This is a genomic window from Streptomyces sp. NBC_00820 (assembly GCF_036347055.1).
GTDB lineage: Bacteria > Actinomycetota > Actinomycetes > Streptomycetales > Streptomycetaceae > Streptomyces.
The window spans coordinates 7,088,837-7,146,507 of record NZ_CP108882.1; the positions used below are offsets into that span (position 1 = coordinate 7,088,837).

Annotated in this window: 48 protein-coding genes and 2 pseudogenes (2 of these 50 running past the window's edge); 30 read left to right on the plus strand and 20 right to left on the minus strand. The window is 71.1% G+C overall.

Features of this window, described 5'->3' with window-relative positions; genetic code table 11:
* The 9 genes from OIB37_RS31625 to OIB37_RS31665 form a co-directional block, all read left to right on the plus strand.
* Window positions 1-427 carry the 3' portion of an FxsB family cyclophane-forming radical SAM/SPASM peptide maturase gene (locus OIB37_RS31625; RefSeq protein WP_330461022.1) on the plus strand. 839 nt of this gene lie to the left of the window's left edge, so 427 of the gene's 1,266 nt are visible here — the last part of the coding sequence; its start codon lies beyond the left edge, outside the window; the stop codon is at window positions 425-427.
* 46 nt (window positions 428-473) lie between these two features.
* The gene (locus OIB37_RS31630) at window positions 474-1,364 is read left to right on the plus strand and encodes a DUF4231 domain-containing protein (RefSeq protein ID WP_330461023.1); all 891 of its coding nucleotides are present in this window, start codon (window positions 474-476) and stop codon (window positions 1,362-1,364) included.
* A gap of 22 nt (window positions 1,365-1,386) precedes the next feature.
* On the plus strand, window positions 1,387-2,634 hold the full coding sequence (locus OIB37_RS31635) for a toll/interleukin-1 receptor domain-containing protein (protein WP_330461024.1): 1,248 nt from the start codon (window positions 1,387-1,389) through the stop codon (window positions 2,632-2,634).
* Window positions 2,631-3,728 carry an AAA family ATPase gene (locus tag OIB37_RS31640; RefSeq protein WP_330461025.1) on the plus strand — a complete coding sequence of 366 codons (1,098 nt, stop codon included), beginning with the start codon at window positions 2,631-2,633 and terminating at the stop codon, window positions 3,726-3,728. Before OIB37_RS31635 ends, OIB37_RS31640 begins: the two co-directional genes overlap by 4 nt.
* Window positions 3,725-4,699 carry a hypothetical protein gene (locus tag OIB37_RS31645; RefSeq protein WP_330461026.1) on the plus strand — a complete coding sequence of 325 codons (975 nt, stop codon included), beginning with the start codon at window positions 3,725-3,727 and terminating at the stop codon, window positions 4,697-4,699. The genes OIB37_RS31640 and OIB37_RS31645 overlap by 4 nt, the downstream gene beginning before the upstream one ends.
* Window positions 4,696-8,571, plus strand: coding sequence for an FxSxx-COOH system tetratricopeptide repeat protein (gene fxsT / locus OIB37_RS31650; RefSeq protein ID WP_330461027.1), 3,876 nt, complete (start codon window positions 4,696-4,698; stop codon window positions 8,569-8,571). The genes OIB37_RS31645 and fxsT (OIB37_RS31650) overlap by 4 nt, the downstream gene beginning before the upstream one ends.
* A gap of 53 nt (window positions 8,572-8,624) precedes the next feature.
* Window positions 8,625-11,807: an FxSxx-COOH system tetratricopeptide repeat protein gene (gene fxsT / locus OIB37_RS31655; protein WP_330461028.1), complete on the plus strand. Its 3,183-nt coding sequence runs from the start codon at window positions 8,625-8,627 to the stop codon at window positions 11,805-11,807.
* A 38-nt stretch (window positions 11,808-11,845) separates the two neighbouring features.
* Entirely contained in the window at window positions 11,846-15,001 is a 3,156-nt protein-coding gene (fxsT, locus tag OIB37_RS31660) for an FxSxx-COOH system tetratricopeptide repeat protein (protein WP_330461029.1), read from the plus strand.
* A gap of 109 nt (window positions 15,002-15,110) precedes the next feature.
* Window positions 15,111-16,481 (plus strand): HEAT repeat domain-containing protein, encoded by a 1,371-nt coding sequence (locus OIB37_RS31665; RefSeq protein ID WP_330461030.1) that lies wholly within the window; start codon window positions 15,111-15,113, stop codon window positions 16,479-16,481.
* Window positions 16,482-16,502: 21 nt separating this feature from the next.
* Here OIB37_RS31665 and OIB37_RS31670 read toward each other — a convergent pair whose 3' ends face one another.
* Entirely contained in the window at window positions 16,503-17,366 is an 864-nt protein-coding gene (locus OIB37_RS31670; RefSeq protein WP_330461031.1) for a carbonic anhydrase, read from the minus strand.
* 288 nt (window positions 17,367-17,654) lie between these two features.
* On the opposite strand from OIB37_RS31670, the gene OIB37_RS31675 reads away from it, so the two are divergent.
* Window positions 17,655-18,305, plus strand: a complete 651-nt coding sequence (locus tag OIB37_RS31675) for a nitronate monooxygenase (RefSeq protein WP_330461032.1) — start codon at window positions 17,655-17,657, stop codon at window positions 18,303-18,305.
* On the opposite strand, the gene OIB37_RS31680 is transcribed toward OIB37_RS31675, so the two are convergent.
* Window positions 18,302-18,541 (minus strand): hypothetical protein, encoded by a 240-nt coding sequence (locus OIB37_RS31680; protein ID WP_330461033.1) that lies wholly within the window; start codon window positions 18,539-18,541, stop codon window positions 18,302-18,304. The two genes, OIB37_RS31675 and OIB37_RS31680, sit on opposite strands and share 4 nt — an antisense overlap.
* Window positions 18,542-18,638: 97 nt before the next feature.
* On the opposite strand from OIB37_RS31680, the gene OIB37_RS31685 reads away from it, so the two are divergent.
* The 3 genes from OIB37_RS31685 to OIB37_RS31695 all read left to right on the plus strand — a co-directional run bounded on the left by OIB37_RS31685 (window position 18,639) and on the right by OIB37_RS31695 (window position 20,291).
* The gene (locus OIB37_RS31685) at window positions 18,639-18,782 is read left to right on the plus strand and encodes a hypothetical protein (RefSeq protein WP_330461034.1); all 144 of its coding nucleotides are present in this window, start codon (window positions 18,639-18,641) and stop codon (window positions 18,780-18,782) included.
* 388 nt (window positions 18,783-19,170) lie between these two features.
* On the plus strand, window positions 19,171-19,863 hold the full coding sequence (locus OIB37_RS31690) for a GNAT family N-acetyltransferase (protein ID WP_330461035.1): 693 nt from the start codon (window positions 19,171-19,173) through the stop codon (window positions 19,861-19,863).
* Window positions 19,864-20,033: 170 nt separating this feature from the next.
* Window positions 20,034-20,291: a DUF6221 family protein gene (locus OIB37_RS31695; RefSeq protein WP_330461036.1), complete on the plus strand. Its 258-nt coding sequence runs from the start codon at window positions 20,034-20,036 to the stop codon at window positions 20,289-20,291.
* 124 nt (window positions 20,292-20,415) lie between these two features.
* Here the strand turns inward: OIB37_RS31695 and OIB37_RS31700 are convergent, their stop codons facing one another.
* Both OIB37_RS31700 and OIB37_RS31705 read right to left on the minus strand, forming a co-directional pair.
* Complete coding sequence (locus OIB37_RS31700; protein ID WP_330461037.1) at window positions 20,416-21,714, minus strand: DUF1479 domain-containing protein; 1,299 nt, start codon at window positions 21,712-21,714, stop codon at window positions 20,416-20,418.
* 259 nt (window positions 21,715-21,973) lie between these two features.
* Window positions 21,974-23,203, minus strand: coding sequence for an ROK family transcriptional regulator (locus OIB37_RS31705; protein ID WP_330461038.1), 1,230 nt, complete (start codon window positions 23,201-23,203; stop codon window positions 21,974-21,976).
* A gap of 459 nt (window positions 23,204-23,662) precedes the next feature.
* Here OIB37_RS31705 and OIB37_RS31710 point away from each other — a divergent pair, with 459 nt between their 5' ends.
* From OIB37_RS31710 to OIB37_RS31720, 3 genes are all read left to right on the plus strand, one after another.
* Complete coding sequence (locus OIB37_RS31710) at window positions 23,663-25,372, plus strand: sodium:solute symporter family protein (protein WP_330461039.1); 1,710 nt, start codon at window positions 23,663-23,665, stop codon at window positions 25,370-25,372.
* Between the two features lie 14 nt (window positions 25,373-25,386).
* Complete coding sequence (locus tag OIB37_RS31715; protein ID WP_330461040.1) at window positions 25,387-25,722, plus strand: hypothetical protein; 336 nt, start codon at window positions 25,387-25,389, stop codon at window positions 25,720-25,722.
* 130 nt (window positions 25,723-25,852) lie between these two features.
* Window positions 25,853-26,683 (plus strand): aldo/keto reductase, encoded by an 831-nt coding sequence (locus tag OIB37_RS31720; protein ID WP_330461041.1) that lies wholly within the window; start codon window positions 25,853-25,855, stop codon window positions 26,681-26,683.
* A 154-nt stretch (window positions 26,684-26,837) separates the two neighbouring features.
* Here OIB37_RS31720 and OIB37_RS31725 read toward each other — a convergent pair whose 3' ends face one another.
* A complete protein-coding gene (locus OIB37_RS31725; protein ID WP_330461042.1) occupies window positions 26,838-27,581 on the minus strand; it encodes a hypothetical protein in 744 nt (247 codons plus the stop codon).
* Between the two features lie 470 nt (window positions 27,582-28,051).
* On the opposite strand from OIB37_RS31725, the gene OIB37_RS31730 reads away from it, so the two are divergent.
* Complete coding sequence (locus OIB37_RS31730) at window positions 28,052-29,332, plus strand: ricin-type beta-trefoil lectin domain protein (protein WP_330461043.1); 1,281 nt, start codon at window positions 28,052-28,054, stop codon at window positions 29,330-29,332.
* 109 nt (window positions 29,333-29,441) lie between these two features.
* Entirely contained in the window at window positions 29,442-30,641 is a 1,200-nt protein-coding gene (locus OIB37_RS31735; protein WP_330461044.1) for a beta-1,3-glucanase family protein, read from the plus strand.
* 167 nt (window positions 30,642-30,808) lie between these two features.
* Here OIB37_RS31735 and OIB37_RS31740 read toward each other — a convergent pair whose 3' ends face one another.
* On the minus strand, window positions 30,809-31,417 hold the full coding sequence (locus OIB37_RS31740; protein WP_330461045.1) for a TetR/AcrR family transcriptional regulator: 609 nt from the start codon (window positions 31,415-31,417) through the stop codon (window positions 30,809-30,811).
* 127 nt (window positions 31,418-31,544) lie between these two features.
* Between OIB37_RS31740 and OIB37_RS31745 the strand changes: the two genes are divergently transcribed.
* The gene (locus tag OIB37_RS31745; protein ID WP_330461046.1) at window positions 31,545-32,501 is read left to right on the plus strand and encodes an alpha/beta fold hydrolase; all 957 of its coding nucleotides are present in this window, start codon (window positions 31,545-31,547) and stop codon (window positions 32,499-32,501) included.
* 348 nt (window positions 32,502-32,849) lie between these two features.
* Here the strand turns inward: OIB37_RS31745 and OIB37_RS31750 are convergent, their stop codons facing one another.
* Entirely contained in the window at window positions 32,850-34,313 is a 1,464-nt protein-coding gene (locus OIB37_RS31750; protein ID WP_330461047.1) for a sugar porter family MFS transporter, read from the minus strand.
* Entirely contained in the window at window positions 34,310-35,350 is a 1,041-nt protein-coding gene (locus tag OIB37_RS31755) for a zinc-dependent alcohol dehydrogenase family protein (RefSeq protein ID WP_330461048.1), read from the minus strand. The genes OIB37_RS31750 and OIB37_RS31755 overlap by 4 nt, the downstream gene beginning before the upstream one ends.
* A 214-nt stretch (window positions 35,351-35,564) precedes the next feature.
* Between OIB37_RS31755 and OIB37_RS31760 the strand changes: the two genes are divergently transcribed.
* Both OIB37_RS31760 and OIB37_RS31765 read left to right on the plus strand, forming a co-directional pair.
* Window positions 35,565-36,596, plus strand: coding sequence for a LacI family DNA-binding transcriptional regulator (locus OIB37_RS31760; RefSeq protein ID WP_330461049.1), 1,032 nt, complete (start codon window positions 35,565-35,567; stop codon window positions 36,594-36,596).
* Window positions 36,597-36,702: 106 nt separating this feature from the next.
* The gene (locus tag OIB37_RS31765; protein ID WP_330461050.1) at window positions 36,703-37,653 is read left to right on the plus strand and encodes a carbohydrate kinase family protein; all 951 of its coding nucleotides are present in this window, start codon (window positions 36,703-36,705) and stop codon (window positions 37,651-37,653) included.
* A 66-nt stretch (window positions 37,654-37,719) separates the two neighbouring features.
* Here OIB37_RS31765 and OIB37_RS31770 read toward each other — a convergent pair whose 3' ends face one another.
* The 4 genes from OIB37_RS31770 to OIB37_RS31785 form a co-directional block, all read right to left on the minus strand.
* Complete coding sequence (locus OIB37_RS31770) at window positions 37,720-38,286, minus strand: hypothetical protein (RefSeq protein ID WP_330461051.1); 567 nt, start codon at window positions 38,284-38,286, stop codon at window positions 37,720-37,722.
* Window positions 38,287-38,350: 64 nt separating this feature from the next.
* Window positions 38,351-39,307: a redoxin family protein gene (locus tag OIB37_RS31775; protein WP_330461052.1), complete on the minus strand. Its 957-nt coding sequence runs from the start codon at window positions 39,305-39,307 to the stop codon at window positions 38,351-38,353.
* A 125-nt stretch (window positions 39,308-39,432) separates the two neighbouring features.
* Window positions 39,433-39,840: a DUF3224 domain-containing protein gene (locus OIB37_RS31780; protein WP_330461053.1), complete on the minus strand. Its 408-nt coding sequence runs from the start codon at window positions 39,838-39,840 to the stop codon at window positions 39,433-39,435.
* A 214-nt stretch (window positions 39,841-40,054) separates the two neighbouring features.
* The gene (locus OIB37_RS31785; protein WP_330461054.1) at window positions 40,055-40,606 is read right to left on the minus strand and encodes a CGNR zinc finger domain-containing protein; all 552 of its coding nucleotides are present in this window, start codon (window positions 40,604-40,606) and stop codon (window positions 40,055-40,057) included.
* A 92-nt stretch (window positions 40,607-40,698) separates the two neighbouring features.
* Here OIB37_RS31785 and OIB37_RS31790 point away from each other — a divergent pair, with 92 nt between their 5' ends.
* Together OIB37_RS31790 and OIB37_RS31795 are read left to right on the plus strand one after the other, a co-directional pair.
* The gene (locus tag OIB37_RS31790) at window positions 40,699-41,952 is read left to right on the plus strand and encodes an MFS transporter (protein WP_330461055.1); all 1,254 of its coding nucleotides are present in this window, start codon (window positions 40,699-40,701) and stop codon (window positions 41,950-41,952) included.
* A gap of 260 nt (window positions 41,953-42,212) precedes the next feature.
* On the plus strand, window positions 42,213-42,833 hold the full coding sequence (locus OIB37_RS31795; protein WP_330461056.1) for a hypothetical protein: 621 nt from the start codon (window positions 42,213-42,215) through the stop codon (window positions 42,831-42,833).
* A 282-nt stretch (window positions 42,834-43,115) separates the two neighbouring features.
* On the opposite strand, the gene OIB37_RS31800 is transcribed toward OIB37_RS31795, so the two are convergent.
* The 5 genes from OIB37_RS31800 to OIB37_RS31820 form a co-directional block, all read right to left on the minus strand.
* Window positions 43,116-43,976 (minus strand): formate/nitrite transporter family protein, encoded by an 861-nt coding sequence (locus tag OIB37_RS31800; RefSeq protein WP_330461057.1) that lies wholly within the window; start codon window positions 43,974-43,976, stop codon window positions 43,116-43,118.
* A gap of 124 nt (window positions 43,977-44,100) precedes the next feature.
* The gene (locus OIB37_RS31805; RefSeq protein ID WP_330461058.1) at window positions 44,101-45,270 is read right to left on the minus strand and encodes an NAD-dependent formate dehydrogenase; all 1,170 of its coding nucleotides are present in this window, start codon (window positions 45,268-45,270) and stop codon (window positions 44,101-44,103) included.
* Between the two features lie 904 nt (window positions 45,271-46,174).
* Entirely contained in the window at window positions 46,175-46,990 is an 816-nt protein-coding gene (locus OIB37_RS31810) for an SAM-dependent methyltransferase (protein ID WP_330461059.1), read from the minus strand.
* A gap of 81 nt (window positions 46,991-47,071) precedes the next feature.
* Window positions 47,072-47,335 carry a DUF397 domain-containing protein gene (locus OIB37_RS31815; RefSeq protein WP_443058229.1) on the minus strand — a complete coding sequence of 88 codons (264 nt, stop codon included), beginning with the start codon at window positions 47,333-47,335 and terminating at the stop codon, window positions 47,072-47,074.
* Window positions 47,332-48,198, minus strand: coding sequence for a helix-turn-helix domain-containing protein (locus OIB37_RS31820; protein WP_330461060.1), 867 nt, complete (start codon window positions 48,196-48,198; stop codon window positions 47,332-47,334). The genes OIB37_RS31815 and OIB37_RS31820 overlap by 4 nt, the downstream gene beginning before the upstream one ends.
* A 256-nt stretch (window positions 48,199-48,454) precedes the next feature.
* Here OIB37_RS31820 and OIB37_RS31825 point away from each other — a divergent pair, with 256 nt between their 5' ends.
* The 4 genes from OIB37_RS31825 to OIB37_RS31840 all read left to right on the plus strand — a co-directional run bounded on the left by OIB37_RS31825 (window position 48,455) and on the right by OIB37_RS31840 (window position 51,386).
* A complete protein-coding gene (locus OIB37_RS31825) occupies window positions 48,455-48,901 on the plus strand; it encodes a contact-dependent growth inhibition system immunity protein (protein ID WP_330461061.1) in 447 nt (148 codons plus the stop codon).
* A gap of 142 nt (window positions 48,902-49,043) precedes the next feature.
* Window positions 49,044-49,364, plus strand: a complete 321-nt coding sequence (locus OIB37_RS31830; protein ID WP_330461062.1) for a hypothetical protein — start codon at window positions 49,044-49,046, stop codon at window positions 49,362-49,364.
* Between the two features lie 394 nt (window positions 49,365-49,758).
* Complete coding sequence (locus tag OIB37_RS31835) at window positions 49,759-50,637, plus strand: hypothetical protein (RefSeq protein ID WP_330461063.1); 879 nt, start codon at window positions 49,759-49,761, stop codon at window positions 50,635-50,637.
* A gap of 467 nt (window positions 50,638-51,104) precedes the next feature.
* A complete protein-coding gene (locus OIB37_RS31840) occupies window positions 51,105-51,386 on the plus strand; it encodes a hypothetical protein (protein ID WP_330461064.1) in 282 nt (93 codons plus the stop codon).
* Between the two features lie 123 nt (window positions 51,387-51,509).
* On the opposite strand, the gene OIB37_RS31845 is transcribed toward OIB37_RS31840, so the two are convergent.
* Window positions 51,510-51,911, minus strand: a complete 402-nt coding sequence (locus OIB37_RS31845; protein ID WP_330461065.1) for an SMI1/KNR4 family protein — start codon at window positions 51,909-51,911, stop codon at window positions 51,510-51,512.
* 342 nt (window positions 51,912-52,253) lie between these two features.
* Between OIB37_RS31845 and OIB37_RS31850 the strand changes: the two are divergent.
* A pseudogene (locus OIB37_RS31850) lies at window positions 52,254-53,507 on the plus strand (MFS transporter); the annotation flags it as partial.
* 68 nt (window positions 53,508-53,575) lie between these two features.
* On the opposite strand, the gene OIB37_RS31855 reads toward OIB37_RS31850, so the two are convergent.
* Entirely contained in the window at window positions 53,576-54,850 is a 1,275-nt protein-coding gene (locus OIB37_RS31855; RefSeq protein ID WP_330461066.1) for an MFS transporter, read from the minus strand.
* 102 nt (window positions 54,851-54,952) lie between these two features.
* Between OIB37_RS31855 and OIB37_RS31860 the strand changes: the two genes are divergently transcribed.
* On the plus strand, window positions 54,953-56,038 hold the full coding sequence (locus tag OIB37_RS31860) for a helix-turn-helix domain-containing protein (RefSeq protein ID WP_330461067.1): 1,086 nt from the start codon (window positions 54,953-54,955) through the stop codon (window positions 56,036-56,038).
* A 38-nt stretch (window positions 56,039-56,076) separates the two neighbouring features.
* Here OIB37_RS31860 and OIB37_RS31865 read toward each other — a convergent pair.
* Window positions 56,077-56,272: pseudogene (locus OIB37_RS31865) on the minus strand (hypothetical protein); the annotation flags it as partial.
* Window positions 56,273-56,726: 454 nt separating this feature from the next.
* Here OIB37_RS31865 and OIB37_RS31870 point away from each other — a divergent pair.
* Window positions 56,727-57,671 carry the 5' portion of a barstar family protein gene (locus OIB37_RS31870; RefSeq protein ID WP_330461068.1) on the plus strand. The gene runs 237 nt beyond the window's last position, so the window shows 945 of its 1,182 coding nt (coding positions 1-945); its start codon is at window positions 56,727-56,729; its stop codon lies off the right edge, out of view.

Below are 57,671 nucleotides of genomic sequence, written 5' to 3' on the forward strand. Positions count from 1 at the left end.
CCGGCTCTTCACCGAGATCATCGGCCTGCTCCTCGGATTCCCGAGCGGCGCGGAGGCGGTCGGGCTCTCCCCGGTCGCGGCCGTCCTGGTGGAGACGGACGGCACCATCGAGCAGGTGGACTCCCTCAAGGCGGCCTACCCGCAGGCGCCTTCGACCGGAATGGACGTCTTCCGCGACAGCTTCGACGACGTGCTGGAGCACCCGGGCATCGTGGCACGGCAGTTGGGCATGCGGGCGCTCGCCGAGGAGTGTCTGGACTGCCCGCTGGTGCGCGTCTGCGGAGGGGGCCACTACGCCCACCGCTACCGCGAGGGAAGCGGCTTTCGCGACAGGTCGGTCTACTGCGCGGATCTCGCGCTGCTCATCAGACACATCGCGCGAAGAATCGAACCGGTTCTGCGCTCAGGTCCGCTCTTGCCCGATTGAACCGGTTCTCATTGCACGGCAGTTGAAGCCGCGTCAGAATCTTGTCGTGAGCACTGGCGGGGGAGCGTCCGCGGCGGAGCACGTCTGGCGGGCACAGAGCATATGGTCACAGGCTGCCGACCGGCACAAGGCGGCGATCGGCAGGGCGCGTACGGCCACGCTGTGCGCGGTCGTCGCCGCGGGCGCGTGCGGTGCCGCGGCCGCGCAGGTCATGCCGCTGTCCTCGTGGGCCGGCCGGGCGCTCGCCTTCCTGGCCCTCCTGGCGGCGGGGCTGGCCCCCCTCCTGGCCCGGGGCGCCGCCCCCGACCGGGTACGGGAGTGGACCCGGCTGCGCTCGGTGGCCGAGGAACTCAAGAGCCAGACGTACGTCTGTCTCGCCCGGGTCGCGCAGTACCGGGCGCCCGAGGGACGTGACGCGGAGCTGCGCCGCCGTACCGACGCCGTGCTCGCCGCCGCCGCCGACCTGGAGCACGTCACCAGCGGCGTCCGCCCGGCCGCCCGCCCCCTGCCCCCGGTCACCTCCATCGCCACGTACGTCGACGGACGGCTGCGGCCCCAACTCGACGGCTACTACCGCCCGAAGGCCGACGAGATGGCCGGCCGGGCCCGGCTCGTGGAGCGGTGGGGGCAGGCGCTGGCGGTCCTCTCCGTGGTGCTCGGCGCCGTGGCCGGGGCGTTCGCGGTGGAGCGGGCGGCCGCCTGGATCCCCGTCGTCGCCGCGGTCTCGGCCGCCGTCGTGTCGCACGGCGCGTCGGCGCGCTATGTGGCCCAGCAGGTCGAGTTCGGCAGGACCGCGGGCGAACTGGAGCGGCTGCTGCGGTGGTGGGAGCAGTGCGGCCCGGCGACGGATGCGGAGGCCGACCGGCTGGCCGAGCGGACGGAACACGTCGTCTCGGTGCAGAACGAGGGCTGGATGGCCAAGTGGATCGCGGACTGAAGGCGGGGCGAGGGTGGTCAAGGTGTTCATCAGCCACAGCACCAGCTCGGACGACGAGATCGCCCTGGTACGGGACGCCCTCGCCAAGGGCCTGGACGCCCGGAACCACACCGTGCTGCTGGACGAGCGCATCCAGGAGCCGGGCCGCCCCTGGCAGTTGAAGCTCGCGAGGCTCCTCGGCGAGTGCGACGCGGCCCTCGTCCTGGTCAACGAGGCCGCCCTCGCCTCGTCCTGGGTGCGCCGCGAGACCAACATCCTGCACTGGCGCAAGACGTTGTACCCCGGCATGGTGCTGGTCACCGTGCTGGTGGGCGGCGTGAGTGCCGGACAGCTGAGGGCCTCCGAGCTGCGCTACCTCGCCGACGACGACGTCGAGCGGATCAGGGCCTGGACGAAGGACGAGGTCGACCGGCTGGTCCAGCGGTTTCCCCAGGTCCGCCGGATCTGGGACGACGCCGTCAGCGCCTGGCTCGACGACATCGGCATCCAGCTCAGGGAGATCAAGGACGAGTCGATCTTCGCCAGGATCGCCCGGGAACTGGACGTCCCCGAGGAGGAACTCGTCGAACTCGTCCCCGGACTCGCCCCCGTGCTGCTCGCCTCCCAGATGCTCGACACGCACGATGTCGTCAAACTCGGCAACGCGGTGCTGGTGGCCCGCAGGGGCGGTCTGGAGCGGGACCGGGTGGGCCAGTTGGCGACGATGATCCTGCCGGTCTGGGTCGACCGCGACGAGGCCAGGCGCATCGTGCGCGAGACCGACGGTTCCGTACGCCGTGTCGTCATCCTGAACGTGGACAGTCCCGAGATCGGCAAGCAGTACCTCGACCGGGCGTTCTGCGTCGACAACCGGAGCTACTACGTCGCCACGGCGGCGGGACGTCCGCCCGGCGACGAGAACCCGGAGGACTACCTCCTGGAGCAGTGCGAGCTGGCGGTCAAGGACCGGATCGGCATGGACCCGTACCAGGAGCTCGGCAGGCCGAAGGAGCCGCGGAACTTCGGACGCCTCTTCCTGGTGCTGGACGTCAAGCGCTGCGACCTGGCCATGGTGCACCGGGTGATCGCCCGGCTGCACGAGAAGGTGCCGTGGGTGCACGTCCTGGTCATTCCCGGCCGGGGTGTCGACGTACGGGAGCGCTGGCCGGGAAGTCCCGACGAAGTGCTGGTTCTGGACCCGCCGTTCGAGGCGAGTCATGAGATTCTGGTCAAGGCTGTCATGCGACGCGTGGACGAGTGCGTGCAACCGATCCGCAGGGGGGCGTGGTGAGTCAGAAGAAGACCGGTGCGCAAGAGCAGACCACTCCGCGAGAAGAACAGACCGCCTCGCGAGAAGAGCGGGCCGACGCCCCGGCGGGAGACGCCTGGCTCGACACCCCCGACCGCGGTGACGGCCGTGTCTATGTGATGGCGTCCGAACTGGACTTCGCCGTGAAGGTCGCCCTTGCCACCGGACGGCCCCTGCTGCTGCGCGGCATGCCGGGATCCGGCAAGTCCTCCCTGGCGCCGTACATCGCCCGCCAACTGGGCTGGCGGTACTACGTGCACGTGGTCACCTACCGTACCCAGCCGCGCGAACTGCTCTGGAGCTTCGACAGCGTCCGCAGGCTCGGCGACGCCCAGGTCGCCGCGCGGCACGGCGAGAGGCTGGACAACGCCGGCTACGTCCAGCCCGGCGTCCTGTGGTGGGCGCTCGCCCCGGAGTCGGCCCGCAGGCGCGGCCGGCCCGAGGGCACCGAGGTCGGCGACCCCTGCCCGGACCCGTTCGAGAAGATCAACGCCGACCGCAGCCCCGACCACGCCGTGGTCCTCATCGACGAGATCGACAAGGCCGACCCAGACGTGCCGAACAGCCTTCTCGTCCCGCTGGGTTCACACCGGTTCGTCGTCGCGGAGATCAACGCGGAGATCCACACCGAACAGGCGGCCCCCGCGGCGGACCCCACCGCGGAGAACAGCACGGAGAGCGCCGCGGAGAACGCGCACCGCGCCCGGCACCTCGTGGTGCTCACGACCAACGAGGAACGCGAGCTGCCCCAGGCCCTGTTGCGGCGCTGCGTCGTGCACGTCCTGCCGGAGCACGACAAGGACATGCTCGTCCAGATCGCCAGGGAACACATGGCCGACTGGCCGGGCGAGGTGACCCCGGCCGACGAGGAACTGGCCGAGGCGGTCGCAGACAACCTGATGAAGGTACGCGAACAGGCCGACAAACAGGACGTACGACGCCCCAGCACGGCCGAGTACCTCGACGCCCTGCTCGCCTGCCGCTCCCTGGGCATCCGCCCCGGCGACGACGAATGGCAGCTGCTGACCCGGAACGTGCTGATCAAACCGCAGCAGATGGCCGGTGACCCCACATGACGGGGGAGGCCTGGCTCGCGGACGTGGCCCGGGCCGCCCGGGCGCTCGGCACCCGCTCCCCGGAGGACTTCGCACGGATCGCCGCGCTGCTGGGCATGGGCGGCCCGCCGGCCCAGCCACCCCGGACGAGCCGCGAGGAACCCGAACCGGACATCCCCGCCTGGCAGGCCCCCGCCCACGAGAAGGACCCCGCACGGTCACGGACGGACACCGACCCACCGGTCTTCCGCCGCCGAGACCAGTCCGCCCGCTCCACCACGGTCACGGTCCTCGTCCCCGCCGAAGACGCGGACCGCCGCTCCCCCTACAGCTGGACCACACCCTCGCTGGCCCGCCCCCGCGAACGGGGCGAAGCGGCCCGGCGACCCGCCCACCTGCCCCTGCTCGCACCGCGCTCCACCGCCGCGCTGCTCACCATGCTGCTGTCCAGGGTCACCCCCGAGGGCGAACTCGACGTCGACCGCGCCACGGAGGAACTCGCCCGCGCCCGCCCGCTGACCGCCATCCCCCGGCTGCCGCTGTCCACACTCCGCTACGGCGTGCAGATCCTCGCCGACACCTCCGGCGCGATGGAGCCCTTCGCCCGGGACGTGGACGACGTGATCACCCACGTCCGCGCCCTCGCCGGGGTCGCCGGCACCCAGGTGCTGCGCTTCGCCGACGTACCCCTGCGCGGCGCGGGTCCCGGCTCCCGGGCCACGTGGGAGCGGCCGTACCGGCCGCCCCGGCCCGGCGTGCGGGTGCTGATCCTCTCCGACCTCGGAGCCGGCGGCCCCACGCTGAACCCCTGGCGCGCCACCGAACAGGAGTGGCGCAGGACGATCGACCTCATCCGCCGGCGCGGCTGCGAACCCGTCGCCCTCGTGCCGCTGCCCGAGCGGCACTGGCCGAGCTGGGCACGCCTGCTGCTGCCCGTGCTGACCTGGGACCGTGGGACCACCGTCGGCAAGGCGCTGGGGGCCCGGCGTTGAGCGCGGAGGAACGGCCGGGCCGGACCCTGGCGGTCCTGCTCAGCGTCGCCGCCCGGATCGAGCCCGAGCTGATGCGGGCGGTACGCCTGCGCGTCGCACCGGGCCTCGACGTCGCCGCGGAGGTGGACCTCTGGTTCGGAGACCTGGTCGCGCACCGCGGGTTCGGCTTCGTCGTGCTCAACCCCCAGCTGCTCGGCGAACTGCGCGACGAACTCGCCCGGCGGCTGCGCCAGGCCGGCGACGGCGACCCCATCCACCGCCTCTGGCCCACCTTCCAGCAACTGCGCGCGGGCGCGTCCCCCGCCATGGTCGCCCAGGAGACGGCGACCTGGCAGGCCGTCAGCGGACACCCGGACGCCGACCGGCACATCGAGGCGAGCCTGCAGCCCGCCCTGCGCGCGTTGGTCGAGGAGGAACGCGAGGGCGTCGCCCGCTGGTTCACCGAGGCGTGGGAGACCCTGCCCGAACGCGTGCAGCGTTCCACCACGGCCTGGCAGCTGCTCACGCTCTCGGCGGTCCGCCTCTCCCTCGACCCGCCCGCGCCGCCCCGGCCGCCGCGACTGGCACTCGCCGACGTCGCCGTCATCGCCGAAGGACTGCCCAAGGCGCGGCTGCACCTCGGCTGGGACGGCCCCAGGCTGGTGCTGAGCGACGCCCCGCTCGGCCCCGACCAGTTCGCCGTCACCGTCCCCGACACCGACCCGCGCGTCGTGGAACTGGTGACCTCCAGCTCCATCAGGACCATTCTCGTGGGCCGGGACATGGTGGTCGAGGAGTGGGTGGGACCGGCCGGGGGACTGCTGCACACCGCGGACGGCGCGACGTACACGCTGCCCGCCTCGCCCGCCGGCCGGCCCGGCCCGGAGCAGCCGGGGGAGGAGTACGCGACGCGAGCCGCCGGACCCGAGGAGGACTCCGGCGCCGGCCACATCAGCATCTGCTACGCCGGCGAGAGCCGCCCCTGGGCCCTGTGGACCGCCCACCAGCTGGAACGCGCCGGACAGACCATCACCCTGCTGCACTGGGACACCGCCTCACGCACCCCCACCGAGTCCCTCGAAGCCCTGCTGGCTGCCCCTGGCCGCGTACTGCTGCTCATCAACGAACGGGCCCTGCGCCCCGATCTGCACGACGACTCGGAGTGGACCGAGGCCCTCCGGCTGATCGTCCGCCCGCACCGCCGGCGGTTCGCCGCGATCGCCGTGTCGTACGAGCCGCTCCCCGACACCATGGTGGAACTGCACCCGGTGGACCTGGCCGGGCTCGACGAGGGGGAGGCACGGCGCAAGATCCTCGAACGGCTGGGCATCGACCCGGGCGACGACCCGCGGCCGGACGGCCCCCGCTTCCCCAACGACCCGCCCCAGGTACGCGAGGCCCCCCGGCGCAACGGCTACTTCACCGGACGCAAGGACGACCTGGAAGAGCTGTCGGAGCGGCTGGCCGAACCGGGGCAGACGGGCGCCCGAGTCGTCCTGCACGGCATCTCCGGCGTCGGCAAGAGCCACCTCGCCACCGAGTACGCGCACCGCTACGGCGACGGCTACGACGTCGTGTGGTGGATCACTGCCGGCCAACGCGCCACCGCCCGCGAGGACTTCGCCGCGCTCGCCGTCCACCTGGAGCTGGAGGCGGCACGCGACGTCGGCGAGCGCATCCGCGCCGTGCACACCGCGCTGCGCGCCCGCACCGGACCGCGCGAACGCTGGCTGCTGATCTTCGACGGCGCCGACGACGTGGGCGAGATCCGCGACCTGCTCCCCGACGGCCGCGGCGACGTGCTCATCACCAGCCTCAGCCGCGACTGGGCCGGCATGCTGGGCTTCCAGGAGTACACGGTCCGCCCCTTCACCAGGAACGAGAGCGCCGCGTTCATCCGCCGCCGGGTCCCGAGGTCCACCCAGGAGCAGGCGGAGCAACTGGCCGAGGCCGCCCAGGACCTGCCGCTGGTACTCGCGCAGACCACCGCCTGGCTGATCGCCAACCCCGCCGAGCCCGTCGCCGCCTACCTGGAGGCGCTGGACCGGCAGTCCCCGGAGGACCTCGAGGTACGCATCGAGGACGACTACCCGGTCGGCTTCGTGCGCTCCTGGGGCCTGCTGCTGAACTCCCTGCGGGAACGCAACCCGGACGCCGCCGAACTCATCGAACTCATGGTGCTGTTCTCCCCGGACACGATTCCGCTCCGCCTCATCGCTGCCGCCCCGGCCGCCGTGTTCCCGTCCGGCAGCCTCGCCCGCACCGTGGCCGACTCCACCCGCTGGCAGAACGCCCTGGCCAGCCTCGCCGACCTCACCGCGATCCACCTGAGCTACACCCCGGACCCGTCCCTGGAGTACGGCGTCGAATCGGCCCAGATGCACCGCCTCTACCACCGCTTCATCCGCGGCACCCTCGCCCGCGGCCGGCGCACCGAACTGGCCGGCGCCGCCAGCGCGATCCTCGCCGCCGCCAACCCCGGCAAGCCCGCCGACCGGCGCGAGTGGCCCGCGTACACCGCGCTCATCCCGCACCTCGACTACGCCGGCACGCTCGACCGCGACGAACCGGGCGTGCGCGCACTGGTGCTCGACTGCCTGGACACCCTGCGGCTGCGCGGCGAGTACGACACCGGGCTGCGCCTGTGCCAGCAGGCGGTGGCCCGCTGGCGCCCCCGGCACCCCGAGACCGACGCCGACATGCTCGTCCTGGTCCACCAGCACGCCAACCTGCTGCGCCGCGTGGGACGTTACCGGGACGCCGAGGCCGTCGGCAGGGCCGTGGTGGAGGAGCTGGCCGGCTCCCGCGACAGCGACGACCCCGAACTGCTGCGGGCCAAGGACGGGTTGGGCGGCACGCTGATGGCCCTGGGGCAGTTCCAGCGCTCCCGGGAGCTGTTCGAGGAGGTCTGGCGCGGCCACACGCACCGGTCGGGAGCCCACGGGGCGCGGGCGCTCTACGCCAGGAGCAACATGGCCCTGACCCTGGGCCTGCTCGGCCGCTACGAGGAATCCCTGCAGATCCACCGCGAGTTGTTCGAACTGCGCCGCCGCGAGCTGGGAGCGGACGACTACGAGACCCTGTACTCGGGCCTGTGCCTCGGCTGGATGACCCGGCTGCTCGGACGCTACCGCGAGGCGCTCTCCCTCCAGCAGCCCAACGCCCGCCTGCACAGCCGCGTACTCGGCCCCTACCATCCACAGACCCTGCGCGCCGAGCACAACCTCGCCCAGTGCCTGCGCCGCGACGGACAACTCGACGAGGCCGCCGCCCTGTTCACCAGCGTCGTCGGCCGCTCCCAGCAGGCACAGGGCGAACTCCACCCCGACACCCTGATGATGACCTCCGACCGCGCCACCCTGCTCCGCGAGATCAGCCCGCGGGAGGCGCACGAACTGGCCCGCACCGTCTCCGACCGCTATCTGCGCCTGCTCGGCCCCGACCACCCCTACACCGCCGGCTCGCTCGGCAACCTGGCCCTCGCCCAGTGGACCGACGGCGACGAGCGCGGCGAAGCGGACGCCTCCGCCCACACCGCCTGGCAGCTCATGGTCCGCGCCGTCGGCGACGAGCACCCCTGGACCATCGGCTGCCGTATGAACCTGGCCGCGAGTCTCGCCCAGTCGGGGCGCGACCAGGAGGCCCTGGCGCACGACACCGAGCTGCTGGACGCCGCCGCCCGGCAGCGCGGCACGCGTCACCCGCTCACCCTGGCCGCCGCCACGGCCCGCGCCTGCGACCTGCGCGCGCTGGGCCGCACCGAGGAGGCCGAACGGCTGCGGCTGGAGATCGTGGCCCTGCTGCGGGACACCCTCGGGCCGCAACACCCGCACACCCGGTCCGCCGAGGTGCTGGAACGACCGCACTGGGACTTCGAACCACAGCCCATCTGACCCATCAGCACAACGCCGCACCCGGTACGGCGGCCGCGGAGGAGATCAGGCGCATGGACAGCCGGAGAACGGCCGACGGCCGGCACATCACCGTCAGCTACGCCGGGTTCAACCGGCCGTGGGCGGTCTGGATCGCCCACCAGCTGAACACGCGCGGCCACGAGGCGACGACGCGGCGCTGGGACCCGCGGATGGACGTGCCCTTCGAGGAGGAGTTCGGCGCCCTGCTCGCCACCCACGGACGCGTCCTGCTGGTCCTGGACAACTGGTACTTCGGCCTGGGCCCCGTCGCCGAGGCCGACTGGGACCGGGTGCTCCGGCGGACGGTCTCCGCACACCCCGACCGTTTCGCCGCGGTCACCGTGGCGACCCAGCGGGTGCCCGGCGCGGTGTCCCTGCTCAAACCCGCCGACCTGCACGACCTGGACGAGCACGAGGCGGCCCGCAGGCTGTTGCGCAGGCTCTCGATCGACCCGGCGCTCCCGGTCCAGCCGTCCGCCGGGACGGCACCCCGCTTCCCCAACGAACCGCCCGAGGTACTCGACACACCCCGGCGCAACCGCCGCTTCACCGGCCGCGATCTCGAACTGGAGCTGATACACGCCGCGTTGACCCTGGAGGAGACCGGACACGAAACCGTCACCCGGATCGTGCTGCACGGCATCAGCGGAACCGGCAAGACCCAGATAGCCGCCGAGTACGCCCACCGCTTCGGAAACGACTACGACGTGGTGTGGTGGATCGACGCCACCCACCGCGCCAAGGCCCGCGAACGCCTGGCCGCGCTCGCCCCCCGCCTCGGGCTGCCGGTGGGCGAGCGCATCGGGGAGCGGATCAGGGCCGTCCACGAGGCCGCGCGCTCCGCCGCGCACGGGCGGTGGCTGCTGGTCTTCGACGGCGCCGAGGATCCCGCCCAGCTGGCCGACCTGCTGCCGGACCAGCACACCCACGTGCTGCTCACCGCGGGCAGCCGCGACTGGTCCGGCGTACCCGGCACCCGGGTGATGGCCATCCACCCCTTCACCCGGACCGAGAGCGTGGCGTACGTACGCCGCCGTGCCCCGCGGCTCACCGCCGAGGAGGCCGACGGACTGGCCTCGACCGTCCGCGATCTGCCGCTGCTGCTCGCCCAGACCGCCGCCTGGCTGGACGCCAACGACGTACCGGCGCAGGACTACCTGCGCCTGCTGCGCGCCGCGCCGGAAGACGCGACGGACGCGGACGGCGCGGAGGGCGACGAGGACGCGGAAGAGACGGAGGGCACGCAGGGCACAGCGGACACAGGAGGCGACGAGGGCGGCGAGGGCACGGGCGATACAGGAGGCCCGGGAGGCCCAGGAGACCCGGAGCGCACGGGAGCCACAGCGCGCACGGGAGTCACGAGGGTCGCGGACGAAGAGGACGCGGGCGAGGTCCCCGAGAGCGGGGAAGGATATCCGCTGGGCTTCCGCACGGCGTGGTCGACCACCCTCGATACCCTCCGCGAGCGCAACCCCGAAGCGGCGGAACTGCTGAACCTGCTGGCCTTCTTCGCCCCCGCCGAGATCCCGGTGCGCCTGCTCACCGAGGTGCGCCACGGGGACCTGCCCCCCTCCCTGGACGAACTGGTCCGCGACCCCCGCTCCTGGCACCTGGCGCTGCGCCGGCTGTCCGAGTACACGGCCGTACGACTGGACTACGAGCAGGACCTGGCCGAGGACCCCGCCGTGGAGCAGGTCCGGATGCACCGGCTCTACCAGCGGTTCCTGCGCGAGACGCTCTCACCGCAGGAGCGGCAGGGATACGCCATGACCGCCTGCCAGGTGCTGGTGAGCGCCGATCCCCGCCGGCCCGCCGACACCCGCGACTGGGAGCGCTACGCCCTGCTCATCCCGCACCTGGGCCACGCCGGCGCCTTCGACTCGACCCGCACGGCCGTGCAGGAGCTGGTGCTCAACTGCATCGAGTACCTGCGGGTGCGGGGCGAGTACCGGACCGCGCTGAAACTCTGCGAGGAGGTGCTCGCGCACTGGCAGCGCGAACTGGACCCCGCGCACGGCGCCCTGCTCTCGCTCCAGCACAAGCTCGGCAACATCCTGCGCCTGGCCGGCCGTTACACCGAGGCCGAGAGGCTCGGCCGCTCCGTCGTGGGCCGCCTCGCCGCGGCACGGCCCGAGGACCACCCCGAACTCCTGCGCGCCAAGGACGGGTTGGGCAGCACGCTGCTCGCCCTCGGCCGGTTCACGCAGGCCCGCGACCTGTTCACGGAGGCGGCGACCCGCTTCGCCGACCAGTTCGGCACGGAGGCCCCGCAGACCCTGGCCGCCCGCCACAACCAGGGACTCGCCCTGCTGCTGCTCGGCCGCTACACCGAGGCCAGGGCGATCCACCGGGACGTGCTGCAGATCCGGCAGCGCCGGCTGCGCTCGCGCCACCACCTCACGCTGCACTCCGGCGCCGTCTACGCGCGGCTGATCCGGCTGCTGGGCGACTACCCGGAGTCCGTGTCGCGGCTGGAACAGATCGTGCGGACCCTGCGGCAGATCTCCGACGAGCGCCATCCGCGGTCCATCATGGCCGACCACCAGCTCGGGATCTCACGCCGCCGGACCGGGGACTACGCGGGGGCGGGCGAACGGCTCTCCGGAGCCGCGCGCCGGGCCGCCCAGGTGCTCGGCCCCCAACACCCCGACACGCTGGTGGTCGAGGCCGACTACGCCACATACCTGCGCGAACACGGCGAACTGGGCGCGGCGCTGCGCTACGCGGAGTCCGTGGCCGAACGGTACGACGAACTGCTCGGCCCCCGTCATCCGTACAGCATCGGCACGCTGGGCAACCTGGGGCTGACCCTCGGGCACGCGGGCGACCACCAGAAGGCCCTGCGGCTGGCCGAGGCCGCGTACCGGGACATGTCCGCGGCCGTCGGCGGCGACCATCCCTGGAGCCTCGGGTGCGCGCTGAACCTCAGCGGCGCGCGCAGCCGCGCCTACGACGTGCGCGGGGCGTACCAGCTCAGCCGGGACACCGTGCTGCGCGCGGCCCGCGTGCTCGGGGGGACCCACCCGCTGACCCTGTCCGGGCGGACGGCCCTCGCCGACGACCTGCGCGGCCTCGGGCAGCCCGCCGAGGCCGCGGACCACGAGGGGGAGGCCGTACGGACGCTGAGCGACCACCTCGGCCCCGAACACCCGCACACCCGTGACGCCCAGCGGCGACTGCGCCCGTACTGGGACTTCGAACCGCAGCCGCTGTGATGTCCGGGAACACAGGGCGTACGCCCTACTCACCTCCCGTGTCGCTGGTCTACGCCGGGGTCAGCAACGGATGGGCGCAGTGGATCGCCTGGGTGCTCGCGCAGGAGGGCTGCACGGTCGACGCCGTACGGTGGTCGCCCTTGAGCCGCCTGCCCGACACGACGGACCTGCGGGCCTTCTTCGCCCAGCCCGGACGCGTGCTGCTCGTCCTGGACGACTGGTTCCTGCGCTTCGACACCGGGCGCAACCAGGAGTGGGCACAGGTGCTGCGCACCCTGATGCCGCGCCTGTACGACCGGGTCGGGGCAGTCACGGTGACCACCCGCACCCTCCCGGACGAGGCGGTCAGCCTCGGCGCGGTGACCCTGCGCGGGGTGGGCCCGGAGGAGGCCCGGCGCCGGGTCCTGGCCAAGGTCGGGCTGGTGCCCCGCTCCCCGTACGCGCGCCAGGACGAGGGCCCGCGCTATCCCGAGGACCCGCCGGACGTGACCAACACCCCGCGCCGCAACCCGCGGTTCACCGGGCGCGAGGACCTTCTCAACGAGGTGCACGACATGCTCGGCTCGGGCGGCGGACGCGGCCGCCGTGTCCTGCTGCACGGGGCGCCCGGAGTCGGCAAGAGCCAGGCTGCCGCCGAGTACGCGCGCCGGTTCGCCGGCGAGTACGACCTGCTCTGGTGGGTGCCCTCCGCGACCAAGGCGGCCGCGCGGGAGGGGTTCGCGGCGCTGGCCAGGGAGGTGGGCCTCGGTGAGGGCGACCAGCTCACCGGGCAGATCGAGGCGGTGCAGTCGGCCCTGGAGCGGGACGAGAAGGGCCGCTGGCTGATCATCTTCGACGGCGCGGAGGACATCGACGGCATCGCCCCGCTGCTGCCCGGGGGACGCGGTCAGGTCATGCTCACGGCGCAGAACACCCAGTGGTCGCGCCACGGTGCCGCTTCGCGCGAACTGCCGCCCTTCGAACGGGACGAGAGCATCGCGTTCGCCTGCCGCCGGGCGCCCCGCATGACCGAGGCCGAGGCCGGTGAACTGGCGGCCGCACTCGACGACCTCCCTCTCGTCATCGACCAGAGCGCCGCCTGGATCGACGCCCACCCCGCCGCCGACATCACCCGCTATCTGGACGCTCTCAAGACCGGAGATCCGCTCCCGGCGGCCACGGACACCTCCACGAACCGGACCCCGACGCCGGCCCCGAACGCCGAAACGACCCCGACTCCGCGTACGACCCCTAACCCCGATACGACCCCGACTCCGCATACGCTCCCGAACCCCCAGGCGACCCCGAGTCCCCAGGCGACTTTGAGTCCCCATGCGACCCCGAACCCTCATGCGACCCCGAACCCGAACCCGAACCCGAACCCGAACCGCGTCCCCGCCACCGAAGTGCCGCGCGCGCACCGGCAGGTGTGGGCCAAGACCCTCGCCTCGCTGGCCGAGCGGTCCCCCTCGGTGCACGAACTGCTGGTCCTGCTCACGTTCTTCTCCCCGGACATGCTGCCTGTCCGGCTGCTGCGCGCTGCCCGCCCCAGTGACCTGCCGCCCTACCTCGCCGGCCTCGCCACGGAACCGGGCAACTGGGACGCCGTCCTGCTGAACGTCTCCGAACTGACCTCGATGCGCGTGGAGTTCGCCACCGACGCCCGGCAGGACCCCACCAGCGTCGTCTCCCTGCGCATGCACCGCAGCTTCCGCCGCTTCATCCGCGACGGCCTCACCCCCGACACCGAGCGCGAGTACGCGGCCGCCGCCGCACGGGTCCTGGTCGCATCCGACCCCGGCGAGCCCGGTTCCCCGCGCAACTGGCGCCGCTACGCCGAGATCCTCCCGCACCTCGAACCCTCCGGCGCCCTGGACGCGGACGACGGCGACGTACGCCAACTCCTGCTGAACTGCATCGACTACCTGCGCGTGCGCGGCGAGTACCAGGACGGCTGGACCCTGGCCCGGCGCGTCCTCGGCAGATGGCGGCACACCTTCGCCCCCACCGAGCCCAGCGTGCTCGCCGCCGCACACCAGGAGGCGCGCATGCTGCGCGGTCTCGGCCGGTACGAGGAGGCCGAGCAGGCCGACCGGGCCCTGCTGCGCGGGCTCGGCGACGCCGGTATCGACAGCGGCATCGAACTGCTGCGCGCCAAGGACGGACTCGGCGCCACCCTGATGGCCCGCGGCCGGTACGACGAGGCACGCGACCTGTACGAGGAGGCCGCCCAGCACGCCGCCGACCGGCTGGACGACCGCTACGAGGCCCAGACCCTGAAGTTCCACACCAACCTGGCCCTCGCCCTGGGGCTCCAGGGGCACTACGCGCGCTCCGGCGACCTGCACCGCATGGTGTACGACCGCAGGGTCGGCCTGCTCGGCGCCCGGGCGCGCCGCACGCTCCAGTCCGGCTACTACACGGCCCGGATGCTGCGCCTGCTGGGCAGACTGCGCGAGGCGCGGAGCCTTCAGTCCTACAACGTGCACCTGCTGCGCAGGACCCTCGACGAGGCCCACCGGCAGACCCTCCTGGCCGAGCACAACCTGGCCCTGTGCCTGCGGCGCGACGGCGAGCGGGAAGAGGCGCGCGCGACGATGCGCGACGCCCGCAGACGGCTCATCCTGCTCAGCGGCGCCGACCACCCCGACGTGCTCATGGTGTCCCTGGACTACGCCATGCTGCTGCGCGTCCTCGACGAGCGCACCAAGGCCCGCGGCCTGGCCGAGGCCACCGCGCGGGCGTACGCCCACCGGCTCGGCGAACTCCACCCCTACGCGATCGGCGCCCGCAACAACTGCGCGCTCCTGCTCCTGGACGACGGGGAACCGGAGGCGGCCTGGCGGCTGGCCGACCGGTCGATGAGGGAACTGGAGGCGGAGATCGGCCGCGGCCATGTGTGGTCGGTCGGCTGCGCGATGAACTGCGCCGCCGCGCTGGCCGCCCTGGGCGACGCCGAAGGCGCGGAGCGGCTGGGCAGGGACGCGCTGGCCCGAGCGGTCCCGGCCGTCGGCCCCGGCCACGTCCTCTCCGCCAACCTGCGGGCCGGAATCGCCCAGGACCTGCGCACCCTGGGACGCCACGGCGAAGCGGACGCCCTGGAGACCACGGCACTCACCACCCTCGCCGCCAGCCACGGCCGCGATCACGACCAGTCCCGCTACATGCGCGCGGGCCTGCGCCCCTACTGGGACTTCGAACCCCAGCCGATCTAGCCCGTCCAGCCCGTCCAGCCCGTCCAGCCCGTCCAGCCCGTCCAGGCCCTGTCCGGTGGCCACCGGCCCCCCGCAGATCACGTACGGGTCGGCCCTTAGGGTGCCCACCATGGACAAGCATCTCCTGACCGACGCGCTCTCCGGTTCCCGGGACCGGGCGGAGCCGGCCCGCGCCCTCCTCGTGGAACAGGGGGCGGAGGCGGTGGCAGCGGTGCTGGACGTGCTCTGTGACGAGCACTCACCCGTCGACTGGACCGTCCCGGCCGACATCCTGCGCGGGATCGGGGAACCCGCCCTCCTCCCGCTCGCGCAGGCCGTCGCCACGGCGGCCTCGCCCGAAGTGGCCAGGCGGGCCGGGTGGACCCTGGCACGACTGGACGTCGCCGACCCGAAGGTCTACGCGCCACTGCTGGGGCACCCGGACGCGCGGGTCCGCACCGACGCGCTCATCGCGCTCGGGAACCGCGGCGATACCGCGGCGAGCATCGCCCACCTGCTCGTTCCCTCGCTGGGGGACCCGGAGCCCGAGGTCCGGCGGCAGGCGGTCCGGGCGTTCGAAGCCATCGGTACCGCCGCAGTTCCCGAGCTGCGGCGCGTGCGCCGCGCCCGCGCGAGCGGGCCCCGGATCCGGGCCGGCGCCCTGGAGGCGCTCGCGGCCGTTGGCGGCCCGGCCGCCCTCGACCCCACGGACCAGGAGGCATGGCGCCGGCTGACGAGGATCGGGCTGCGCACCGAGACACCGCAGGGCATGCACCTGTGCGGGTCCTGGTACGCCGTGCCGGGCACCGACCAGGACGCGGTCCTGGACGCCTTCGACCTCGGTGAGGCCCATCCGGTCACACTGCGGACGGGCGCGGCCGCCTGGAACCACGACCAGCACGCCTGGCACCGCACCCGTCCGCACGAGGCCTGCGCACGCGTCTTCGTCAGCCCCGTACTGGACGGCTGGACGCTGGTCTTCGGCGACTCCTCCCAGGACCGGCACCGCGTCGAGGACGCGGACGACCGGGAGGAGGTCCTCGCCGAAGTCGTACGACAGCGGTGTGCCGCTCTGAGCCGCCGGTTCGGGTCCGCGCAGTGGTACGGAATGAGCTGCGGCGACGGCTGGACGGCTTGGTGCATCGCCGAAGAGGGCGAAGTGGTCCGGCACTACGACGTGTTCACCGCCGACGAGGAAGGCGACGAAGGCACCCCGCACCCGGCCGAGTCCGGCTACCTCCTGCCCCATGAGGACGGCTTCCCCGAGGACGCCTTCGACGGCGTGAACCTCTCGGACACCGAGGAGTTCGCCGCGCGCCACCGCGAGGTGAAGGAGCGGCTCCGGATACCCGACACCTGTAACGCCGACGACATCGCGGCGCGTCTCTCGGTCGACCCCCAAAGCCTGGACGCGCGCACCCGGGTCACCGGTCACGGAGTCCTCGCCCTCACCGCCTGCGGCCGTGAACACGGCCATCCCGCAGGGGCGTTGCCCGTGTGACCCCGCCGCCGGACCGCCGGTTCAGGAGGGCGCGCCGGACAGGACCTCCACCTTGCCGGTGTCGAGCGAGTAGTAGGCGCCGACCACGGCGAGGGCGCCCTTCTTCACGAGCGGGCCGAGGTCGTCGTTGGAGCGCAGATCGGCCGCGGTCAGCTTGACCTGGGCGCGGGCCATGGTCTCGACCGGGTCGTCGCCGCCCTCCTCGACGGCCTTCTCGTACGCCGGGCGCAGGGCCTCGACGATCGCCTGCAGGCTGCCGGGCAGCGGCTTGCCGTCGCGCAGGGATTTGTACGCGGCCTGGACCGCACCGCAGCGCTGATGCCCGAGGACGATGACGAGGGGCGTGCCGCTCGTCATCGGCCCGTACTCGACGGAGCCGGTGACCACCGGCTCGACCGCCTCCCCTCCCGTACGCATCACGTACAGGTCGCCCAGTCCGGTGTCGAAGAGGAGTTCGGGCGGAACCCGGGAGTCGATGCAGGAGAGGACGGACCCGAAGGGCTCCTGCTTCTCGGCCACGAACTGGCGCCGGTCCGGATCCCGGTCGGGGTGCTGGAGATCCCCGCTCACCCAGCGCTTGTTGCCGTCCATCAGCCGGGTGAAGGCCGCGGCGGGCGTGACCGGCCGGGGCTGGGGCGAGGCGCTGCTCGTCGAACGCGTCGGCTTTGCCGAACTCGTAGAACTTGTCGAACTCGCCGACGTGGCGGCGCTCGTCGTCGAGCACCCCGTGAGGGCGACCGCGGCGCCGGCGAGCGTGCCGGCCAGCAGCCCCCTGCGATCCGGGCGCGCCGCAGCGTCCCCGGACGCGTCCTTCGCGGTGTCCTCCGCCGCGTTCCTCGCTGTGTCCCTCGTTGCGCCCCTCGTCGTGTCCCTCGGCGTGTCCATCGGCTGTTCCTCCCGGTGCCGCGCAGGCACGTCCGTGTGTCCGTTTCGGCGCCGATTGTTCAGCGCGCGGCGGTGACCGGGGCGCAGGCGCGAGCGGGCGCGGGCGACATTGGCACCGACGGCCGATGCCCGGCAGGGGCGCGCGAGAGGGAGCGGGTGCGAGGGGTGGTGCGTGGGGGAGGCGTGGGGGAGGCGCGTCCGGACGGGACCCGGCCGGACGTGCGCCGTACGGCTCCGCCCCCCTCCGGCACGTACCCAGGAGGACCCGCAGGGGCGATGATGACGGCCATGGCCCTGTCGACGGCGTTCACGAAGTTGTTCGGTGTGCGGCATCCGATCGCCTTGGCGCCCATGGGCGGCTCGGCCGGCGGCGAGCTGGCGGCGGCCGTCTCCCGCGGCGGCGGCCTGGGCATCCTGGGCGGCGGGTACGGCGACCGGGACTGGCTGGAGCGTGAGCTGCCGATCGTGGCCGGAGCGGGGAGACCGTGGGGGGTCGGGTTCCTGAGCTGGGCCGCCGGTGTCGACGCGGTCGAGCAGGCGCTGGAGTCCGGTCCCGCGGCCGTGATGCTGTCGTTCGGGGACCCGGGCCCGTTCATGCGGCGGATCCGGGCGGCCGGTGCGGCGGTGATCGTACAGGTCACCGATCTGGAGGAAGCGCGCAGAGCGGCTGATCTGGGCGCCGACGTCATCGTGGCGCAGGGCACCGAGAGCGGCGGCCACGGGGCGCGGCACGGAAGGGCCACGCTGCCGTTCGTGCCGGTGGTGGTGGACCTAGGGGGTGTCGTTTGGGTCAGCTCGGGTCCGCGACGCCCGGCACGGCACCTCGCCGCGTTGTCGGATCAGCCGAGTACGTCCAGTACGCGGCAGATCCTCCGCCTTGCGAGGCACCGCACCGGACGCCGCGGCCTGATCCGACCTGATCCAAACGACACCCCCTAGTGGCACCGGTTCCGGTACTGGCGGCCGGCGGGATCGCCGACGGCCGCGGCCTGGCCGCCGTCCTGGCACTGGGGGGCCGCGGGCGCCCTGCTCGGCACCCGCTTCCAGGCCACGGCCGAGGCCCTCGTCGACCCCTCGGCCGCCCGGGCGATCGTCCAGGGGCGCGGGCAGGACACGGAACGCAGCGGCGTCCTCGACATCGCCCGTGGTGCCGCGTGGTCGACGGCCAAGTACACGGCCCGCACCCTGGGCCATCCCTACCTCGACCGCTGGCGTGGCCGTGAGGCCGAACTCGCCGCGGACCCCCGGGCCCGGGACGCCTACCGGGCCGATGTGGCACGCGGCGATGTGCCGCCGCTGCCGGTGTGGGCCGGCGAGTGCGTCGACCTCGTCGACGACCTGCCACCCGCGGCCGGCCTCGTCACCACGCTGGCCGCCCAGGCCGAGGACGCCCTGTCCCGGGCAGGCCGCGGCTGAGGCCCCTGCCGTGCCGGCCCGGCCGCTGTGCCCCCTGACCGTCGGCCCGGCCCGTGTGACCTCGGGTCGCCCGCGTGGCCGCTGTGCCTTCTGGCCGCTGTGCCCCTGGCCGCCTGCCCGGCGGCAACTCGCTGACCAGCGAATCCGTGGTCCCCGACCGCTCCAGCCCCCCGTCCCCGCCCTCGTCCCCGCCACCCGTCGTACGCCCGCGGCGGGCCACCCCGCACCGCGACGGACCGGACATGGCGCACGTCACCTAAATGTCCGCATTTCTTTACTGGCCCTTTCCCCATTGGGTCGGGCTCGGGCCGCATGCTGAACCACCGCCATCGCACCGGGGCGTCGGTGGCGGCAAGCACACTCCCATTCACGAAGGACCGAAGGCCCTGTGCCCGCACCTGTTGTTCTCAGCGGCCGCAATGTGCGGCTCGAGCCCCTCGCTCCCCATCATGCCGAGGCCCTGGCCGAAGCCGGCGGCGAGGACCGTACGACCTACGCTTTCACCCCCGTCCCCCAGGGCGTCGAGGCGGCCCGCGGCTATGTCGAGCGTGCGCTCGGCGAGCAGGCGCTCGGCCGCGTCCTGCCCTTCGCGGTGATCAGTGCCACGAGCGGGCGGGTGGTGGGTGCCACACGCTTCCTCGATCTCGACTACTGGCAGGGCCCGCTGCTCTGGCCGCCCGTACCGGGCGTCCCGTATGGCGACCCGGCCACCGCGGTGCCCGACGCCGCCGAGATCGGCAACACCTGGCTCGCCCCCCGCGCCCAGGGCACCGGCATCAACACCGAGGCGAAGCTGCTGATGCTGCGCCATGCCTTCGAGACCTGGGGCGTCCGCCGCATCTCCTTCCGCGCCGATGCCCGCAATCTGCGCTCACGCGCCGCGATCGAACGCCTCGGTGCCACGTGCGAGGGCATCCGCCGCGCCCACTCGCGCGGACTGGACGGCGTCGTGCGCAACACCGCGTTCTACTCGATCCTCGACGAGGAGTGGCCCACCGTCCGCGACATCATCGAACTGCGCATGTCCGGCACGGTGTCGCCCGCCGTACTGGGCCGCGCGCCCGACGCCGCCCGCACCTGACGTCCGTCACACCCCGCGGCCGTTCGCCGAACGGCCCGCGCGGCATTCGCAGTGTCACCAACAGGTGTTATTTTGCTGGGGCGTTGGCGGCATACAGGTCCGGTTCCGCTCCTGCTGCCGAAGTCGGTTCAAGGGCCCCCGCTGTCCTGCGGGCACGCGAGGATGAACCCGTGAACGATCTGGTGAAGTTCCTTCGGGACCGCAATATGGCGGACAACCACGCCTACGCCGACGTGGCCTGCCGCTTCGGTGGCGATGCCGTCCTCGACAGCCACCTGCCGATGCTGGACATGGTCGACATGCTGGCCGCGGACTGTGCGGCGATGGATCCGGCGGACCCGCGCCACACAGGGCTCGTGTACGCGCTCAAGGTGCTCGCGCAGTCATACGACGAGCACCCCGACTACCGCAGGGAGTGGCGCCCGTAAGCCAGTTCCTTGCCGTTCCGTGCCGTGCCGTGCCGTGCCGCTCCGTGCCGTTCCGCGGTCCGGTACTTCGGCCGTGAAGCGCCGGACCGCTCGTGTCGGCAGCTCCGCGGAAGGTGAGGGCCGCCTACCGCTCCAGGCCGAGCCCCCGGCGTCCGGTGTCGTTCAGGTCCTCCATGTCGAACCGGCCGGTCCAGGCGCGCTCGTAGTGCTCCTCGGGGAAGTCGCCCGGGCTGGAACCGGTGACGAAGGCCTCGCGGACGCCGGCCGCGTACTGCTCGTTGCGGGCGCACCAGGGTGCGGCCGGGATGTACATGACGTTTCCCCAGCCCTTCTGGCCCGTGACGGGCGCGACGCTGTGGATCATGTCGCAGTGCCACCAGACCGAGTCGCCCGCCCTGACGTCGGGGATGCCGGTCAGCGCCCGCATGAGCAGCGGGTGCCAGCGCGTGCTCGCGGGAAAGACCTGGTTGGTGGTGACCCCGCACATGTCGTCCTCGGGGACGTCGGCCAGCAGCGGGCGCAGCATCAGGTAGGCCATGGCCTCGGGGACGGGCACCGTGTGCAGGACGCCCTGGTCGTGCTCCATGTCCGACAGGGCGGTCCAGCCCTGGAACGTGCGGAAGGCCGAGCACATGGTGCTTCCCGGGTACTGCGGCCCCGTGGTCCGGTGGGCGGCGTCCCAGGGGTCGTACAGTTCGACGCTGCCGTCGAAGAGGTGCCGGAAGGCCCGCTGGTTCTCGCGGGTCATCCACAGATCGAGCGTGCCGGGGTCGCAGTGCGTGCCCAGTCCGCCGGAGTCGGTGCCCGGAGGGCGGCGGCGGATGCGGTCCGGGTACATGGCGTCACGCTCGGGGTCGAACCACCGCACGCCCTCGGACTCGTGCCTCCACACCGAGTTCAGGAGGCTCTGGACCCGCGCCATGCGATCGCTCTGACGCGCTTCCATCTGGGCGTGGGACCAGTAGATGGGGTAGATCTCGGGCTTGGAGCCGACACTGCCGAAGAAGTCGTCACCGGGACCGGCGTAGCTCGCGAAGAACTCGTTCCGTTCGACGTAGTCGACGATGCCGGAGTCCCACGCGAGAGCCTGCTCGCGCTCGAAGTGACCGCGTACGACCAGACAGCCGCGCCGCCGGAGCTTGTCGAGCAGCTCCGCGGAGACCGTACCCGCCGCGATGTCGGCGTAGTCCACGACGGGCCACACCTCCTCGCCGCGCTCCTTGTCCGCTTCGATCTCGGCGATCCGTGCGGCGACCCGCCGCTCCACGACGGCGAAGACCTCTTCGACGGTGCGGCCCGAGGCCGCGATGCGGGCACGCAACGCGGGCTTGATCCGGCGGATCGCCGCGGGCAGATCCTCGGGTACGTCCTGCCAGTGCGGCAGGTCGGGCAGAGGCAGGGTCTGGTCGTTCGTGGGGGACATGGCGCACCCGCCTTTGGTAAGGAGTCCTGACTTGTGCGGCCGACGGTAACGAGTGATGCATGTTTAGGCAAGGCTCCTGACTAAACATGGTGAGGTGCGTGCGATCCGCGTCGAGCGGCACGGTCCCGCAGGCGCGGGCTCGCCGGGGGCGTAAGCCGTGGTCGCGTGCAGACGGCAGACGGCAGACGGCAGACGGCAGACGGCAGACGGTAGACGGCGGACGGCAGGTGGGTGGGCGGCAGGCAGCAGGCCTCCGGCGTCACTGCGCGACGCGCCCCGGAGCCTCATAGGGGCGGCGGCCGGCTCCCGCCCACAGGTCGGCGCGGGCCCGCCGCAGGGCGAGGGCGAGGGCTCCGCGCAGGACCGCGGTGTCACCGAGGGTGCCGACCTCGATCGCAGGCGTGAGCGGCGCGAGGTCCTGGACGGTGGCGCGGACCGGTTCCAGCAGGGCGGGGTGCAGTCCGATGGGGCCGCCGAGGAGCACGAGTTCGGGGTCGACCACCGCGCAGACCGCCGCGATGGCCTCACCGATCGTGCGGCCCTCCTGCTCCACCACGGCCCTGGCCTCGGCGTCGCCCTTCGAGGCGCGGTCGAAGATCTGGCGGGCCACGTCGATGGCGACCTGGTCGCTGCCCGGCTCGCGAGGAGGGTGGAAACCCGCGGCCGCCACAGCCCTGGCGAAGCCGTGCCGGCCGTGCCGCGGTCCGGGAGGCTGGGTGCTGACGCTGAGGTACCCGATCTCCCCGGCGACACCCCGGGCGCCGCGGATCAGCTGGTCGCCGATCACCAGGCCCATGCCCATGCCCGCGCCGACGTAGACGTAGGCGAAGCTGTCCGCCGTACGCGCCGCCCCGTGCCAACGCTCGGCCAGGGCGGCCAGGTTGACGTCGTTCTCGACCAGGACCGGCGCGTCGACCGTGCCGTCGAGCGCCTCCTGGGGCTGGAAGAGGCCTTCGGGGTAAGGGGTGTCGGGCAGGGTGACGACCCTGGAGGTCACCGGATCGACCGGGTTGGCCACCGACACCGCCACGGCCAGGGGCCTGCCGTGGCCCGGGGCGCCCTCGGCGACCGCCTGGCCGACCAGGTCGCGCAGTTGCCCGGCGACGAGGGCCGGCTCGCGGGGCCGTACCGGGACGTGTGAACTCTCCAGGAAAGGCTGGCCGAACAGGTCGGCGGCGCACACCCGGATCTGGGTCGGGTTGAGGTCGACGGCCACGACGAAACCGGCCGTGGGAGCGACCTTGTAGTACGTGCCCACCCGCCCCTGGCGGCCGCGCTGTTCCCCCGCGGGCAGCAGCAGTCCCGCCGCCTCCAGCCGGCGTACCGCTTCGGAGACGGTGGTCTTGGAGATGCCGGTGTGCTGGGCGATCTCCGCCCGCGTGACGGGCGCCTGCTCGAAGACGGTGTCCAGCACGATCTGGTCGGTCAGTTCGCGCAGCAGCGTCATGCTCGGCAGTGCCTGCAGGCCGAGTCCCTTGCGGATCTCCATCTCACCCCTTGTGGCCGGATGTCGCTGCTGTTACGTTAGCGCGCAATCTTTGGTCAGGCCTCCTTCCTAACTATCGACTGAGCAGGGTCGCCGCCCATGAGTACGGCCCATGAGTACGACCCATGGGCACGGCCCATGGGCACGGCCCGTGAGTACGGCAAACGAGCCCGACCCGTGAGCCCGACCCCTGTGTCCGACTCATGAGCCCGACTCTTGAACACACGCCCGCGACAGCCGAGTACGAAGGTTCGCGCCTCAGGCCGCCACCGGAACGGAACGCGGACACCCGCACCCGGCCGGTCGGTCGGCGGACCCCCGACGCCTGGAAAGCAGGGAAACGAACCATGAGCCGATCCGCGCAGGCCCCGGAGCCCCCAGGCCCGGCCGGCCCCTCGCAGAGCCGGGCGGGCGCCGTGGGCGACGCCTCGGCCCCCACCTCCCGTCCGAGAGGTGCGACCGGTGCACGCACTCGCTGACGCCGACCTCCGGCTGAACGCCCGGCCGATCGACTACGCGCTGATCGCGGTCTATTTCGCCTTCGTGCTGGGCATCGGAGTCGTGGCACGCCGCAAGGTGTCCTCCAGCATGGACTTCTTCCTCTCCGGCCGCTCCATGCCGGCCTGGGTCACCGGACTCGCGTTCATCTCTGCCAACCTGGCGGCGGTCGAGATCCTCGGCATGACGGCCGACGGCGCGCAGTACGGCCTGCCCTCGGTGCACTACTACTGGATCGGCGCCGTCCCGGCCATGGTCTTCCTCGGCCTGGTCATGATGCCGTTCTACTACGGCTCCAAGGTCCGCAGCGTCCCCGAGTTCCTGCTGCGGCGCTTCGGCACCTTCGCCCACCTCGTGAACTCGGCCAGTTTCGGACTCGCCCAGGTGCTGATCGCGGGCGTGAACCTCTACGCCCTGTCCACGGTGGTGAACCTGCTGCTCGGCTGGCCGTCCTGGCTGTCGATCCTTGCCGCGGGGGCGATCGTCCTCGCCTACACCCTCCTCGGCGGCCTCTCCGCGGCCATCTACAACGAGGTCATGCAGTTCTTCGTGGTCCTGGCCCTGCTCCTGCCGCTGACCGCCATCGGGCTGCACAGGACCGGCGGATGGAGCGGGCTGGTCGAGAAGATCGACAGCTCGAACGGGAACGCCGCGCTCCAGCTGCACTCCTGGCCGGGGACCAACCTCACCGGGATCGGCAGCTCCACGCTCTCGGTGCTCGGCATCGTCTTCGGTCTCGGTTTCGTGCTCTCCTTCGGGTACTGGACTACCAACTTCACCGAGGTACAGCGCGCGTTGTCGGCCAAGAGCATGTCGGCCGCCCGCCGCACCCCGCTGATCGGAGCCTTCCCCAAGACGCTGATCATCCTGGTCATCATGATTCCCGGCATGGCCGCGGCCGTTCTCTCCCCGGAGCTGGCGGCGCTCAAGGCCGCCAACGCCGCCGATCCGGGGGTGCAGAGCCTGGGCGGGGTGTCCTTCAACAACTCCATCGAGCTGCTGATGCGGGACCTGCTGCCCAACGGCATGCTCGGCATCGCCATCGCGGGCCTGCTCGCCGCCTTCATGGCGGGCATGGCCGCCAACGTCAGCTCGTTCAACACCGTCGTCACCTACGACATCTGGCAGACGTACGTGAAGAAGGACCAGCCGGACGAGTACTACCTGCGAACGGGCCGTGTCCTCACGGTGATCGGGTGTCTCCTGGCGATCGGCACCGCGTTCATCGCCGGCAACTTCGGCAACATCATGGACTACCTCCAGACGCTCTTCGGCTTCTTCAACGCGCCCCTGTTCGCCACCTTCATCCTGGGCATGTTCTGGAAGCGCATGACCCCGGCCGCCGGAGGCATCGGGCTCATCGCCGGCACCGCGTCGGCGGTCACCGTCGACATGCTCAATCGGTTCGGGGTCCTGCACGTCTCCGGCCAGGGCGCCAGCTTCCTCGGGGCCATCGCCGCCTTCGTGGTGGACATCCTGCTGAGCGTCGCGGTCTCGCTCGCGACCCGGCCCAAGCCCGACAGCGAACTGGTCGGCCTCGTCTGGTCGTTGACGCCACGCGAGCATCGCACGCACAGCGAGACGGGTGACGACGCCGGCTGGTACCGCAAGCCCGCGGTGCTCGCCGCCGGCGTACTCGTCCTGACCGCCGCGCTGAACATCGCCTTCTGGTGAGAGGGGAAGACCCGATGCCCGACAACACCGACCGGCCGACGACACCACCCGCAAGGCTCGCGCGCCTGCTGCTCGATCTGCGCAGCATCATCGCGGCCCTCTTCGGGATCTATGGAACCGTGCTCACCGCCATGGGCGCGACCGGAGCGACGGAGGAGGAACTCCGCAAGTCCGGAGGCTGGAACGTCAACCTCTGGTGCGGGATCGCGATGCTCGCCCTCACCGCCGCCTTCGCCGGCTGGGTGCTCCTGCGACCGGCTCCCGCACCGGACGAATCCGCACCGGAGGCACAGGCGGAGGCGCAGGCGCAGGCGGAGGCCGCGCGCACCGCACCGGCACAGACCGTCTGAACGTCCGCCCGCCGTCCGTCCGCCGTCCGTCCGCCCGGTGCCCGCACCGGGCGGACGGCCCGTGACCCGGCCGCCGTCCTTCCCGCACGCACCTCACCACGCCATGTCCCCCTCGATCACAAGGACTTCCATGAGCACGGTCCCCACACGTCTCCTCCCGGACGGTCTGTCCACCCCCGCCCTCGGCTTCGGGACGTACCCGCTCGCCGGATCCGAGGCGGAGGCCGCGGTCCTGAGCGCGCTCGAAGCCGGTTACCGGATGATCGACACCGCCGCGAGCTACGGCAACGAGTCCGAGGTCGGCCGGGCCGTCGCCGCGAGCGGCCTGCCGCGCGAGGACGTGTTCCTCACCACCAAGCTGCGCGGTGCCGACCACGGTTACGAGCGGACCCTGCGCGCGTTCTCGGCGTCCGCCGAACGGCTCGGCGTGGACTACGTGGACCTCTACCTGATCCACTGGCCCCTTCCCCGGCTCGACGCGTACGCCGACTCCTGGCGGGCGATGATCGAGCTGCGCGAGCAGGGCCTGGTGCGGTCGATCGGCGTCAGCAACTTCACCGTACGACACCTCGACCGGCTCGCCGAGGAGACCGGTGTCATGCCGGCGGTCAACCAGATCGAGATGCACCCCCACTTCCCGCAGGCGCGGTTGCGGGAGGAACACGCCGCCCGGAACGTCGAGACCCAGAGCTGGAGTCCGCTGGGGCGCGGCGACGGGCTGCTCACGGAGCCGGTCGTGGTCGAGCTGGCTCACCGGCACGGCGTCACCCCGGCCCAGGTGGTGCTGCGCTGGCACCTCCAGCTCGACGCGGTCCCGATCCCCAAGTCGGCCTCGCCGACCCGCCGGAGCGCCAACCTGGACGTCTTCGGCTTCGCTCTGAGCGAGGAGGAGACCGCGTCCCTGTCCGTGCTCGAACGCGGACGGACCGGAGGCGACCCGGACACCCACGAGGAGTTCTGACCCCGCCGCCGCCGCCGCGGGCGGAGCGGTCGCACGGCAGGCGGCAGGCGGCAGGCGGCAGCGGCAAGCGGCAAGCGGCAGACGATGGGCGGCGGTCAGCCGAGGACCGAGGGATCCGACTCTTCGACGGTGTCGCCGGCCGGCGGGTCGGCCTTCACGGCTCGCCCAGCTTCGTGAGCGTCAGCGTGCTGACGGACAGTACACCGGCCCTCGCGATGTCGCTGGTGAACTTGACCCTGACCACCCTCTTCTCCGCGTCGACCCATACGTCGGCGGTGGCCGGGATCCGGCCGTGCAGGAGGTCGCGCATCTGGTCCGCCTGCTCCCGCGCGTCCTTGGTCATGCGCAGGGTCAGCGCCTTGTGGGGGAGGAGACCGCGGTAGTGGGTGGTCGGGGCACCGTTCGTCCGCTCCTTGCCGACCAGCTCGAACTCCTCACCCAAGGCGGCCTGCCGCAACGTGTACTCCGGGTCGTTGCCGGGGGAGCGCAGGAGATGGGTCGCATCCGCGTCGGCGCGGTCGATGTAGGACCACGGCATGGACTCGGCGCCGGCCGTGCCGCGCAGATAGATCCGCGCGTCGGTGAAGACCTCCTGGAACCGTGCGACGTCCGCGAGGCCCACCGAGGCGGTCCCCCGGTGAGCGGCGAAGTCGTAGGCGCCCGAGGCCGAGATGACGTACGGCGGCATCGTGTTCGCGGTCAGCTCCACGGTCTGCTCGGTGTGTGCCGTGGTGCGGCCGGTCACGTCGAGCGCCGCGCGCACCGCCCGGGTGCCGACGGCCGACGCGGATGCCGCGGCCTTGGCGTCCCCGGTACCGGAGGCGCCGCCTTCCGCCGTCGCGCATCCCGCGGTCAGCAGCATCGCGCAGACAGCCGTGAGGGAGAGAGGGTGACGCACGGCGGGAACTCCAGATCGCGTGAGGCGGGGGCTCGATGCACCTGCTGCCTGACACGTCCACCGGGCTGACTTATTTATGTACGATATTTACCTGATCTTGGTGTGAAGTTCAAAAAAGTCACCTGATGGGCCACCGTGAACCGGTGTCGAGCGCCCGCACCGGCCCCTCCGCCGTGTTCGCCCACGTACGCACCGTGCGCGCGGCGGGAACACTCCTTAAGCGCGGCTTAAACGCGTCTTAAACCTTCACGAGCGGTCCTGTCGCTTCTCAAGTCCCCGCAGATCAGGGGCATTTGAGGGTTGGCGCTCCGGTTGGCGCAGTGGTTGAACGTGCGTATTGTCGGTGCCCACCGACGGCGCTCGCCGTACCGGTGAGAGCGCTCTCAGATTCCCCGTCGTGCGGCACGCACGGGAGTTCCCGCGCGGCTCTCGACCGCAGATTCCCCCCACAGACAAGGTGCGTCACCCCCATGCCCGCTCATCGCTCACGCCGATGGACCTTAGGAGGGTCGGCGTGTCTCCTCGCCGCCGCCCTCACCTCGGCCGTCCTCTTCAACACGACCGGTCCGGCCGCGCACAACGCCAACGCCGCCGCCACGGTGCAGACCTGGTCCGACGACTTCGACGGAGTCGCGGGCAGCGCGCCCGACCCGGGGAAGTGGACCCTGGAGACGGGAGGCGGCGGCAACGGCAACCACGAGCTGCAGTACTACACGAAGAACACGGACAACGCCGCGCTCGACGGCAACGGCAACCTGGTCATCACCGCCCGCAAGAACAACGACTCGGGCCTGCAGTGCTGGTACGGGACCTGCCAGTACACCTCGGCGCGCATGAACACCGCGCAGACCTTCACCCAGGCGTACGGCCGCTTCGAGGCCCGCATCAAGATCCCGCGCGGTCAGGGCATGTGGCCGGCCTTCTGGATGCTGGGTGACAACCTCGGCAGCGCCGGCTGGCCGGGCAGCGGCGAGATCGACATCATGGAGAACGTCGGCAAGGAGCCCGGCACGGTGCACGGCACCATCCACGGGCCGGGCTACTCCGGTGCCGGTGGCATCGGAGCCGCGTACACCCTGCCCGACGGCAAGGCCTTCGCGGACGACTTCCACGTCTTCGCGGTCGACTGGAGCCCGTCCGCGATCACCTGGTCGGTCGACGGCAAGAACTACGAGACGCGCACCCCGGCCGACGTGAACGGCAACAAGTGGGTCTACGACCACCCCTTCTTCGCCATCCTGAACCTCGCCGTCGGCGGTGACTGGCCCGGCAGCCCCGACGGCGGCACCTCGCTCCCGCAGACCATGACCGTCGACTACGTCCACGTCTCGGCCTCGGACAGCCCCGACTCCGGCACCGGCGGCACGAGCCGCACCGGCGCCATCAAGGGCATCGGCGGCATGTGCGTGGACGTGGCAGGCGCCTCCTCCGCCGACGGCACCCCCGTCCAGCTGCACAACTGCAACGGCGCCGACGCCCAGAAGTGGACGCTGGGCACCGACGGCACCGTACGGACACTCGGCAAGTGCCTGGACGTCCAAGGGGGTTCGACCGGCAACGGCGCCCCCGTACAGCTCTACGGCTGCAACGGGACCAAGGCCCAGCAGTGGGCCTACACCTCCGCCCACGACCTGACCAACGTGGGCGCCGGCAAGTGCCTGGACGCGACCGGCAACTCCGCCGCCGACGGCACCCGGCTGCAGATCTGGACCTGCGGCGGTACCGCCAACCAGAAGTGGACCGTCGGCTAAGCGGTCCGCACCCAGGGACAGTCGCTGCCCCACCCCCCACTCACCCCCCACCGGAGCGGTCCCGGCCGATGCCGAGGCCGGGGCCGCACCCCTGGCAAGGAGCTCACACATGACGCCTCGTCACCAGCGCAACATGACCCGCCGCAAGATGATGTTCGCTCTCGGCGGCGCCGCCGTGGGCGTTCCGGCCCTGGCCGCCATCGCCCCCTACGCGCTCGCCGGTCAGGCCGACGGCAAGACCGCCGCGGCGGCCGGATCGCTCCCGGTGACCGTCGTCAACAAGACCGGTTCCTTCGACAACGCCTCCGCGCACCTCTACGTCGTCGGCAACCTGGACGGCAAGCAGGTCCGGCTCGCCCAGGACGGGACGCTCGCCCCCATCGCCGTCTCCGACAACGGGGCGGACGGCTTCACCGACTACGCGATCCCGCTCTCCGGCAGCGGCGACACCAAGCTGAACCTGCCCTTCATGTCGGGCCGCATATACGTCTCCCTCGGCCAGAAGCTGAAGTTCAAGGCCGTCACCGACGGCAACGGCAACGCCGCCCTCCAGTTCCCGGCCGGCTGGGTCACCTCCGACCCCAACTTCGGGATCCTGCACGACTGCGCCGAGTTCACCTTCAACTCGGGCGGCATGTTCTGCAACACCACGATGGTCGACATGTTCAGCGTGCCGATGAGCATCCGGCTCACGGGGCAGAAGGACCAGACGACGGGCACGCTGCGCGACGGCGGGCGGGCCGCCGCCTTCGCGGCGGTCAAGCAGGTCGAGGAGTTCTCGAAGCTCGTCGTGGACGACACGCGCATCATCGCGCCCGGCCACGGCCTGGACTCGGGCATCTTCGCCAAGGACTACTTCGCCCCGTACATCGACGAGGTGTGGAGCACCTACACCGGCAAGGACCTGAAGATCACCACCAACGCGGGTACGTTCACCGGCCGTGTGCGCGGTGACCGGTTCACCTTCGACGGGCCGGCCGCGGTCTCCTTCGCCAAGCCCTCCACGCGTGACGTCCTCTTCTGCGACGGCAACCTCGCCGCGCCGAACGACGGCACCACCGGCCCCGTCGCCGCCGTGCTCGGCGCGGGCTTCAACCGCTCCACGCTGGTCAGCGACGTCGCCCAGCCCGCCACCGACCCGGCCGCGTTCTACCGGGGCGACCTGACCAACCACTACGCGAAGGCGATCCACGCGGCGACCCAGGACGGCAAGGCCTACGGCTTCGCCTTCGACGACGTCGCGGACTTCGCCTCCTACATCCAGGACACCGCCCCCACCGGCTTCACGCTCACGCTCTCGTCGTTCTGAGGTCCGCCCCCCCGCATCGACGGCACCGTCCGGCCGGGCGCCCCGCGAGGGCCCGGAAGGGCGGTGCCGTCGTGTTGCCGGTGCGACGGGAGCGCGCCCCGAGGTGACCGGGGGCCGGGCACAGTCCGATGCCGGTCGTCGCCGGCCGATTGGGGACGCCCCGGCGTTCACTCGGCTCGCGCGAAGATCCGGTCCAGGTGGTAGCGCAGTACCGCGATGGCCGATTCCGGCTCCCGCTGGCCCACGAGGATGCTGGTCCCCATGGCCGCCGACATGGCCAGCAGGCTGATCGCCTCCTTGTGTGCGTCGAGGTCACGGTCGGCCAGACCGGTTTCCTGTGCCTGTCGCAGCAGGTGGGTCACCGCCTTCTCGGCGGCGTCGGGGTCGTCGATGAAGGGCTCGGCGGCGAGTTTCCCGTCGGTCACGGACAGGACCGCGTACGAGGTGTAGAGCAGGTGGAAGGTGCGGCTCTCCTCGTCGGCAGGGAGAGAGGCGAGGAGGAGGGCCTCGATGGTCGCGCGCGGGCCCGGGTCCTGACCGGCCGACAGGAGGCGGGCGCTCATGCGGGCGGTGAAACGCCGGGTCAGATGCTGCAGCCCGTAGAAGAGCAGCTTCTCCTTCGTCTGGAAGTAGTACTGCACGAGCCGCAGCGACACGCCGGCCTCGGCGGCCACGTCGCGCATACCGACCGCGTGCAGTCCGCGCCGCCCGGCGACCCGGATGAGGGCCTCGGCGATCTGAGTACGCCGTTCCTCGTGGTCCACGAGCTTTGGCATGGTGGCAATCTCCGCCCGGTGGTGGTCAGTTCCGGGGTCGGACCTTCCCGGACCTCTCCATGGTACCGCCGTATCACCATCATGGTACGGTCGTATCACGAAGAGTCGATCTCCCAGGAGGCGCCCTGTGTCCGCGCACACGACCCGCACCAGACCACGCAGCGACGTCGGCCACTACGTGAACGACGCCCTGCGCGACCGGTACTTCGACACCTGCGACACCCTCTACGCCATGGGAGCGCCCGCCGACCTCGAGACGGACGTGGAGACGAGCTTCGGCACCACGCACGTCTACCGCTACGGCCCCACGGACCCCGTCGGCGCGTCCCGTACGCCGATCGTCCTGATCCACGGGTCCGGAGGCTGCTCCGCCCAGTGGTACCCCAACACCCCGGGGCTCAGCGCCGAGCGCCCCGTGTACGCGCTGGACACCCCCGGCGATCCCGGTCGCAGCGTCCAGCGCGAACCGATGTGGCAGCCCGAGCGCGCGGCCCAGTGGCTCGACGAGGCGCTCGGCGCACTCAGCCTCGACCGGGTGCACCTCGTCGGTTCCTCCTACGGCGGCTGGCTGGTGCTCAACCAGGCGCACCGCAAACCCGGCAGGGCCGCCTCGGTCACCCTGCTCGACCCCGGCGGCCTGGAGAAAGTGGGCCTGCGCTTCTTCGTCTGGATCTTCGTCAGCCTCTTCGCGACCTTCGCCCCGAAGGCGCTGCGCCCACGTCTCGCCTCCTGGCTGGAGCAGCCGGTCATCGTGGTTCCCGAACTGCGCGCGTGGATCCAGGCGGGCGTCCGGGCCTTCCGGATACGCCGCCCCGCGCCGCTTCCGCTGACCGACGACGAACTGCGCGCCATAGAAACCCCGCTCTACCTCGCCCTGGGCAGGCGGAGCCTGCTCGTACATCCCAAGCGGCAACAGGAGCGCGTGCCGCGCCTGATCCCCGGAGCCCGTGCCGAGATCATCGCCGACACCGGCCACGGCCCCGCGATCGACCACCCCGAGCTGCTCAACGCCCGGATGCTGAGCTTCATGCAGGACGTCGACTCCCTCGCCCCGGCCGCGGGCCAGGGTGGGGGCGCCGCGTAACCCGGAAGGGACTGCCCGGAAGGGATCGTCTGGAAGGGATCGCCCGGAAGGGACTGCCCGGAAGGGATCGTCCGGAAGGGATCGCCCGGAAGGGACCGCCCCGAAGAGATGGCGTCTCAGGGCGCGTCGCCGAAGCGGATCGCGAGGTCTCGGAATCCGTCCTCAAGCGAGGTCTCGGCACCCGTCCTCAAGCGGTACGGCCGTGTCGAGCGGGCCACCGACGAGCCGGCCCGGCTGCTCACCCGAGGCGTCGCCGACCGCGAGCCCCCCCGACGTGATCGACGGCCGCCGAGCGAAAAGGCGCCTGGCCCGAGAGATCTCGGGCCAGGCGCCTTCCCGCGGGCTCGGTCAGCCCACCGACGCGGTCGGGGCGGGCAGTTCCGCGGGCCGGGACTCGGTCCCGTCCGCCGCGGTGGCCGTTTCCCCGCGGTGCAGCAGGTCCCGCTCGATCTGCTCCAGGGTGCGCCCCCGGGTCTCCGGCAGCAGTCGCTTGACGAAGACACCGGAGAGGAACGTCGTGACGGCGAAGATCACGAAGTTGGCCCCGGCTCCCCACGCGCTGAGCAGGGACGGGAAGACCAGCGCCACGGCCATGTTGAAGAGCCAGTTGAACACCACGCACACGCCGACCGCTCCCGCGCGGATGCGGGTGGGGAACAGCTCGGGCAGCATCACCCACTGCACCGGCCCCCAGGACGCGGCGAACGCGGCCACGTAGAGCGCCACGCCGAAGAGCGTCAGCGGGGCGAGCAGCGGCCCGTGGCCGAGCGGCGTGAGGTTCACCGCGGCCAGGACGACCATGCCGGCGCACATGCCGACCGATCCCCACAGCAGCAGGGGCCGACGCCCGCGCCGGTCGATGAGGCGCATCGCGGGGAGCGTCATCAGCATGTTGACCAGGCCGATGCCGACGTTCGCGAGGATCGCCCCGTTGGCGCCGAATCCGATGCTGGTCAGCAGCGTCGGAGCGTAGTAGATGATCGTGTTGATGCCACCGAAGTTCTGGAAGAACACCAGCAGCACGCCCACGACGAGCACGGGCCGCAGCCGCGGTGCGAGCAGGGCGCGCAGGTTCAGCCGCTCCGTCTGCGCGCGTTCCTGCTCCAGCGTCTTCTCGATCTCGCCGAGTTCGGCGCGGGCGGCCTCGCCGTCGCCGCGCAGGCGGGTCAGGACGTCGCGGGCGTCGTCCCGGCGCCCCCGGCCGGCCAGCCAGCGCGGACTCTCCGGCTGGGTGAGGATGCCGAGGGCCAGGACGGCCGCCGGCACCACACCGAGGCCGATCATCCAGCGCCAGGCGTGCGCGTCGGCCAGGGCGTAGTCGGTGAGGTAGGCGAGGAAGATGCCGACGGTCACCAGGAGTTGCATGAGGGAGGCGAGGCCGCCGCGCACCTCCACCGGCGCCAGTTCCGTCAGGTAGAGCGGGACGACGACCGAGGCGATGCCGACACCGACACCGATCAGCAGCCGGGCACCGATGAGGAACGAGGCCTGCGGCGCGAACGCCGCGGCGAACGTGCCCACGATGAAGACCAGCGCGGCCCCCAGGATCAGGCGGCGCCGGCCCCACGCGTCGGAGAGCTTCCCGGCCAGTCCGGCGCCCACCATGGCACCCACCAGGAGCCCGGAGACGACCAGGCCCTCCAGCAGCGGCGTCAGGGCGATGTCCTGGCGTATGAAGAGCATCGCGCCGGAGATCACACCGGTGTCGTATCCCCACAGGATGCCGCCGAGGGCACCGAACACCCAGATCAGGGCGTTCCGCAGCCGTGGCCGCCGCTTCGGCGTCGTCCCGGGCTCCGGCAGGCGGCTCACGACGCCGCGTCCGTGGCCGCGGCCGCCGCGATGCGGGGGTCGTCCGCCCGCGGGGCGAGGTGGATCTTCTGTCCCGCGCCGGAGCGGAAGCGCCGTACGGCCTCGTCGAAGTCCTCGAGCGGCAGGACGTCGCTGACGAGCGGGTCGAGGTCCAGTCCGCCGGCGAGGATCTCCACGGCGGGCTGGAAGCCGTTGTGCACGGCCATGGAACCGATGATGTCGATCTCGCGGTTGTAGACCAGGAACGGCGAGAACGAGGCACGCCTGGCCGGGTCGGCGACGCCGAACTGCAGGAAGGTGCCGCCCTTGCGGACCCTGCCCAGGCCGTCCTCGATGGCCGCGATGACACCGGTCGCGTCGATCACGACCTCGAAACCGTGCTCCCGGCCGAGCTCGTCGGCGCTCGCGGCGGTCGCGTCGGCACCCATGCGCTTGGCGAGATCCAGGCGGCGGGTGTTGGGGTCGACGACGGACACGGAGGCCGCGCCGGCGTCCGCCACCAGGGCCGCCATCATCAGGCCCATGGTCCCGGCGCCGTAGACCAGGTAGTGCTCACCGGGGCGCCTGGGGAGCCGGCTGAGGCCGTGGACGGCGCAGGACAGGGGCTCGACGAGACCGGCGGCGGCCTCGGACAGGCCCTCGGGCAGGACGTGGCAGCGGCCCGCGGGGACCGCCACGTACTCGGCGAAACCGCCGTCCCGGGTCACCCCGACCGCGGTGTAGTGCTCACAGAGGTTGCCGCGGCCGATCCGGCAGTAATGGCAGGCGCCGCACGGGGTGTTGGGGTCCACGGCGACGCGCTGGCCGACCACCGGGAAGCGTACGTCCCGGCCGGCTTCCACCACGACGCCGGTCAGCTCGTGGCCGGGGACGAGCGGGTAGGTCACGGACGGCAGCTCGCCGCCCAGGATGTGCATGTCCGTGCCGCAGAGGCCACAGGAGCTGACGCGGACGACCACCTCGGAGGGGCCGGGACTCGGATCGGGTATTTCGGCCAGCTCGGCGCTTCCCGGCTGGGTGACCACGACAGCGCGCATGGCGCCTCCTCACAACGGTGTGCGGACGGATGTCGGAAGACGCCGGGAAACATAATCGCCACGTAAGCGCTTGCGCAAACGCTTACGTGTGACTTTTCATAGGTGGCTGGCGTCTCATGGACGGACGAGCCGGGCTTTCCCCGCCGTGTTCGGCACCGTCCGGCTCCACGGAGAGCGGGCGAGAACGCGCGACGAGGCGCACGAAGGAGAACCGATGCGGACAATGGCGGACGTGGCGAGGCACGCGGGTGTCTCGGTGGCCACGGTCTCCCACGTGCTGAACGCCACACGTCCGGTGCGGCCGGCCACCCGTGACGCGGTGCTGCGCGCCATCGACGAGCTGGGGTACATCCACAACTCCCTGGCGAGGTCCCTCGTCACCTCCCGCACCCAGTCCATCGGCCTCGCCGTCTCCGCGATCAGCAACCCCTACTTCACCGATATCCTCCAGGGAGTCGAGGCCGAGGCACTCGCCACCGGCTACGGCCTGCTCATCGCCGATCCGCACGACGACCCGGAACACGAGCTGAGCGTGGTCCGCATGCTCCACGAACGCCGGGTGGACGGCGTGATCATCGCCCCGTCCGCCGAACCGTCGGCGCTGCTGGAGTACCTGAACCGCGCCGACGTCCCCGCCGTCTTCCTGGACCGGCTCGTCGACGAGGCCGAGGAACCGGCGTACGACCAGGTCTGCGCCGAAAGCACCGCGCCCGTACGGGAGTTGGTGGAGCACCTCGCCGCGCTCGGCCACCGCCGGATCGCGATGGTGGCGGGACTCGCCGGGCTGAGCACCACGACCGAGCGGATCGAGGGGTACCGGCAGGGGCTGCGCGCGGCCGGCCTCCCCTTCGACCCCGAGCTGCTCGCCCACGGCAACTCCGCCTCCGACGGCGCCCGCCTCGCGACCGGGCGTCTGCTGTCCGGCCCCGCACGCCCCACCGCCGTCATCGCGGCGAACAACGCGATGACCATCGGAGCGCTCCAGGCACTGCGCGGCGAGGGTCTGCGCATCCCGGAGGACGTCGCGCTCGTCAGCTTCGACGACTTCGAGTGGGCCGACCTCTTCTCGCCCAGCCTCACGGCCGTCCGCCAGCCGAGCCGTGACCTCGGCAAGCTGGCGCTGCGCCTCCTCCTCGACCGGCTGGACTCGCCGGACCGCCCCGCGCGGACCGTCCGGCTTCCCTGCACCGTCGTCCACCGCACGTCCTGCGGCTGCGCACCGGCCACCGTCGCCCCTCCGGGCTGACGGACCGCCGCCCCCCCCGGCCACCGTCGCCCCCCGGCCACGTCCAACACCCCCCTCAAGCCGCGTCGCTCCGCCGCACCACGGCTCGCCGAAAGGAACCAGCAAAGTGATCGTCGTCGCCGGCGAGGCACTCATCGACCTCGTGCCCGCACCCACGACCCCCGACCCGGCGTCCCCCCTGCCGCCGCTCCTTCCGCAGCGGGGCGGCGGCCCGTACAACGTCGCTGTCGCGCTGGGGCGCCTCGGATCCCCGACGTCGTTCTGCTCGCGCGTGTCCACGGACGCCTTCGGCGCCGCCCTGCTGTCGGGGCTGCGGGACGCGGGCGTCGACACGGCGCTGGTGCAGCGCGGCCCCGAGCCCACGACACTGGCCGTCGCCGACGTGGGCAGCGACGGATCGGCCGGCTACGGCTTCTACACCGAGGGCACGGCCGACCGCCTGTTCACTCTCCCGTCCGCCCTGCCGGACGGCGCCACCGCCCTGTCCGTCGGCACCTGTTCGCTCGTGCTGGAACCGGGGGCGAGCGCGTACGAGGCCCTGCTGCGCCGGGAGTCGGACAACGGCGTCTTCACCGCCCTCGACCCCAACATCAGGGCCGGCCTGATAGCGGACGCCGGCGCCTACCGGGAGCGGTTCCTGTCCTGGCTGCCCCACGTCGCCCTGCTGAAGCTCTCGGTCGAGGACGCCCACTGGCTCGCGGACGTCGGCCCCGGCGACGGCCTGGAGGCCCACCTCACCGCATGGCTGGAGCGCGGACCCGCGGCGATCGTCCTGACCCGCGGCGGCGACGGGCTGAGCGTGTGGAGCCGGAACACCGGCCAGGTGAGCGTGCCGGGCACTTCGGTCACGGTGGTCGACACCATCGGTGCGGGCGACACGGTCAACGCCGCGCTGCTCCACCGGCTCCGGGAGATCGGGGCGTTGAGCCACCGGGCCGTCGCGGGTCTCGACGCCGACACCTGGCGCGACGTGCTCGGCTTCGCGGCCCGCGCCGCCGCCCTCACCTGTTCCCGGTCCGGAGCCGAACCGCCGTACGCGTGGGAACTGTCGGCCTGACGAAGCGGACGGCGCCGGGGACGTCGGGGACGTCGGGGATGCCTGGGACGTCGGCGGCGGGCGCGGTCACCGCCCGGACGCTGCGAGTATCTCGCCGGCCGTCGCGAAACGGTGCTCCGCCGGCTTCAGCACCTCGTACAAGTAGCCGAAGTACTCCGTGCGAACCGTCCCCGAGAGCACCCCGAGAAGGAAGGAGAGGCACCCCATGCCGTGGTGCTCCCACAGCGGGCCGCGCCCCTCGTTGTAGAGCACCGTCCACTCGTCGGGGTGCTGCCCGGGTCGCACCAGCCAGTACAGGAACGCTCCCGTCCCCTCCTCGAAGGCCCACGGCAGTACCCGGGCGTCCGCCTCCAGGAGCCCGGCGGGCCGCTCCTCGCCCGCGTCCCACAACTGGCCCAGGATCTCGCCCCGTTCCACGCTCTGCGCGTGCAGGTCGCATTCGTCGTACGGGGAGTCGGGGGCGAGCAGCCAGATCGTCTCGCCGAAGACCCCCGCGCCGTACGTCTCGACAAGCTGCTTGTAGTCGGCGGGCAGCGCGGTGGCGAGAGCGCGCTCGGCCTTCGCCCAGTCCACCCCGGGCGTCAGGCCGGTCGGCGGCGGGCAGAGGCGGACCAGGTCGTCGAGTGGTGTCATGGACTGGACGGTACGGGAAGCTCGGTCGTGCGGGGTGGGTAGGTCCGGCGGGGCAGGAGCGGCTCTACAGGGGGTTGTCCCGGAGCCATGCCAGGACCTGGTCCGCGTGTTCGTTCGGGGGGAAGACCGGATAGAAGACGTGCTCGATCACGCCGTCGCGGATGATCAGAGTCAGCCGCTTGCAGAGCGTCAGCCCGCCGGCCTCGAACGTGGGGAGATCGAGTTGGCGGGCCACGCTCAGTGTGGGGTCGGAGAGCATCTGGAACGGCAGGTGGAGCCGCTCGACGACCTCGCGCTGGTAATCGGTGTCCTGGCTGGAGAGGCCGAACACGGCGTCCGCGCCGGCGGCGAGCAGGTCCTGGTGGTGGTCGCGGAAGCCGCATGCCTCGGGAGTGCAGCCCCGCGCCCCGGGGATCGAGTCCCAGCCGTCGGGGAGGTCGGTCCCCGGGCGCCCGGTCAGCGGGTAGACGTAGATCACCGTGCGACCCGCGCCGAACGCGTCGAGGCGGACGGCCGTGTCGCTGGTGCTCCGCAGTTCCAGGTGCGGCATCTTCATGCCGGGCAGGTGAGCGGCCGCGCCGTCGTCCTCGGGGACGGGAAGGCCGGCGGGCAGGTTCGTGTAGTCCGTCATCAGACCATCTCCTTCGGTGGCAGGTGAGACGCGGCTGCCGCGGTGGGCGGCCTGATGCAGGTGCGCGGCGAGTACCGCCCGGCGGGCGGTGAGTCCCTCGATCCGCTGCGTGAGCTCACTGATCGCGTCCCGGTACCCGGCCAGAGAGGCCGGGCAGTCATCGGCGTGCCGGTGGCCGGCCGTCAGACACTCCAGGAACGGCCGGGTGCGCTCGACAGGAATTCCGAGACCGCCGAGCGCCCGGATCTCCTGTGTGAGTCGTACGGCGTGCTCGTCGTAGTCCCGGTAGCCGTTGGCCAGCCGCTCGGGTGTGAGCAAGCCCAGCGATTCGTAATAGCGCACCGCTTTCGTCGTCACGCCCGCCCGGCGGGCCAGCTCACTGATCTGCATGTCTCTCACCTCGGAGGACGCTAAACGTTGCCCTTGAGGGTAAGGTCAAGCCGCCGTGAGGGCGGCCCCCTTGGCCGGGCTCGGGGATCGGCATCTCGATCCGCGCCCCGACGCCTCAGGGCGGTTCAGTCGGTCTCGTAGTCGAACCAGATCCGGTGCGTCCCCTCGGCATCGACCGTCATCCCGCCGGTGCCGGAGATCCCGGCCAGTTCGCCGGTGCCGCTGGAGGGAACGACGGTGAAGAACTCGGCGGTGCGGTCACTGCCGGAAGTCGTCGCCGAATGCGCGAAGTTGAAGGTCCCACTCCGGCCGTTGAGCGATCCTTCGAAGGACTCCACGGCCACATAGGTACCGACGCCGGTCGTCTGGTCGAACGCGGCGGTGAAGAGGGTCGCCGAGCGCCCGGCGACGTCACCCGTGAAGTGCTTCTCCATCGTCGCGACGCCTACGGGAGTCCCGGTGGACACGGCCGGTTCCGGCTTCAGTTCGGTCGGAGTGAACGCTTTGACGGTGAAGGTGCCGGCAGCTCTCATGAACCGATCGTATCGACGGGGTCTGACACGCCGTGGGTACGATTCCGACCACGCGGGAACGGGCCCGGCGGCAGCCTGAAGAACAGGCGCGGGGGCTCAGCGACGTGTCCACGGGATTCGGCAGCGCCTGAGCGCCTGGCTCTGTCCCGTGTGGGCCCGCGCTCCCGGCAGGCGTCGATCGAGGTTCACTCCCCGCCGCTCACGCCCCCGCCGCTCACGCCTCGTCACTCGCCCGCCGCGCACGGAACGCCGCTGCCTTGACCCGGTTCTGGCAGGCAGTCGAGCAGAACTGGCGGCCGGCGTTGCGGGACGTGTCCACGTAGACCCGGTCGCAGCGTGGGGCCGCGCAGACCCCGAGGCGTCCGGCGTAGTCGCCGCCGATGGCCATGGCGAGGCCGGTCGCGCAGCCGGCGCTCCAGCCGACGGCATAGGAGTCGTCGGCGCCGTGGAAGTGGACCTGCCACGGCTCTCCGGGAGCCCGGTCGAGCTGGGGGCGGGCGCCGGTCTCGCGCAGCAGCGCGTTGAGGGCGGGAGCGGCGTCGTCGAGGCGGTCGCCGGCCGCGGCCTCGAACACGGTGCGCAGGGCTCGGGCGGTGCCGGCCAGCCGGTCGGCATCGCCGAGTCCCAGGTCGGCCCCGGCGGAGAGCGCCGCGCGGACCGCCCCGACCCGCTCGGCGCCCTCGGGCGCGTCATAGCGGCGGCCGCGCGCCTCACCGTCGGTCAGCGCGTTGACGAGCGCCACCGAGGCATCGAGCAGGGTACGCATGTGACTGTCGAACAACACTTGACCAGTTACCTTCCGCCTGTCTACGGTATCCGTCACCGACAATAGGTGATTGACCAGTGACGGGGGGCGTCGTGCCGCGCTTCGAACCGCTGCCCCGCACCGTCCGCCTGCTGTTGCTCGCCCGGGTCGTCAACCGGCTCGGAGCCTTCTCACTGCCCTTTCTCACCGCGCTGATCTGCGCCGACCACGGCGCGAGCCTGACCACCGCCGGGCTGGTCAGCGCCGCCTTCGGGCTGGCTACGATCCCCTCGCGGCTGGCCGGGGGAGGACTGGCCGACCGGATCGGCCGGCGAACGACCATCGTGCTCGGACTCTGCGGGTGCGCCGTCGCGCAGTTGGCGATCGCGGCCTCCGCGTCGCTCACCTGGGCGGTCGCCGGGGCGGTGCTGCTCGGGCTGGCCTTCGAGCTCTACGAGCCGCCGAGCCAGGCCATCATCGGCGAGTCCGTGCCGGAGCGGCAACGGGTGCGCGCGTTCAGCCTGTTCAGCGCCGCGCTCGCGGCGGGCGGCATGGGAGCCGGCCTGCTCGCCGCCCTGCTGGGGCGCTGGGACCTGCGCCTGCTCTTCGTCACCGACGCCGCGACCTGCCTGGCCTGCGCCCTGCTGATCCGGCTGGCCCTTCCCCACGACCGTCCGGCGCCTCGCGGTGCGGACCGGGACTTCACGGTCGTACGACCGCTGCGGGACCGAGCCCTGCTGAGCGTCCTGGCCACCGGAACCGCCTACGCTCTGATCAACCAGCAGACGGTGATGACCCTCCCTCTCGCGCTGGTGCGACAGGGCCTGCCGGCCGCCGACGCCGGGCTGTTGTTCACCGCCGGCGCGGTCACCACCGTGCTCGCCCAGCCGTTGGTGCGGCTGCCCTGGGTGGCCCGGCTCACGAGGTCCGTCGCGCTCGCCCTCGCCCATCTCCTCCTGGCCGCGGGGCTGACCGGCTACGCCCTCGCCCGCGACCTGCCGGCGCTGCTCGTCTCGACCGCCGTGTGGAGCCTCGGCGACCTGCTGGTCATGGGCCGCGTCTACGCGCTCGTCACCGACCTCGCACCGTCCGGCGGAAGCGGCCGCTACCTTGCCGTCTTCGGCACCAGCTGGGGCATCGCCGCGACGCTCGCACCCGTCCTCGGCACCCAACTGCTCGCCCGCGCCGGGACGACCACACTGTGGTCCACGATGGCCGCACTCTGCCTGCTGTTCGCCGCGCTGCACCTCCGGGCGACACCGCCGTCGCCCCGACTCGGCCGCCGACTCGACCTCCGACTTGGTTTCCGTCTCGGTCTCCGCAACGCCGCGAAGTCGGTTCGCCGCCGGGCCCCGGACGCCTTGTAAGGGCGATCCGCACGGTTCGTGCTCCGCACGGTTCGTGCTCCGCACGGTTCGTGCTCCGCCCGGTTCGTGCTCCGCCCGGTTCGCGGGCCGGTGCTGTCGCGTCTCATCCCGGAGCCCCGGCGGGGGACTTGGCGGACGGTGTCGAACGGCGCGTGGCTGGGCCGGTCGGGTGGGGTCGGTGGCGTACCGGTGTGGTGCCGGAGGGTGCCGGCCGGCGATGGCGGGAGGCTGGTGCTCCGGAGGCAGGCAGGAGAGAGCGTGTGAGTGGGCACAGCCGTCGACGCGTCCGGGGCCCCGTGGGCGAGGACGCGGGCGGCGTCAACGGTGAGGCCACGGCCGGGAGCCAGGTGTCCGGTGACGCCGGTGTACTGGGCACCGCACTTGCCGTGGTGCTGGCGTTCTCCCTTGCGCAGGGCTCCTGGGAGTGGTTCTCCACCTACCTCGGCGTGACGCTCCTCGCGGTGGTCCTGTCCTTCGGCCACGTGCCGGTGAGGACGCCGGGCCGGCAGACCGTCTACGTGTGGAGCCTGGCCGCCTACTCGCTGGTGGTGGGTCTGTGCGTGGCGCTGACGTTGGCTCCGGCGATGCAGCGCTGGGACTGGCTGTTTCCGATGCCGGGCACCCGGCACGGGTGCGTGGAGTCGGGCCGGTACGAGAGTCTGCGAACGCAGGCCGCTCTGGGAGACCTGCCCGGTCGGGACGGCGACGCGGTGGCCTATACGCAGCAGGAGCAGAGCCGCGAGGCCGTCGCCGACTGTCTCGCGGCCACGACGACACGCTGGCTGCCGGCCTACGCGTTGGGAACGGCTCTGCTGGTGGGCGCGGGTTCGTGGTCATGGGAGCGGGCACGGGCGCGGAGGACGGCGGACGCGGCCGCCTGAGCCGACCGGGACCGAGACCGCCTGAGCCGACCGCGACCGCCTGAGCCGACGCCGCGACCGCCTCGTCGGGATCGCCCTCAGTCGGCCCCCTGTGAACACGGCTCTCAGGACCGCCTGCGGTGCCGCCCGGCCGAGAACGTCCGGCCCGGGAGGGCGGCCAGGAAGCGACGGCGGCCAGGAAAGGACGGCGGCCAGGAACAAGGGCATCGAGTACGCGGAAGATGTCGACCGCTATGGGGCGCATGCTCTGGGACGACCGACCGGTCCCTTCACGTGGAGGAATCAGTCGCGCCGGACGCCCGCTGAGACCGGAGCCGCCGATCGGGCGGGCTGAGGAGGGTCCAACTGTCCGGTGGGGCGGGCGATGACGGTGTATGCGACACCGACCAGGAGTCCGCCGCCGACCAGGTTGCCCAGGCCGACGAAGAGCAGGTTGCGGGCGAAGGCGGCGATCGTCACGCCGGGGACGTGCTCGAACAGACCCAGCGAGAAGTAGGTCATGTTGGCGACGACGTGCTCGAAGCCCGAGCCGATGAAGGCCAGCAGGCACCAGAAGATCAGGGTGAGCTTCGCGCCGTCGGAACGGGTCCGGGCGGTCATCCATACGGCCAGGCAGACCAGGAAGTTGCACAGGACGCCACGGAAGAAGAGAGCCTCGGCACCAGCTCCCGACTTCGCCGCCAGCATGCTCCCCAGCAGCGTCACGCCGGGCGCGGGCTTTCCGGGGACCGCCACCACGTCCAGCACTCCGGCGCAGTGCACCAGCCACGCGAAGACGACGGAGCCGATCAGGTTTCCGACGAAGGAGAAGACGATGACGCCGGCCGCGCCGACGACCGACACCTTGCGGCGGCCCACGCCCTGGACCATCGTCATCATGTTGCCGTTGCACAGTTCGGAGCCGGCGAAGACCACGAGGGTCAGTGCCACGCCGAAGATCAGGCCCTGGATCAGCTTGGTCCACGGCGAGTGCGCCGCGCTGAGCGGCCCGGTCACCATGAGCAGAAGTACCGCGGCCACGCCGATGAAGGCACCGGCGAGCGAGGAGAGCAACAGGAAGCGTCCGGGGGTGCGGAGTTGGGACACCTTGCGCTGTGCTGCGGTGGCCTGCTCGCCCAGGGCATCCTGGAGGGGAATTGACACGTTGTCCTTCTCAGTGCTGACCCGACGCACCCGTGAGGGGTCTGTGGTGATGAGGGGGCTGTGATCGGGGCGGGCGGAGTCGGTTTCGTCCGCCCCGATCACAGCCGGGCCTCGGCGGGTGGGTCTACTTCTTGTTGTCGCCCGCGGTGTAGGAGGCGGCGCCGGTGCCGGCGAGCTTGCCGCCGTCGACGATGAGGTACTCGTCGCGGATCGGGGTGCCGTCGAAGAAGCACTCCAGGATTTCGCGGGTGCCGGCGGCGTAGCGGGCCTGGGCGGTCAGGGAGGTGCCGGAGATGTGGGGGGTCATGCCGTTGAAGGGCATGGTGCGCCAGGGGTGGTCGGCCGGGGCGGGCTGGGGGTACCAGACGTCGCCGGCGTAGCCGCCGAGCTGGCCGGACTCCAGGGCGCGGACGATGGCGTCGCGGTCGACGATCTGGGCGCGGGCGGTGTTCACGATGTAGGAGCCCTTGCGCATGCTGTTCAGGAGCTTCTCGTCGAACAGGTTGAGCGTCTCGGGGTGGAGCGGGGCGTGGATGGAGACGACGTCGACGTTCTTGGCGAGGTCCTGGGCGGTGGCGTGGAAGGTGAGGCCCAGTTCTTCCTCGATCTCGCGGGGCAGGCGGCGCTTGTCGGTGTAGTGGAGCTTGACGTCGAAGGGCTTGAGGCGGCGCAGTACCGCGACGCCGATGCGGCCGGCGGCGATGACGCCGACGTCCATGCCTTCGAGGTCGTAGGAGTGGGAGACGCAGTCGGCGATGTTCCAGCCGCCCTCTGCGGCGATCTTGTGCGAGGGCAGGTAGTTGCGGACCAGCGACAGGACCATCATGACCGCGTGTTCGGCGACGCTGATGCTGTTGGAGTAGGTGACCTCGGCGACGGTGATGCCGCGGGCGATCGCGGAGTCCAGGTCGACGTGGTCGGAACCGATACCGGCGGTCAGCGCGAGCTTCAGCTTCGGGGCCTTGGCGATCCGCTCGGGGGTGAGGTAGGCGGGCCAGAACGGCTGGGAGATGACCACGTCGGCGTCGGCCAGATGACGGTCCAGCTCCGAGTCCGGGCCCTCCTTGTCGGAGGTCACGACCAGGGTGTGGCCGCGGGACTCGAGGAACTCCCGCAGGCCCAGCTCACCCGAGACACTGCCCAGCAGCTCACCCGGCGTGAAGTCGATGGCCTTCGGCGACGGCAGGGTCTGACCACCCGGGTAACCCTCGATCTTCGGCAGGCTCTCCCGGGCGTACTTCGGCGGGAATCCGGTGATCGGGTCCGGGTAGAGAACACAGACAATCTTCGCCACGATTTTCCTCCTCTAGGAACGCGGAAATAACCCCCGGAATGTTTTTCCGGTTCCGCGTCGAGAACAACCCTCCTCCCGCCCCGCCGACCGCGTCAAAGAAGCACTTTCGACCGCTTGATAGGGTTCGTTTATATGTTTTATGTTCAACTACTCGAATTCTGCCGCCATCACGCCGCCTGAGCGCAGCCGTCGATGCCTACGGCAACTTCAACTCGCTTGGTGATACGTGCAGTTCATCGGAATCGCGCGACGCGAACTCCGGCGAGAGGGGCGCGCGAGGCCCTCTCGGGCAAGCGTCGTGAGACCTCGGGGGGTGTCGTGGTGTGAGTCAAGGCACACGTGTGGAGGGGCGTGAAGGTGCCGCAAGTGCGAGGATCAGTGCCCTGAAGGCTGGCAGATGCGGCCCAACGGACGGTGATTGCGGCGCAAGTGCGGACAGCCGAGGGCCTCGGGGTGTGATGCCCCGGTTTCCCGTTTCCGGCTTTCGTCGACCCTGCCGGATGGCTGCCCGTTGAGCGCTATATGGCGCTGACCGAATGCCCGATCATGCCGGGCCGGGTACCCACCGCGGAGCCGACGCAAAACCGCCCTTCCGTGTAGTCCACGCGCCTTTCGTAAACCTCGACCGTATATCCATGAAATTGGGCCCACGCCGGCAATCTTCCGGTTTCACGGCCGGTGGGCCCAGTGGCCGCCCACCGTCGGTGCTGCGGTCATGGGCACCGACATCCCGCTCGTCCCCGGCACCGCATACGCCGAGCACCTGGCGGCGAACGTCGCCCCGGGCTCGGCCAGAGCATGGGCCGCCGCTGATTCGGCCCGTACGGGGTGCGGTCGCCCGACTGGCGTCGGGCGGTCCGGGAGTGCGGGTGCCCAGCCGGTCGCACCATCGGCCGGGCCCCGGCTAGCGCTTTATGCCTACGCCCGCCAGCAGGCTGATCTGGGCGTCCGTGGGCTCCGTCCCGTCGGCCGGTTCGGCGGGCCGCCAGCGGTGGCAGCACACGATGCCGGGGTCGATCAGGTCGAGTCCGTCGAAGAAACGGCTGACGTCGTCGTGCGAACGGAACCGCACAGGAGAACCGGACTTGGTGTAGACCTCCGCGACCTTGTTCCACGTGACGGGGTCGAAGTCCGGCGTGCAGTGGTTCATGGCGAGGGCGCTGCCCGCCGGGAGCGGGTCGAGCAGCCGGCGCACGATGGCGTACGGGTCGTGCGGTTCGGTGATGAAGTGCATGAGCGCGTTGAGGGAGAGGGCGATGGGCTGGTCGAAGTCCAGCACCTCCGAGGCCTCCACGGCGCTCATCAGCGCGTCGGGGTCCCTGACGTCGGCTTCGACGTAGGCCGTGCGCCCCTGCGTCGTGCTGCGCATGAGGCGTTCGGCGTACTTCAGGACGAGGGGGTCGTTGTCGGCGTACACGACGCGGGCGTCGACCGCGACGGACTGGGCGACCTGGTGCAGGTTGGGCTCGGTCGGGATGCCCGTGCCGATGTCGAGCCACTGGCGGATGCCGTGCTCCTGCGCCAGGACCCGGGTGGCCCGCTGCATGAACGCCCGGTTCTCGCGAGCGGTCACGTAGATGCCGGGGTGGGCGGCGGCGGCGACGAGGGCCGCCTCCTTGTCGATCTCGAAGTGGTCCTTGCCGCCGAGGAAGTAGTCGTACATCCGGGCCGAGTGTGCCTTGCTCGTGTCGAGATCCCGGCCGACCTGCCTGGTGGTCATGTTCTCCCCTTCATGCGTGTGTCTGTCGGCCCGCAGGCCAGGAACGGGACTGGTGTCGTCGTCCCTTCTGTCCGCCGCCGGTCACCCGACGACCAAGTGATCGGCCAGGCCCTCTTCGACCCCGCGGACGAACGCGGCGATCTCCTCCGGCGCGTGGGTCCGCGCCGGCCCGGCCGGGCCGGTCGACTGCCGTACGGCCACGCGGCCGTCGGCGAGCGGTTCCGTCTCGGCGCACCGACCGCCGTTCGGTCCGCTCCAGGGGTGCTCCAGGGGTGCTCCCCGTCCCGTTCCCCGAGGTCGCGGGCCGGCGATCCCGTCGTGGACGCCCTCGTCGGTGAGTGTCACGAATACTCCTTGCGCATTCTGTTCAGGAGCGCCCTGCTGTCCTCCGACGACGTCAGCAGCGCCATACGGGTATGCGCCTCGAGATGGGCGACGACATCCGCGCGCTCGTCCAGATAGACGGAGGCGGAAAGAAGTTCGCTGTAGACGATGTCGGGCAGTTCGGGTTCCTCGAACCGGAAATACGTGAATGGGGCACACGCTCCGACATGCGCACCCGCGGCGAAGGACACGATGTCGAGGCTGACGTGCGCGAGCTCGGACACGTCCAGAAGCCGCTCGATCTGCTTCCGCATCACGTCCGGGCCGCCTACCACCCGGTGCAGGACGGCTTCCTCCATGACCACCCACAACGTGGGGGCTTCCTCCCGCTCCAGCAGGCTCTGGCGGCGCAGCCGCAGCTCCACGCGGCGCGCGAGCTCCTCCTCGCTCCCGTTCGGCATCCCGCCGCGCAGGACGGCGCGGGCGTAGTCGGGGGTCTGCAGAAGGCCGGTCACGTACTGGGGTTCATAGGTGCGCAGGCTCTTGGCGCTGGTCTCCAGGCTGACGTAGGCGGTGAACCAGCTGGGGACGACGTCGCGGTAGGAGTGCCACCAGCCGGGCTCGTTGGCCTGCTCGGCCAGGACTACGAACTCGTCGATCAGCTGGCGGTCCGCCCCGTAGGTCTCCAGGAGCTTCTCCACGTAGAGAGGCTTCAGCGCGACCTCGGCCTTCTCCAGCCGGCGGATCGTCAGGGTCTTCACCCGCAGGGCTTTTGCCGCGTCCTCCAGCGAGGCGCCGGCGTCCAGCCGCATGTCCTGCAGCCGACGGCCGAGGATGATGCGCAGGACTGTCGGTGCGCTGGCGCTGGGACGGGCTTCGCTCACGCCCAACCTCCTGAGGAGCTGTCAACGGCGCCATTCTTACAGCGACTTGATGTTGACGCCAGGGCGATACCGCGCTGGTGAAATTATCAGGGAGTCGGTCCCGGCGCGAGCGGGATCAGCCCGCCGTAGACGTGACATGCGAGCGGTCAAGTCGCATTTCTGACACGGCAACCGGCCTTGAATGGACCTTGCCCCGGACTCGGAAGCACTTCGAACGCCGCATGGAGTACGCGGCGGTCTGGTGAGAATGAAGCCCATGGACCATCTGCTGCACCTCGACCGCACGCTCGACGAGCTGGACCCACCCCGCTGGACGCCTCCCGCCGCCGACGCGACCCGTTTGGTGCGTACGGTGCATGAGCTGCGCTGTGTGCCGTTGGGTGAACTCGCTCCCGCGGATCTGCGCACCCTCATCTCACAGCAGGTGGGGCTCCCTTACGTCCTTCCACGCGCCGTGCGCTTGCTGATCGAGGAGCCGCTGCTCGACGCCTACTTCTACGACGGCGACCTGTTGCTCACCGTTGTTCATGCCCCCGCCTCGGCCTGGGCTCTGCTGGCGGAGCTCGGCGCGCGGTTGCGGACCGTCATCTTGACGTTGCCGGAGACGGCGGTCGCCGGCCTGCCGCGCGGTGCCGCAGAGGAACTCGCTCGCTTCGTCGGGGAACTTGGCCGCTTCGCCGGGGAGCCCGCACCGCGTCTCTGACACTGTGACCCGCCCCTCACCGCGTTCAGTACCAACGTCACCCCGTAAGCCTCCGCGGAACATAAAATGAGACGAAGGGGCTGCCAGCCTCTGGCGGTCCTCTTCGCGCGTGAGCGGAGTAACTGTGAACGCAGGAACTTTCATGATTCTGGCTGTTTTATCGCCGATCATCGTGCCGCTGTGGACCATTGCAGCCGGCCTGTTCTGCACGCGAATTGGCCACAAGGCGGAGTCGGCGCGTCTCGGCTGGCTCTTCTTCATCGTTTTGTGCCCGCTCCCCATCGGGGCGATGTTCGCCCTTGTCGGCCTGACCATTCCCGTGGTTGTCGCAGCAGTCGTAGTGGGCCTGATCATCATCCTGATGTTCCTTGACTGGTACGGCGACCGCCACTCCGACTTGGGCTCCACTCGCGACCGGATCACCGAGTGGCAGCGGATTCCACACTCGTGTCTCTCGCGGTGACTTACCCGATCCGTCGGTTCGTGAGCGAGCTTCTTCAGAGTGGCCACTGGTCGAGTGACGGCTGAGCCGATGTACGCCAGTTGTCACATGGGCAGGCTCGCTGTCGCCGAGGCTGCATGCGTTGGACTTGACCAGCTGAACACCGATGCCACCGAAGCCGGTTGAGGCAGCCAGGGGTTGTCAGTGGCCGGTGGCAGGATCGCCGGCATGGTTTTCGTACGTACTGCTCCGCCGCGGCCCGTGGACGTGGCCGCGGCCTGAACTGGCTCCGCTGGCGCGTCCTGCGATCCGGCTGCATCCGCGTCCCGGGTCGCCTTCGGCAGAGGAGAGCTCGGTCGGGGGGCCGTTGCTGCGGCCGGCGGAGGAGCCGTGGCCGCACTGCGAAAGCGCGCACGTGGACAGCGGATTCCGCGAGTCGCCGGCAGAAGTGCGGCTGACCAGACGTAGGGCTGCCCGGCAGCACCGTGATCCCCATGGTCCCGCGTTCACGCCGGAGGAGGAGGCGATCAAGGAACGGAACGCCGCGATGCTCGCGGAGCGACTCGACGCAGGCCCTCCGTGGCCCGCGGAGTGCCCGGTCCCCATGCTGCCCGTGGTCCAGCTGTATCTGCGCGACATACCCCTGTTGCGGCCGCCCGGCCAGGCCGATCTGCTCCAGGTCCTCTGGTGCCCCTACGACCACGATCCGGATCACAAGCCGTCGACCGCACTGTTCTGGCGGTCCGCCGCGGAGGTCGGCGACGTCCTCGCCGCACCGCCGGAACCGTATGAGGTGAACTGGCAGGGGTATCTGCCGGAGCCGTGCGTGCTGGCACCGGAAGCGATCACCGAGTACCCCGACAGTCTTGATCTGAGCCCGGAGATGCGGCTGATGGCGGAGGACCTGAGTAGATGGCAGGCAGCCGGCGTCGGCGTGGACAGCGCCTACGGGGACTGTCCGCGGGACTTCTACGACTGTGAGCTGGCTGACGCTCCCGGCTGGAAGGTCGGCGGCTGGCCTCCGTGGGGCCGCACCGACCCGTATCGCCGATTCTGCACTGTCTGCGACGCTCAGATGGTCCCGCTGCTGACCATCGCTTCCTTCGAGTGGGACGGTGGTGAGGGAAGCAGCTGGGCGCCGTGCGAAGACCAGGCCGCCGCCTGCGCCGACAGTCATTACGCCGGCCAGGACCCTGCGCAGCCGACCAAGGTAGAAGTAGGCAGCACCGACAACATGCAGCTCTACGTCTGCCCGACCTCTCCCGAGCATCCGCACACCGACCTGATCCAATGAGCTGTCGGGCCTGTCACACACCCTCCGCGGTCGGTGGCGGAAGTGCCACCGCGTCAGGGTGTGCGACAAGCCGCTCGCCTCACTGATGCCAGCCGGACTGCTTCGAAAAGTCCCCCATCACCACGTCAGCCGGCTATGCGGGCGACAACTACCGAGCCTCGGCACAACGGCGGCGGGACCCGCTACGCGCGAGGCTCCTGTGTAGTTGGGGGAGGTGTCCGAAGTCTCAACCCGTCGGAACGGGGGCCAGGAACACTTGCTGCGGGCGGGCGTGCGGATCGAAGCCCAGGTAGGTGCCCAGTCGTGGCAGGATGGGCTCATGCTGATCCGAAAGGGCGATGCCGCGTAGGCGTCCCAAGGCCGTCCGCGCAGAGCGGTTCCGGCCACGATGGCAGTGTCCGGTCCTAAAGGTTCACGGTGTCTCCGCGCGGACTCGTGCAGCGATCCGCCGGGTCGAAGACCAAGAGATGTGGACCAACGCGGCCGCTGACGCACTCTCTCGTATCGAGTGGGCTTTCGCGCAGCCCGGCCGGTACCTGGATGCCTCCGCGTTCTGCTCGCCCGGGACAAACGATGCCCGTGATGCCCTGGAGTGGGCGATGCGGCACCTTCCTCCGGGAGCCAAACGGGACCTAGGCCGACTGATCACGCGCATCGATGAGGAATTCGAGCGCCGTACTTTGCCTGAACCCAACTACATCGAGTTGGCGACGTTCGGCTGGTGGTGGACCAGAATGCGTGAACGCTGACGGACCTGGAGCTCGCCTGCCTCCCCTCCAAACAAACGACATCGTCACTCTCCGCGACCGCTCCCCAAGAGCTGTGCCAGAACCCACGACTCGGATCAGGCACACGTTCCGTGAGGACGCCGGTCACGGAGACGAGAGTTCGGAGTCGTCCCACTTCCATCCGCTTTCGGGAAACTGCTGGAGCAGGGCAGACAGCGACACCGCCTGGTGGATGGCGGAGGACCAGTCCTGAGCGGACACGTCGAGCAGTACCAGGGGCGGAAGTTCCTGCCGGAAGTCGTAGGTGAGGATTTCGCGGCTTCCGTCCCCGCCGATGGCCAGGCTCCCGGGGAAGCGTTGCTGGAATTCTCCGGCCTCATTGACATCGACAAGCTCGGCAACGTCGTTGATCATCAGGAAGTCGTCTGCAGGGGGAACGAACCGGCTCATGCTCCCCTGCGTGGCAAGGAACCGGCGGTAGTCCTCCGGGAACCGGACTCCGAAGTGGCGCTCGGCCTGTGTGATCGCATCGTCTTTCGAGCTCATGAGGCCGTTCTATCAATCGCGTTCGCCAGGCCGGCGGGGCTCGTCTGGTGGGCGTCGAGGCTGGTCACGGCGTAGACGGTCGTACGAGTCTCCCGCTGGCCGGCGGATCGTCGGCGGCGGTGCATGCGCAGGGTGAGGCGGGCGTGGGTGACGGCCGTCAGCCGGTACCACCGCCCGCGCCGTGATCGCGGATCCGGAACCGCCCTGAGGTGAACGCGCAGGTCAGCGACCCGGCCCTCGTCCAGCGGACCCCGGTTCTCCAGCACGGCAGGGACAGGGAAAGCTGCAACAGCACGCAAGGGACACTCTCATGATCACCGGAGTCACCAGGGCGCCCGCAGCATGACCGGCACCACGGAGGCCCTTGGCGGGGCAGCTGTAGTCGACGATGCAGCACGAAGTGTCACGTGCCCGTTCTACGTCTACGCCGTGCTCGCCAACACGCTGTTCCAGCGCGGCGTATTCGTCCTCTTCCTTTATCAGCGAGGCTTCTCCGTCGGGTAAGTGGCCCTACTGCAGACACTGCTCTACCTGGTCAGCGGACTTGCGGAGTTGCCGACGGGAGTCATCGCCGACCGAATCGGCAGGCGTGCCAGCATCGTGATCGGCCAGGTGCTGATAGCTGGATGTCTGCTCGGTCAGGTGGCGTTCTCCAACTACTGGGTGTTCCTGACGCTGTTCATCGGGCAGGGCGTGGGCATGGCATGTGTGTCCGGTTCGGACACCGCCCTGCTGTACGACCTGCTCGTGCGTCGTGGTGCAACGGCCGGCTACGTCAAGATCAAGTCCCGGTTCACCATGCTCGGGACGGTCACCTCGGGAGCCGCCATCGTCCTCGGCGGCCAACTGCAGCGGATTTCCTGGGGAGTCGTCTACGTCGGCTCGGCGGCGTGCCTCGTCCTGGCCGTGGTGGTGCTGATGTCACGGGTGCCCGAGATCCGCGGCGCGGACGCGGTGGACGAGCAGGGCGGAGCCGAGGAGGAGCACAGCGGCGCCACAGCATGGCGGGCGATGCTTCGGGTCGCCACGCCGGCGCTCGTGACGCTTGTCGTGGTGTCCGGGTTGATGCATGCGGCTTTGACGCCGTACATCATTTTTACGCAGAAGACCCTCTCCGATCAGGGAGCGGGCACCGCATTGGTCAGCGTGGTCATATCGGCGGGATTCTTCGCCGGCGGGCTCACTCCGCTGCTGTCGGACCGCGCGGACCGGCGCATCGGGTATCGGGTCATCGTCCCGGTGTCTCTCCTGACGCTCGCCGCGGCACTCGCCCTGAGCGGCCTCGGCCTTGTCTGGTTCACCATCGCCGCGTTCCTGGCCCTGGTTGGGATTCCCGAGATCACCGCCGTGATCGTGGACAACGTGTTCAACGAGGCAGTGCCGTCCCGCCATCGGGCGAGCCTGCTGTCGGTGATCGCATTCGTGGAGTCGGCGCTCATCGGCATCGGCTATCTCGTCCTCGGCGCGCTCATGGACAGGCTGGGCTCCAGTGTGGGCATGGCCACCTACGCCGCGGTCCCCCTGCTGGCATGTCTCCTGTGGCTCCCGGTGCTCTTCCGAGGGGCACGGGTGGCCACCGAGATCGAGAAGCCCGCACCTGCACTGGTCCCCATCCCCCCCACGAGCCGTCAACCAGCCACCCAGTCACGGAACTTGAAACCGCCCTACTCGCTTCCGGAGGAGGGGGAGCTTGGCCCGTTGCGATCGGGGTGACGGGGCCGGCAGTCGCTGAGCCGCGTTCCTCGATCCTTCTCGGTGGCGACGGCTGAGGCGGAGAGGAGCGTGGCGGCGGCGAGGCTGCCCCAGAGGGCGGCCGGGCCGTGGGGTGCGAGCGTGGTGATGACGGCCGGGGAGACGGCGAGGCCGAAGCCCGTGGAGAGCTGGAAGCGAGCGAGGGCGCGTCCCAGGACATGGGCCGGGGCGAGTGCGGCGACGAGCGCGGTGGCGCTGCCGGCGTAGATGATCTCGCCGATCGTGCAGACCACGGACACCGCGGCGATGGCCGGGGTGGCCCAGCCGTGTCCCAGTGAGGTGGCCGCGAGGAAGCCGAGGTAGGACGCGGCCAGCACCACGCCGGAGAGGGCGAGCACGGTCCGCCGGGAGAAGCGGGACATGAGGACGGTGACCGGCACCTGCAGGGTGACGACCAGCACCGTGTTGGCCACGAAGACGGCTGCCGGCCACACCGGGGACGCGTGGAGCCGCGTCACCAGGACCAGAGGGAGGGCGATCTCGGGGACGTTGAGGCAGAAGACGTAGATCACGTTGGCGGCGAGCAGCGCGAGCATCCGGGGTGCGGGTTCGTCGTCCCGCTCCTCGGCCGGGTCGGCCTTCGACGGATGTGCGTGCACGTGGACCGACCATGCCAAGGCGGCTGCGGCAAGGTAGGCGAGCGCGGTGACAGCCGCCAGCGCCCGCAGTGCGGTGGTGCCACCCGCCAGGCATGCGGTGGCGAGGAGTGCTCCGACGCCCAGGGCGGCGTTGCGCAGGGCGCGGGCCCCCGCGAGGGCGGTGTCGCGTTCTCGGCCGTGGGCGACCGTGGCCACGAGCGCGGCGTGGGCGGCCGGCCAAGCCTGGTTGCCGATGCCGAGGAAGAGTGCCGCCGCCGCGAAGAGCCAGACGTGCCCCGCCGGGGTGGCCAGCAGCAGCGCCACGCCCAGCACCCGCACCAGCATCGACGCCGCCACGACCGTGCTGCGTGCGCCGCGGTCCAGCCATCGGCCCACCGCGGGCATGCACCCCAGCCCCGCGACGATGCCGACCGTCATGGCGGTGCCGGTGACCGGAGCGGACAGCCTCAGTACCGTCACGCCGTAGAGCAGCAGAAAGGGCCGCAGCAGGCCGGTGCCCAGCGCGTCCACGGCCAGGGCGACGGCGTAGCGGGAGCCTCCTGAGGCGCGGACGAGGGCGCGGGGCCGGATTCCGGTGATGGTTGTCATGGCGTCAGACGGTGCGTTCGGCCGCTGGGGCAGGGCACGTCGGTTGACGCATATCGTCAATCGACGCTGTCGCCATGTTGTTCGGGCAGTGATGATGGGGGGATGACGCTGAGGATCGACATCAGCGGTCTGCCGTCCGAGCGAGTGCGGTTCGCCGCCTCCCCGCTGGCCGAACTGACCGCGATGCTGCACGTGCTGGCCGAACCCGGTCACCATCCGCAGTTCGCCGGCTGGGCCGCGGACGTCTGGACCGGGCTGCGGGACGAGCCGGCCGAGCGGCTCAAGGAGGCCGAGTTCCTCTGGCGTTCCTCACAGGCCGACTTCCTGATCCCCGCGCGGCCCCGGCCGACCCTCGCCGAGGAACTGGACGACGTGGACCGGATCGACGACGAGACGTATGTGACCGCCGCGCTCGTCACCACGTGCGGCAGCAGCCGGGTCCATTTTCCCGGCGCGTCGCCGCTCACCGACACGACCGCGCGCGAGCGGGCACTGGGTGTGGCCCAGGCCCGCGGCGCACGGCAGGAGGCCTTCGCGGAACGGCTGCTCGCGGACCCGGCCGCGGTGCGGGCGCGGGTGCGCCACACCCTCGAAGAATGCGCCGAAGCCTTCTTCGACGACGCCTGGGCGGGCGTCGCGGTGCAGCTCGCCACCGATCTGCGACTGAGGAACGAACTGCTCAGGCGTCACGGCACCGGGGCGGCACTCGCCTCGGTCTCCGGCGCGGTCACCCTGGCACCGGACGGCGACTGCATCATCGTGGACAAGGTGCAGGACAAGGCGACCGTTGCCCGTGGCGCCGGGGTCACCTTCATCCCCAGCGTCTTCGGCCGCCCGCACCTGGTGGCGGTCCACGCGCCCGGGTGGCATCCGGTGGTGCAGTACCCCGTCGCCGAGCCGAGTCCGGCGGAGCCGGTCTCTCTGGAGACGGTCACACTCCGGCTGGAGGCACTCTCGCATCCGGTACGGCTGCGACTCCTGCGCACCCTGGCCCGCGGCCCCCACACCACCGCCGAGCTGGCCCTCTTCTGGGAACTCTCGCCCCCGGAGGTGTCCCGCCACCTTGCCGTCCTGCGCCGCGCGGGCCTGCTCGCGGCTCGACGGCAGGGTCGTTACGTCCGGTACACCCTCAATCTGTCCGACCTGACGGCGTTGGGCGCCGACCTGCTGGCGGCCGTGTTGCGCTGAGTCGGCGATGGCTGCCCCTTTGGTGCCTTAGTGGTTGTGACCTGGGAGAGCGACTTCCAGGGCCGCCGGGGCTTGATCAACTCGGTTTTGTACAGGCCGATCGTGCTCTCCATCAGGGCATTGTCGTAGGCGTCACCGACCGATCCGAATCGAGGCGGCGATGCCGGCGGCGTCCAGATGCTCGGCAAGCCGAAAAATCGTGTATTGCGATCCGGTGTCCGAGTGGTGGATCAACTCGCCTAGCTGCACAGGGTGTTGCTCCCGGTACCCAGCAGCGGTTCGGGGCAGTGTGGTGATCACGCGCTTGCTGCGGACCGCTCCGGCGATGCCGAGTTCACGTATCAGTTGCTCGACGGTGCAGCGGGCCACACGGTGGCCCTGCCGGTTCAGCTCACCCGTCGGCTTGAAGCACACGGCATTCCTGTCCGGCCAGCCCACAACACCGCTCTCACCCAACTCGCCCAAGACCTCCCTCCAGCCGTCCTGGCCCCACCCCTCGGTCTTCACGTCGTGCCCGCCACACAATGCGCCGCCGCGCTGCCGCCGACTGGACCGCCTACCTCCAGGCACGCCAACAGGCCTTCGGTGGACCTCGTCAGAACAAGAGCTGACTGCCCCTTTCGTCGGGCCGGGGAACGCTGCTCCATATCGTTGACCCGTCAAGCCAGTTCAACTGTTCGGAGGCTTCGTGCGGGTCGAGGACCATGCCACGTGGGATCACATCTTTCCCGTCAGGTATCTTCTGACCTGCCAGGATGCCGACCTTGAGAGCGACTTCTGGGGGCGGTGCGCCGATGTCGAGGGACTTTTCGTCGACCCGGTGCCGCCGCGTGAACTCCTGACTCTGCGCGGGTGCACGCCCGCAGGGCCATGGCGCGATGCGCTCGCCTTTCCCGACGAGGCCACGCGGTCTTTGGGCAATCTGGACGTTGACATCTCAGATGAGAACCGCGCTCAGTTCGCGTGGACCCTGGTGGACACGGTCGTCATCTCGCACTCGCCCAACGCGACCGATCCGGACCTTGTCGACGTCGTCGTCGGCACTGGCGTGATCGAACACAGCGAGGTCTGGGCCGGTGCCGGCTCTGGCACCATGCCTGCCGTTCCGCGCTTCGCAGTAGCAGAAGGGGACTACAGGGGCGGGCCTATCGGCGAGTGCCACAGCATCGACGGTCTCCTCGCCCCGCGCAAGGTCCGCCCAGACGTCCCCTTGCAGCTCATCGGGTGCGAGCCCGGCGAGCGGCTGCTCGCTGCCCTGCGCAACCCGCAAGCATGGACCAAGGAGTGGGGGGTACTGGTGGCGCTGGACCGGTTCGGGCGGGAGATGGGGTCCCACCGGGTCCGTCTGGAGATCGCCAAGGTCAGTACGTCCGTGCTGGGCGGGTCCCTGGTCGACATCACGCTCGCCGACGGCGGGGACGACGATCGACCCTCGCTGGGTGCCCGAGGCGTCTGGGAGACCTGGTATCAGGGCTTCCCGACGACGCCCAACCAGTGGGCCTCACTGGACACGCGGGGCCGAGCTGAGTGGCTCGACCTGATACGCCCTCATCCAGGCGGCGAGCCGGACCGAACTGGGGGAACCCATCACCTTGAGGGACGTTTCATCACCGACAAGCCCGGCTTCTATTGC

Coding starts and splice junctions, on each gene's coding strand:
- OIB37_RS31645 (WP_330461026.1), top strand. CDS start 3,725: ATGACGGGGGAGGCCTGGCTCGCGGACGTGGCCCGGGCCGCCCGGGCG.
- fxsT (WP_330461028.1), top strand. CDS start 8,625: ATGGACAGCCGGAGAACGGCCGACGGCCGGCACATCACCGTCAGCTAC.
- OIB37_RS31665 (WP_330461030.1), top strand. CDS start 15,111: ATGGACAAGCATCTCCTGACCGACGCGCTCTCCGGTTCCCGGGACCGG.
- OIB37_RS31670 (WP_330461031.1), bottom strand. CDS start 17,366: ATGGACACGCCGAGGGACACGACGAGGGGCGCAACGAGGGACACAGCG.
- OIB37_RS31675 (WP_330461032.1), top strand. CDS start 17,655: ATGGCCCTGTCGACGGCGTTCACGAAGTTGTTCGGTGTGCGGCATCCG.
- OIB37_RS31700 (WP_330461037.1), bottom strand. CDS start 21,714: ATGTCCCCCACGAACGACCAGACCCTGCCTCTGCCCGACCTGCCGCAC.
- OIB37_RS31705 (WP_330461038.1), bottom strand. CDS start 23,203: ATGGAGATCCGCAAGGGACTCGGCCTGCAGGCACTGCCGAGCATGACG.
- OIB37_RS31715 (WP_330461040.1), top strand. CDS start 25,387: ATGCCCGACAACACCGACCGGCCGACGACACCACCCGCAAGGCTCGCG.
- OIB37_RS31720 (WP_330461041.1), top strand. CDS start 25,853: ATGAGCACGGTCCCCACACGTCTCCTCCCGGACGGTCTGTCCACCCCC.
- OIB37_RS31730 (WP_330461043.1), top strand. CDS start 28,052: ATGCCCGCTCATCGCTCACGCCGATGGACCTTAGGAGGGTCGGCGTGT.
- OIB37_RS31735 (WP_330461044.1), top strand. CDS start 29,442: ATGACGCCTCGTCACCAGCGCAACATGACCCGCCGCAAGATGATGTTC.
- OIB37_RS31740 (WP_330461045.1), bottom strand. CDS start 31,417: ATGCCAAAGCTCGTGGACCACGAGGAACGGCGTACTCAGATCGCCGAG.
- OIB37_RS31755 (WP_330461048.1), bottom strand. CDS start 35,350: ATGCGCGCTGTCGTGGTCACCCAGCCGGGAAGCGCCGAGCTGGCCGAA.
- OIB37_RS31760 (WP_330461049.1), top strand. CDS start 35,565: ATGCGGACAATGGCGGACGTGGCGAGGCACGCGGGTGTCTCGGTGGCC.
- OIB37_RS31770 (WP_330461051.1), bottom strand. CDS start 38,286: ATGACACCACTCGACGACCTGGTCCGCCTCTGCCCGCCGCCGACCGGC.
- OIB37_RS31775 (WP_330461052.1), bottom strand. CDS start 39,307: ATGCAGATCAGTGAGCTGGCCCGCCGGGCGGGCGTGACGACGAAAGCG.
- OIB37_RS31780 (WP_330461053.1), bottom strand. CDS start 39,840: ATGAGAGCTGCCGGCACCTTCACCGTCAAAGCGTTCACTCCGACCGAA.
- OIB37_RS31785 (WP_330461054.1), bottom strand. CDS start 40,606: ATGCGTACCCTGCTCGATGCCTCGGTGGCGCTCGTCAACGCGCTGACC.
- OIB37_RS31810 (WP_330461059.1), bottom strand. CDS start 46,990: ATGACCACCAGGCAGGTCGGCCGGGATCTCGACACGAGCAAGGCACAC.
- OIB37_RS31825 (WP_330461061.1), top strand. CDS start 48,455: ATGGACCATCTGCTGCACCTCGACCGCACGCTCGACGAGCTGGACCCA.
- OIB37_RS31830 (WP_330461062.1), top strand. CDS start 49,044: ATGATTCTGGCTGTTTTATCGCCGATCATCGTGCCGCTGTGGACCATT.
- OIB37_RS31840 (WP_330461064.1), top strand. CDS start 51,105: ATGTGGACCAACGCGGCCGCTGACGCACTCTCTCGTATCGAGTGGGCT.
- OIB37_RS31845 (WP_330461065.1), bottom strand. CDS start 51,911: ATGAGCTCGAAAGACGATGCGATCACACAGGCCGAGCGCCACTTCGGA.
- OIB37_RS31855 (WP_330461066.1), bottom strand. CDS start 54,850: ATGACAACCATCACCGGAATCCGGCCCCGCGCCCTCGTCCGCGCCTCA.
- OIB37_RS31860 (WP_330461067.1), top strand. CDS start 54,953: ATGACGCTGAGGATCGACATCAGCGGTCTGCCGTCCGAGCGAGTGCGG.